Here is a 57,671-nt window from a genome sequence, read left to right as displayed (position 1 = left end):
TTCTTGCCCACCGACCACGCCGGGTGGCCGTACCGGACACTCTCGGTGACCTCGGGAAGCTCGGCGATCACCGCCGTCACGGAATCCATGGTGGTCATGGGCGAACGATACCGGCTCGGCTAGGCTCGTCAATCGTGGTTTCCCCGATGATTGCCCCCTCGATCCTGTCCGCAGACTTCGCGCGTCTGGCTGCCGAAGCCGATGCCGTGTCCGGAGCCGACTGGCTGCACGTCGACGTCATGGACGCGCACTTCGTACCCAACCTCACCCTGGGGCTTCCGGTCGTGGAGAGTCTGCTGAAGGCGACGAACATCCCCCTCGACTGCCACCTGATGATCGAGGACCCGGCCCGCTGGGCCCCGCCGTACGCCGAGGCAGGCGCGTACAACGTCACTTTCCACGCCGAGGCGACCGACGACCCGTCCGCGGTCGCACGCGACATCCGGGCAGCGGGAGCCAAAGCAGGCCTGTCCGTCAAACCGGGAACACCCATCGAGCCGTACCTCGAGATCCTGCGCGACTTCGACACGTTACTGGTGATGAGCGTCGAACCGGGCTTCGGCGGACAGTCGTTCATGCCCGAGGTGCTGTCCAAGGCGAAAGCCGTTCGGGCACTCGTCGATTCCGGTGACCTCAGACTTGTGGTGGAGATCGACGGCGGCATCAACTCCGACACGATCGAGCAGGCCGCAGAGGCCGGAATCGACTGCTTCGTGGCCGGATCGGCCGTCTACAACACCGCCGACCCCGCAGCCGCCGTGCGCGACCTGCGTGACCGAGCTGCCCGCGCTTCACACCACCTGTCGTAATGAACGGCCAGGGCGCAGCAATGTCCATCGCGGACGCCATGGCCCTCGCCGTCGAGGCATCCGAGTCCGCCCGGGGGATCAGCAGTCCCAACCCTGCCGTCGGCGCGGTGATTCTCGACGCCGGTGGCGTCGTCGTCGGCATCGGCTCGACACGTCCGCCCGGCGGTCCGCACGCCGAGATCGTCGCGCTGGCCGAGGCCGGTGACCGAGCTCGCGGCGGCACCGCGGTGGTGACTCTCGAACCCTGCAATCACACGGGCCGCACCGGTCCGTGCTCACAGGCCCTGATCGACGCGGGCATCGTCGCGGTGGTGCATGCCGTCGCCGATCCGAATCCGCTCGCGTCGGGCGGCGGAACGGCCCTACGTGCGGCCGGCGTTCGCGTCGAACGGGGGATGGGCGAGACCGAGGTGCGGCAGGGGCCACTGCGAGCCTGGTTGCACAAGCAACGCACCGGGCGACCGCACGTGACCTGGAAGTACGCCGCCACCCTCGACGGACGTAGCGCCGCCGCGGACGGCACGAGCCAGTGGATCACCGGACCTCAGGCCCGGGCGCACGTCCACGCCGAGCGCACCAAGCTCGACGCCATCGTCGTCGGGACCGGCACCGTACTGGCCGACGACCCACGACTGACCGCACGACGTCCCGACGGGACCCTTGCGCCCCATCAACCCGTGCGCGTCGTCGTCGGATCGAGGCCGATACCGTCGACCGCGGCAATCCGTGGTTCCGACGCACCCACGGTGTTCCTCGACACACACGACCCAGCGGCCGTGATCGACGCCCTGAACGAGCACACCGACATCCAGATCGAAGGCGGTCCGACGCTGGCCGGAGCATTCCTCGCCGCGGGCCTGGTGGACCGCGTCGTGGCGTACGTCGCACCGGCGGTGTTGGGCAGCGGACCCGCAGCGGTGGAGAATGCGGGCATCGGAACAATTGCCGACGCAATTCGGTTCCGCACGGAGACAGTCACCATGATCGGCAACGACATTCTGATCGGCGTCGTGCCCGAAGGAGCGAAGTAGATGTTCACCGGAATTGTCGAAGAGCTCGGCGAGATCGTCGCCAAGGACGAACTGCCCGACGCCGCGCGGTTCACCGTTCGGGGCCCGGTGGTGACCTCGGATGCAGGCCACGGCGACTCCATCGCGGTGAACGGGGTCTGCCTGACCGTCGTCGAGGTGCTGCCCGACGGCGGATTCACCGCCGACGTAATGCAGGAGACGCTGAACCGCTCGAGCCTCGGTGCTCTCGACGTGGGCAGCCGCGTCAACCTCGAGCGTGCAGCCGCGCTCGGCAGCCGTCTCGGCGGGCACCTCGTGCAGGGCCATGTCGACGGCACCGGGAAGATCATCGGCCGGTCCCCGTCCGAGAACTGGACCGTCGTGCGCATCGCACTGCCCACCTCGGTCGCGCGGTACGTCGTCGAGAAGGGCTCGATCACCGTCGACGGCGTCTCGCTCACCGTCTCCGGCCTCGGCGTCGACGACGGAGCGCACTGGTTCGAGATCTCCCTGATCCCCACCACCCTCGACCTGACCACTCTCGGCACGGCCGAGGTCGGATCGCCGGTCAACCTCGAAGTCGACGTCATCGCCAAGTACGTGGAGCGGCTGCAGACGATCGACGCACAGTAAGTACTGTTGACGTGCACGCAGTCGATGGTGCATCGGAGAATTTCCAGGGCGCTGAGCCAGGCCCGAGACGTATGGAGCACAGCGTGGTGACCAGGTTCGACAGTATCGAGCGCGCAGTTGCGGACATCGCTGCGGGCAAAGCAGTGGTGGTCGTCGACGACGAGGACCGCGAGAACGAAGGCGACCTCATCTTCGCCGCCGAGAAGGCCACCCCGGAACTGGTCGCCTTCATGGTCCGCTACACCTCCGGCTACCTCTGCGTTCCGCTCTCCGGTGAGGACTGCGACCGCCTCGGCCTACCGCCGATGTTCGCCACCAATCAGGACAAGCACGGCACCGCCTACACCGTCACCGTCGACGCCCGCGAAGGCATCGGCACCGGAATCTCGGCCTCCGACCGTGCGGCCACGATGCGACTGCTCGCCGACCCCGACACCGGGGCCAACGACTTCACCCGTCCCGGCCACGTCGTACCGCTGCGCGCCAAGGACGGCGGAGTGCTGCGTCGCCCCGGACACACCGAGGCTGCCGTCGACCTCGCGCGCATGGCGGACCTACGGCCTGCGGGCGTAATCTGCGAAATCGTCAGTCAGAAGGACGAGGGCGCGATGGCCCAGACCGACGAGCTGCGCGTCTTCGCCGACGAACACGACCTCGCCCTCATCTCCATCGCCGACCTCATCGCCTGGCGCCGCAAGCACGAGAAGCATGTCGTCCGCGTCGCCGACGCCCGAATCCCCACCAGCCACGGCACTTTCCGAGCCGTCGGCTATCAGAGCATCTACGACGAGGTCGAACACGTCGCGCTCGTTCGCGGCGACATCGCAGGCCCCGACGGAGACGGCAACGACGTGCTCGTTCGAGTGCACTCCGAATGCCTCACCGGCGATGTGTTCGGATCACTGCGCTGCGACTGCGGACCACAGCTCGACGCGGCCCTGGAAATGGTCGCCGCCGAGGAGCGCGGCATCGTGCTGTACATGCGCGGACACGAGGGGCGCGGCATCGGTCTGCTGCACAAACTCCAGGCATACCAACTCCAGGACGCAGGCTCCGACACCGTCGACGCCAACCTGCAGCTCGGACTCCCCGCCGACTCCCGCGACTACGGGATCGGTGCCCAGATCCTCGTCGACCTCGGCGTGTCCTCGATGCGGCTGCTGACCAACAATCCCGCCAAGCGGGTGGGCCTCGACGGCTACGGCCTGCACGTCACCGAGCGGGTGCCGATGCCGCTGCGCGCCAACGCGGAGAACCTCACCTACCTGCGCACCAAACGCGACCGGATGGGCCACGACCTCACCGGGCTCGACGAGTACGAAACCGGTCATTCCGCAGGCTCCACTCCCGCCCAGGAAAATGGGACCACCTCATGAGCGGCGAAGGCGAACCCACCCTGCAGCTGGCAGGCGCGAGTGATCTCAAGCTGGCGATAGTCGCCGGTCAGTGGCACCAGAGGATCTCCCAGGCGCTGCTCGACGGTGCACTCCGCAAGGCAGAGTCGGCGGGGATCGCAGACGTCACGGTCATCCGTGTGGCCGGAGCCATCGAACTGCCCGTCGTGGCGCAGGAACTGGCCCGCAACCACGACGCCGTCGTTGCTCTCGGTGTCGTCATTCGCGGGGGCACACCGCATTTCGAGTACGTGTGCGACGCCGTGACGGCCGGTCTGACGCGAGTCTCGCTCGACGAGGGCACTCCGGTCACCAACGGCGTGCTCACCACCAACGACGAGCAGCAGGCGCTCGATCGCGCCGGACTGCCCGGTTCGTTCGAGGACAAGGGCGCTCAGGCCACGGCGGCCGCGATCGACACAGCTCTCACCCTCAAGCACTTACGCCAGCCATGGACGAATCAGGAGTTCACGTGACCGGCAGCGCACCGTCCGCCGAGTGGGACATGGAAGTGAAGTCGCGCAAATCGGCTCGGTACGCCATCGCGACGGCGGTACTGCTCGTGGTGGCGCACTCCACCGTCGCCGTCCTGCTGCGAGTGTCGCCGACCGGTGTGTACTTCAGAACCGCCGACCAACTGGCGATGGCGGGAATCGGACTTCTTCTGGGAGGCCTGGCGCTCGTGCTGACGCGCCCGCGCATTCGCGTCGGGCCTGCAGGTGTCGCGGTACGGAACCTGTTGTCGGAGCGTCTCATCGAATGGGATCTGGTGCGTGGTCTGTCCTTCCCCGACGGCGCGATGTGGGCCAGGGTCGACATTCCCGACGACGAGTTCATCAACGTGATGGCCATCCAGTCCAACGATCGTGACCATGCGGTGTCTGCGGTACGAAAGTTCCGCACCCTCGAACGCAAATACGCGCCCGCTCAGGTCGATCAGGACTGACGTCGTTCCTCCGCACCGCAGCTGAGCTGCGGATGCGGAGAACGTCGGACCCGACGGCTAACGTGGATGCCGTGTCCGACCCCGCTACCTACCGCCCGGCCACCGGAACCATCCCGGTGGAGCCGGGGGTGTACAAATTTCGAGATCCGCACGGTCGCGTCGTCTACGTGGGAAAGGCCAAAAGCCTCCGCAGTCGGCTCAATTCCTACTTCGCAGACATAGCGTCTCTGCATCCACGTACTCGTCAGATGGTCACCACCGCGGCTTCGGTGGAGTGGACCGTGGTGACCACCGAAGTCGAGGCCCTGCAGCTCGAGTACAACTGGATCAAGGAATTCGATCCACGGTTCAACGTCCGCTACCGCGACGACAAGAGCTACCCGATGCTCGCGGTGACGATGAACGAGGAATACCCGCGGTTGTTCGTCTACCGCGGACCCAGACGCAAGGGCGTGCGCTATTTCGGCCCCTACGCGCACGCGTGGGCCATTCGCGAGACGCTGGATCTCCTGCTGCGAGTATTTCCTGCGCGCACGTGCTCGACCGGAGTGTTCAAGCGCCACAATCAGATCGGCAGGCCATGCCTGCTGGGGTACATCGACAAGTGCTCGGCACCGTGCGTCGGCCGGGTCAGTGCCGACGAGCATCGCCGCACCGTCGAGGACTTCTGCGACTTCCTGGCCGGAAAGACGGACAAGCTGGTTCGTCAGCTCGAGAAGAAGATGCAGGCTGCATCCGAGGACCTGGATTTCGAGACCGCTGCGCGTCTTCGAGACGACGTCGGTGCGCTGCGTCGAGCATTGGAGAAGCAGGCGGTGGTGCTCGGCGACGGCACCGACGCCGATCTCGTCGCCTTCGCCACCGATGCCCTGGAAGCTGCCGTTCAGGTCTTCCATGTCCGAGGCGGCCGTGTACGAGGGCAACGCGGCTGGGTGGTGGAGAAGGCAGGCGAGGTGATCGAACGCCAGGACGAGGCCGATCTCCCCGCTCTGGTCGAACAGTTTCTGACGCAGTTCTACGGCGAGCAGGCTGCCCTGTCCGCACAGGCACCGGGCGGCGACGACGGTGGTTCCAATGCAGTCCCGAGGGAAGTGCTGGTTCCGGTCCTGCCGGACAACGCCGACGAGGTACAGGTCTGGCTCAGTGAACTCCGGGGCTCGAACGTGACCCTGCGTGTTCCCCAACGCGGCGACAAGAAGGCGTTGGCCGAGACCGTCGAACGCAACGCCAAGGAGGCCCTGCAGCAGCACAAACTCAAACGCGCAGGCGACTTCACGTCGAGATCGGCTGCGCTGCAAGGCATCCAGGAGGCGCTCGATCTCGATTCCGCACCGCTGCGCATCGAGTGCATCGACATCTCCCACGTGCAGGGAACCGACGTGGTCGCCTCGCTCGTCGTCTTCGAGGACGGATTGCCCCGCAAGAGCGACTATCGCCACTATGCGATCAAGGAAGCGGCAGGCGACGGGCACTCCGACGACGTGGCGAGTATCGCCGAGGTGACTCGTCGCCGATTCCTGCGGCACTCCGCGGACGGTTCGGCCGAGGGGACCGGGGGCGATCTGGCCCCCGAAGCGGCGCTGGATCCGCAGACCGGACGACCGCGAAAATTCGCGTATCCACCCAACCTGTTCGTCGTCGACGGTGGTGCCCCTCAGGTGGCCGCTGCCGCGGCGGTACTGGACGAGCTCGGCGTGACCGATGTTGCGGTGGTCGGCCTGGCGAAGCGGCTCGAGGAGGTATGGGTTCCGGGGGAGGAGGATCCGGTCATCCTGCCGCGCACGAGCGAGTCGCTCTACCTGCTGCAGCGGGTTCGCGACGAAGCGCACCGGTTCGCGATCACGTTCCATCGCAGCAAGCGATCACGGCGGATGACGGCGTCGGCTCTCGATTCGGTCCGCGGACTCGGCGAGTCACGTCGAACGGCGCTGGTGGCACACTTCGGTTCGGTTGCCAACCTCAAGCGTGCGACGGTCGCGGAGATCGTCGAGGTTCCCGGGATCGGAGAGACCACGGCCAAGTCGGTGCTGGCCGCGCTGGGTTCCGACACGGACGACGCCGATGTAGGCGATGATGGCAGCGCAACTGCAACGACATCGGGCGAGAACACGGCGGAACATGCGATCGCACCGCGTGTGGAATCGGCGGGACAGGCTTCGTAGTGAGCGAACACCAGACACAGAGACATCCACCGTCCGAAGAGCACCTCGAACAGTCCTCCGAGGGGGAGTCGCGGCACGACGAGATCGAGGTGGCGTTGGTCACCGGGGTGTCCGGCGCCGGATTGCGCACTGCGGCCAAAATTCTCGAGGATCTCGGCTGGTACGTCGCCGACAACCTGCCGCCGGAGCTCATCTCCAAGATGGTCGATCTCGGGCTCGAGTCCCAGCCCAGAATCGAGCGCCTGGCACTGGTGATGGACGTTCGAAGCCGCCTGTTCACCGGCGATCTGGGCTGGGTCGTGAAAGAACTCGACTCCAAGGGCGTACGCAACAGAGTGCTCTTCCTCGACGCGTCCGACGCCGTGCTGATCCGTCGATTCGAGTCCAACCGGCGCAGCCATCCTCTGCAGAACGACGGCCAGGACGGAACGTTGACCGAGGGCATCACCGCCGAACGGCTGCGACTCGCCCAGGTCAAGGCAGCTGCGGATCTGACCGTGGACACCACATCACTGTCGGTGCACCAGTTGCGGCGCAAGATCGAGACGGTGTTCGGCGACGCCGACACCACCGGCGTCGGCGTCACCGTCCAGTCGTTCGGATTCAAGTACGGCCTGCCGATGGACGCCGACCTGGTGTGCGACGTGCGCTTTCTGCCCAATCCACACTGGGTCCCCGAGCTGCGCGAACACACCGGCCAGGACGCGGACGTCCGCGATTACGTGCTGGGGCAGGACGGGGCACGCGACTACCTGCAGACATACACGCACCTGCTGAATTTGACGATCGAGGGATACGTGCGGGAAGGCAAGAGATACATGACGGTGGCCGTTGGTTGCACCGGAGGAAAGCACCGAAGTGTCGCGATGACCGAAGCACTGGCCGCAATTCTCGCCGATCAGGGCGATGTGTCGGTGCGCGTGCTGCATCGGGATCTGGGTCGCGAATGAGCGAGTTCGACACCGAAGTACCGGTATCCGGCCCGAAGATCGTCGCGCTCGGAGGCGGCCACGGCCTGTACGCCACGCTGTCGGCGGCCCGGTTGCTCGGTCACGACGTCACCGCCGTCGTCACGGTCGCCGACGACGGGGGATCCTCGGGGCGTCTGCGCGCCGAGCTCGGCGTCATTCCGCCCGGGGACCTGCGTATGGCACTGGCCGCGCTGGCACGCTCGGACGAGAGAACGCAACTCTGGACCGATGTCCTGCAGCACCGCTTCGGTGGCACGGGCGCTCTGGCCGGACATTCTGTGGGCAACCTCATCCTCGCCGGCCTGACCGAGGTACTGGGCGACCCGATCGCCGCACTGGACGAGATGGTGCGGATGCTCGGAATCGAAGGACGAGTGCTTCCGATGTCGCCGATCGCACTCGACATCGAGGCCGACGTCTCCGGTCTCGAGGACGACCCACGCGTGAGCCGTGTCATTCGCGGACAGGTGGCAGTGGCGACGACTCCGGGCAAGGTCCGCCGCGTCCGACTGCTTCCACCCGAACCGCCCGCCTCCGCGGATGCGCTCGCTGCGATCGAGAAGGCCGACCTCGTGGTGCTCGGACCGGGATCGTGGTTCTCCAGCGTCATCCCACACGTGCTGGTGCCGGATCAGCTCGCCGCGCTGGCTCGCACGAGCGCGCCGAAAGTACTGGTGTTGAACCTGGCACCCGAACTGGGCGAGACCACCGGATTCTCCGCCGAGCGCCATGTCCACGTACTCTCCCAACACGCACCGGATTTGGGAATCGACTACGTGTTGGTCGATTCCGCCTCGGTCCCGGAAGGCAGCAACCGCGAGCACGTGGCGCGGGCGGCAGCCCGGCTCGGTGCCGAGGTCGTTTACGTCGACGTTGCCGAAAACGGCACCCACGCACATCATTACGGCAAGCTTGCTGCGGCTCTCGGCTCCATCGTGTCGTCCACCGACGGCACCGTACCGACTGCCGCACGCAGAGAGGGGATCACTTCGTGGCCATGACAGCGGAGGTCAAGGACGAGCTGAGCAGGCTCACCGTCAGTCAGGTCAGTTGCCGCAAGGCCGAGGTGTCCGCACTGCTGCGATTCGCAGGCGGACTGCACATCGTGGCGGGCCGGGTGGTGGTCGAGGCCGAGGTGGACCTCGGGTCCATTGCGAGACGACTGCGTCGGGAGATCTTCGAGCTGTACGGCTACTCCTCCGACGTGCACATGCTCGGAGCAGGCGGGCTCCGCAAGACCTCTCGCTACGTGGTGCGCGTCGCCAAGGACGGCGAGGCGCTGGCGCGGCAGACCGGCCTGTTGGACCTACGCGGCCGCCCGGTTCGCGGCCTGCCCGCGCAGGTCGTCGGCGGCACGGTGGGGGACTCCGAGGCAGCATGGCGTGGGGCATTCCTGGCGCACGGTTCACTCACCGAACCCGGTCGATCGTCGGCCCTGGAGATCAGCTGCCCGGGCCCCGAAGCAGCGCTCGCGCTCGTCGGAGCCGCTCGACGTCTCGGCGTCGCCGCCAAGGCACGCGAGGTCCGCGGCACGGATCGAGTGGTCGTCCGCGACGGCGAGGCGATCGGGGCACTGCTCACGCGGATGGGCGCACAGGACACTCGGTTGATCTGGGAAGAACGACGCATGCGACGCGAGGTCAGGGCCACCGCGAACCGGCTCGCCAACTTCGACGACGCCAACCTGCGCCGCTCGGCCAGGGCCGCCGTGGCCGCCGCAGCGCGTGTCGAGCGGGCCCTGCACATTCTCGGCGACGACGTGCCGGATCATCTGGCCGCGGCGGGCTCGCTCCGAGTCCAGCATCGGCAGGCGTCTCTGGAGGAACTGGGCCAGTTGGCCGACCCACCGATGACCAAGGACGCTGTGGCAGGCCGAATCCGACGTCTGCTGTCGATGGCCGACCGCAAGGCGAAGGAAACCGGAATTCCGGACACCGAGTCGGCGGTCACCGCCGAACTGCTCGACGAGGCGTGATCGGCTCGATCGTGTGATGCGCGCGCTCTGCCTGCGCGCACACTAGGGTGGGAACCGCGTGTGGCACCCCGCACGCAGGAACAATCAGACATCTGTTTTCACAACTTTTAGGAGCGAACAGTGACGATCCGGGTAGGCGTCAACGGCTTCGGCCGCATCGGGCGTAACTTCTTCAGGGCTGTCGATGCGCAGAAGGCGCTCGGTACCACCGACATCGAAATCGTTGCTGTCAACGACCTGACCGACAACGCATCGCTCGCACACCTGCTCAAGTACGACTCGATCCTGGGCCGCTTGCCGCACGACGTCTCGCTCGAGGGCGAGGACACCATCGTCGTCGGTGGCCAGAAGATCAAGGCGCTGTCGCTGCGCGAGGGCCCGTCCGCACTTCCGTGGGGTGACCTGGGCGTCGACGTCGTCGTCGAGTCCACCGGCATCTTCACCGACGCTGCGAAGGCACAGGGCCACATCGACGCCGGTGCCAAGAAGGTCATCATCTCCGCGCCTGCCAAGGGCGAGGACATCACCATCGTGATGGGCGTCAACGACGACAAGTACGACGGCAGCCAGAACATCATCTCCAACGCGTCGTGCACCACCAACTGCCTCGGCCCCATCGCCAAGGTTCTCGACGACGAGTTCGGCATCGTCTCGGGTCTGATGACCACGATTCACGCGTACACGCAGGATCAGAACCTGCAGGACGGCCCGCACAGCGATCTGCGTCGCGCCCGCGCCGCAGCGCTGAACGTCGTGCCGACCGGCACCGGTGCAGCCAAGGCCATCGGCCTGGTTCTCCCGCAGCTGCTCGGCAAGCTCGACGGCTACGCGCTTCGGGTTCCGATCCCCACCGGCTCGGTCACCGACCTGACCGCACTGCTGAAGAAGTCGGCTTCCGCCGAGGACATCAACGCTGCGATGAAGGCCGCTGCCGAGGGCCCGCTGAAGGGCATCCTCAAGTACAACACCGATCCCATCGTGTCCTCGGACATCGTCACCGACCCGCACTCGTCGATCTTCGATGCGCCGCTGACGAAGGTCATCGACGACCAGGTCAAGATCGTCTCCTGGTACGACAACGAGTGGGGCTACTCCAACCGCCTCGCCGACCTCATCGGTCTCGTCGGCAAGTCCCTCTGACACCGATGGCTGTCAAGACACTGCAGGATCTGCTCGATGCCGGTGTCGAAGGCCGTGGCGTCCTCGTGCGATCGGACTTCAATGTCCCGCTCGAGGACGGCACGATCACCGATCCCGGCCGTATCCAGGCGTCGATCCCGACTCTTCGGGCACTGGTCGAGGCGGGTGCCAAGGTCATCGTCACCGCACACCTCGGTCGTCCGGACGGCAAGCCCGACGCGAAGTACAGCCTGGCTCCGGTCGCAGCGAAGCTCGGCGAGCTGCTCGGACGCCACGTTCAGCTCGCGGGCGACGTGGTGGGTCAGGATGCCGAGGCTCGCGCCGAGGGTCTGACCGACGGCGACGTGCTGCTGCTCGAGAACATTCGCTTCGATCCGCGCGAGACCAGCAAGGACGAGTCCGAGCGAGCTGCTCTGGCTCGTGAGCTCGTTGCTCTGGCCGGCGACGACGCAGCATTCGTCTCCGACGGATTCGGCGTCGTGCACCGCAAGCAGGCGTCGGTCTACGACGTGGCGCAGTTGCTGCCGCATTACGCGGGCACCCTCGTCGCGGCCGAGGTCGAGGTGCTGGCCAAGCTCACCGAGGACGCTGCACGTCCGTACGCGGTGGTGCTCGGCGGCTCCAAGGTCTCGGACAAGCTCGGCGTCATCGAGGCGTTGGCCCCCAAGGTCGACACCCTTGTCATCGGCGGCGGCATGGCATTCACTTTCCTTGCTGCACAGGGCTATTCGGTCGGAAACTCGCTGCTGCAGGAGGATCAGATCGGGGTCTGCAAGGACCTGCTCGAGCGTTTCGGCGATGTGATCCACCTGCCCGTCGACATCGTCGTCGGAGACAAGTTCGCGGCGGACGCCGAGGCGAAGACCGTGAAGGCGTCCGAGATTCCGGACGGCTGGATGGGCCTGGACATCGGACCCGACTCGGTCAGTCGTTTCTCCGTCGTCCTGTCGAATGCCAAGACCGTCTTCTGGAACGGACCGGCAGGAGTGTTCGAGTTCGACAAGTTCTCGGCCGGCACCAAGGGCATCGCGGAAGCGATCATCGGCGCCACCGAGAAGGGCGCGTTCAGCGTCGTCGGTGGCGGCGACTCCGCGGCTGCGGTGCGCACCCTCGGACTGCCCGACGACGGCTTCTCGCACATCTCCACCGGCGGCGGTGCTTCCCTCGAGTACCTCGAAGGCAAGCAGCTCCCCGGCCTATCCGTCCTGGAGGCGTAACGCATGGCACGTAAGCCGCTCATCGCGGGCAACTGGAAGATGAACCTCAACCACCTCGAGGCGATCTCGCTGGTGCAGAAGATCGCGTTCTCGTTGCCCGAGAAGTACTTCGACAAGGTCGACGTGACGGTGATTCCGCCGTTCACCGACATCCGCAGCGTGCAGACTCTGGTCGAGGGCGACAAACTCCTGCTCACCTACGGTGCACAGGACGTCTCGTCCGAGGACAAGGGAGCCTTCACCGGCGAGATCAGCGGATCGATGCTGGCCAAGCTGGGGTGCACCTTCGTCGTCGTCGGTCACTCCGAACGACGCACGTTGCACAGCGAGGACGACGCAGTCGTGCTCGCCAAGACGAAGGCGGCCCTGAAGAACGGCCTCACCCCGATCGTGTGCATCGGAGAGGGTCTGAACATCCGCGAGGCCGGCGAGCACGTGGCCTACAACGTCACGCAGCTGCGTGGTTCGCTCAGTGGATTGTCGGCGGAGGACATCTCCAAGATCGTCATCGCCTACGAGCCGGTGTGGGCGATCGGAACGGGCCGTGTCGCGTCGGCGTCGGACGCGCAGGAAGTGTGCGGCGCCATCCGCGAGGAGCTGAAGTCGCTGTCCTCGGACGAGGTCGCCGCAGGCGTCCGCGTGCTGTACGGCGGCTCGGTCAACGCGAAGAACGTCGGCGAGATCGTCGGCCAGCCCGACGTCGACGGCGCATTGGTCGGTGGCGCTTCGCTCAAGGCGGACGAGTTCGCCACACTGTCGGCTATCGCCGCAGGCGGCCCGCTGCCCTGATCGGCCATCGGCAACGCTGTATCGAACGGTTCTCGGACACCTCGCTTCGGCGGGGTGTCCGAAGCCGTTCTCGGGGCCAGGTAGGCTGCTGAAGGCATCGAATCGAGTTTGAGGTGGACATGGATCTGTTTCTGGATATTCTGCTGGTCATCACCAGCCTGGCGCTGATCTTGCTGATCCTGCTGCATCGCGGCAAGGGCGGCGGATTGTCCAGCCTGTTCGGTGGCGGTGTGCAGTCCAGCCTGTCCGGCTCCACCGTTGTCGAAAAGAACCTCGATCGCCTCACGGTCTTCACCGGCATCATCTGGCTCATCGCCATTCTCGGTATCGGTCTGGAGATCAAGTACACCTGATCGAATTCGGCTCCGAGTGCGAGTTGGTGACGGAGCGACGATACTGGGTGGATGAGCGAATCCTCCTACGAGTCAGTCGGTTCCCCAGCCTTCGTCCCACCGACAGCTCAGGGTCGGGAGATGACAGAGCCTCTTCGTGAGGACATCCGCTATCTCGGCGGCATCCTGGGTGAGATCATTCGCGAGCACGAGGGCGACGACGTATTCGAGTTGATCGAAGCGGCGCGAGTCGAATCCTTCGCGGTACGCAGATCCGAGATCGAGCGCGACGACTCGGTCGGGCGCTACACCGATGTCGAAGTGGCACAAGCGGTTCCACTCATTCGAGCATTCAGTCACTTCTCGCTGCTGGCCAATCTTGCCGAGGACCTGCACCGCGAACGTCGTCGCGCGATTCACCTCGACCGCGAGGACCCGCCGCAGGACAGCAGCCTCGACGCCACCTGGCTCAAGATCGATGCCGCGGCCCCGTCGCGCGAGCAGGTGGCCGCGGCGCTGACGGATGCGCTGGTCGCACCGGTGATCACCGCGCACCCCACCGAGACGCGTCGACGCACCGTGTTCGATGTGCAGTCCAAGATCACCGAGCTGATGCGGCGCCGTGATGTCGCCGCCGCGGCGCGTGAGGGCAAGGCCGCCAGCGCGGCGAAGGAACTGGCCGCCATCGACGTGCAGATCCGCAGGCAAGTGCTGACCCTGTGGGAGACGGCTCTGATTCGATTGTCGCGCTTGCGGATTCAGGACGAGATCGAGGTCGGCCTCCGGTACTTCGAGTCCTCCCTGTTCGATGTCATGCCGGCGTTGAACGCGGACGTGCGGGCAGCCCTGCGGGCACGGTGGCCCGAGGACGACCTATTGCCACGGCCCATTCTTCGCCCCGGCTCCTGGATCGGCGGCGATCGGGACGGCAACCCGAACGTGACCGCAGAGGTGGTCCACACCGCGACCCATCAGGCGGGATACGTAGCGTTCGAGCACTACCTGGACGAATTGGTCGCGCTGGAGAAGGAATTGTCGATGTCCGCGCGTCTGGTGGATGTCACCGAGGATCTGAAGGCTCTGGCCGGCGCATCGACCGAGCCGGACGACCGTCGATCGGACGAGCCGTATCGGGTCGCGGTCATCGGTATCCGGGCCCGGCTCACCGCTACCGCCCAGACCGTGCTCGACGCGGTGCCGGTCTCCGGGATCGATCTCGGGGCGCAGAAGTACGACGGTCCGCAGGGCATCCTCGACGACCTCGACATCATCGACCGCGCGCTGCGGGCGGACGGCGATGCCCTGATCGCCGACGATCGACTGCTCCGGCTCCGACAGTCGGTCGAGACGTTCGGCTTCCATCTGCAGGCGTTGGATATGAGGCAGAACTCCGAGACTCACGAAGAGGTGGTCGCCGAGCTGCTGGCCTGGGCCGGTGTACATCCGGACTACATGTCCCTCGGGGAGGACGAACGGGTCTCGGTTCTGTCGCACGAACTTGCGACCAGGCGGCCGCTGGTCGGCCCCAACGCGCAACTCAGCGAGCTCGCCACCAAGGAACTGGGCATCGTCAGGGCCGCCAAGGAGGCCATCGACCACCTGGGCCCCGACACCATCCAGAACTACATCATCAGCATGTGTCAGTCGGTCAGTGACATGCTCGAAGCGGCGTTGCTGCTCAAGGAAGCAGGGATATTCGACCCCGGCACCGACGGTTCGGCGCCCACGTCGACGGTGGGTGTCGTGCCGCTGTTCGAGACCATCGAGGATCTCCAGCAGGGCGCAGCGACGTTGCTCGCCACGCTCGACGTTCCGATCTACCGTGCGCTGGTGGCCGGGCGCGGCATGAATCAGGAAGTCATGCTCGGGTATTCGGATTCGAACAAGGACGGTGGATACCTCGCGGCGAACTGGGCGCTGTACCGCGCGGAGCTCGATCTGCTCGAGGCCTCACGCAAGACGGGTATTCGCCTGCGGCTCTTCCACGGTCGCGGCGGCACGGTCGGCCGCGGCGGCGGTCCCAGTTACGACGCGATCCTGGCGCAGCCGCCCGGAGTGGTGCAGGGATCGCTACGGCTCACCGAGCAAGGCGAGATCATCGCGGCCAAATACGCCGAGCCGTCCATGGCGCGTCGCAACCTCGAGTCTCTGGTTGCCGGAACCCTCGAATCGACTCTGCTGGACGTCGAAGGTCTCGGGGACGGCGCAGAAGCCGCGTACGACATCCTGGACGACCTCGCTGCGAAGGCCCGCGCGGCATACGGTCGGCTGGTGCACGAGGAGCCCGGGTTCGTCGAGTACTTCCGCACGTCGACTCCGGTTGCCGAGGTCGGTGAGCTGAACATCGGCTCCCGTCCGGCATCGAGGAAGCCGACGAACTCGGTGTACGACCTGCGTGCCATTCCATGGGTGATGTCGTGGAGTCAGTGCCGCGTCATGCTGCCCGGGTGGTACGGCACCGGTTCGGCGTTCGAGGAGTGGGTCGGCGACGACGACGCCAAGCTCGAGGTACTGACCGACCTGTATCGGAAGTGGCCGTTCTTCCAGACCGTTATGTCCAACCTTGCGCAGGTCATGGCCAAGTCGGATCTGGGTATCGCGGCGCGGTACGCGGAGTTGGTTCCCGACGCAGACCTGCGTGCGCGGATCTTCGGCATGATCGAAGCCGAACATGCCACGACGGTGCGGATGTACCTGAAGATCACCGGCCACAGTCGCCTGCTCGAAGACAACCCGTCGCTGGAACGCTCCGTGCACAACCGGTTCCCGTACCTCGAGCCGCTCAATCAGATGCAGGTGGAGATGCTCCGGCGTTACCGCAACGGTGACGACGACGAACGGGTCAAGCGAGGAATCCTGCTGACGATGAACGGTCTCGCGACGGCACTGCGCAACAGCGGCTAGCCCCTCTTCGGGGGCGAGGAACCGGTCGGCGGCGGGTCGCGTCCAACGAGGTATGAGGCAGTGCTGCAGAACGACGGACACCTGGAGAGACGGATCCGCCTACCGCGCGAACGGTAGGCGGATCGGTCGCTCGAGGACAGGACGAGCCCGGTGCATCGGCGACTACGACTGCGAGCGGCCGGAATGTGACCCCGACGCTGCCGAACCCGACTAGTCGGGTGAGATCACACGGTGTCCAGCTTGGACGCTGCACCGGCATCGAGGAACCAGACCGTGGATTCGGTGCCCAGCGCGCCGGCCGACGGGACCTCGTCGGAATCGGCCCCGCCCACCGCGGCCGCGACGGCGTCGGCCTTGTTCGCTCCCGAGACGAGCAACCACACGTGCTGTGCGCGGCGAACAGCCGGCAGCGTCAGTGTGATGCGCACCGGCGGGGGCTTGGGGGAGTCCTCGACCGCCACGACGAAGCGGTGCTGTTCGCGCACTGCATCGGTGTGGGGGAAGAGTGAATTGATGTGGCCCTCACCGCCCATTCCGAGGAGATGGACGTCGAATTGGGGCGTCGGGCCACCCTCCGATCCGGAATGCAGGATCTGCGCATACGTTGCCGCGGCCACCTCGGGGTCGCTTCCGTGCGGTCCGTCGGATGCGGCCATCCGGAACACTCGGTCGGGATGGACATCGACGTGATCGAGCAAGGCCTCCGAGGCCTGTACCTCGTTGCGTTCCGGATCGCCCGAGGGCAGGAAGCGCTCGTCGCCGAAGTAGATGTCGACCTTGCCCCAGTCGATCGCGCCGGAGTCCGCGCGCAGCGCCTCCAGCAGCGCGATTCCGGTGCCACCACCGGTCAACACCACCGATGCGAAGCCTCGCTGGGCCTGTGCGGCCGTGACCACGTCGACGAAGCGAGATCGTGCGGCGTCGACCAGGGCCTGTGCGTCCAGGTACTGAAGTACCGTTGTCTTACTCATAGCTCACTTTCGACAGTCCGTGCAGGGCGAGTTCGTAGATCTCGTCCGTGTCGAGTCTGCGCAGTTCCTCGGCGAGGCACTCTCGCGTGTTGCGACGCGCCAGTGCGACTTCGGCGTCGGGTTGACCGGTGCGCCGAAGGGTCGCGGTCTTGCCGGTCTGCGGTCGCGTCAGCGAAATGCTGCTGTTCTCTCTGATCAGCTCCACCTTGAGCTCACCCGCACGGCGGTGGACCGGAACGTCCAGTTTGGCGGCCAACCAACCGGCCAGGATGTCGAGTGCGGGCTCCTCGGCCAGTCCCGACACCGTGGCCGAGACGACAGCCTCGAACGGAGCCTGGTCGAGTGCGGTGGCCAACAGACCGCGCCAGTAGGTGATGCGACTCCAGGAAAGATCGGTGTCGCCCTCGGTGTAGCTGCTGAGCCGACCCTTGATCGTTGCGGTGGTGTCGGGGGAGTTGGTGGCATCGGTGATCCGCCGAATTGCCAAGCGTCCCAGCGGATCCTTCGCCGGAACGGTCGGTGCCTCGTCCGGCCACCACGCCACGATCGGGGTATCGGGCAGCAGGAACGGGATGACCACACTGTGCTCGTGATCGGCGAGTTCGCCGTTCAAGCGCAGCACCACGACCTCCGACGCTCCGGCGTCGCCGCCCACCCGGATCTGTGCGTCGAGGCTCGACTCGGCGGATCGGTCTCCGTGGATGAGCACGATGACGCGGCACGGATGCTCACGGCTCGCTTCGTTGGCTGCGTCGATCGCTCGTTCGGCTTTGGCCGGATCACGGCTGGCGACGATCAGCGTCAGCACCCGACCGATGGTCACCGCACCGCCTGCTTCACGCACCTCCACCAACTTCTTGCCGACCTCGGCCGTCGTCGTGGCGGGGATGTCGACAATCACGGCCTTCTCCATTCGCGTCCGGTGCGGTGCATCATCTCGTCACCCGAGGAAGGCCCCCAGGTACCGGCTTCGTACGGTTCCGCGGTGCCGCCGGAAGCCCAGAATTCCAGAATCGGATCCAGGATCTTCCACGACAGTTCCACTTCGGCATTGACCGGGAACAGCGACGGCTCGCCGAGCAGCACATCGAGGATGAGGCGCTCGTATGCCTCGGGAGAGGACTCGGTGAACGCCTGGCCGTAGCTGAAGTCCATGCTGACGTCGCGCACCTGCATGCTCGATCCCGGCACCTTGGAGCCGAAGCGCATCGTCACGCCCTCGTCGGGCTGGACTCGGATCACCAACGCATTCTGACCGAGTTCTTCGGTCATCGTCGCGTCGAACGGCAGGTGCGGAGCGCGCTTGAACACCATCGCGATCTCGGTGACTCGACGCCCGAGTGCCTTGCCGGTGCGGAGATAGAACGGCACCCCACCCCAGCGCCGCGTATCCACCTCCAGGGTGATGGCGGCGTAGGTCTCGGTGTTCGACTCGGAGTCGAATCCCTCTTCCTCCTTGAGCCCCTTCACTTTCTGACTGCCCTGCCACCCCGCGGAGTACTGACCGCGCGCCGAGGTGCGATCGAGTGGCTCGGCAAGTTTGGTTGCCGAGAGCACCTTGATCTTCTCGGACTGCAACTCCTTGGGGTTGAAGCTGACCGGCTCCTCCATCGCAGTGATGGCGAGAAGCTGCAGAAGGTGGTTCTGGATGACGTCACGGGCGGCACCGATTCCGTCGTAGTACCCGGCGCGACCGCCCAATCCGATGTCCTCGGCCATCGTGATCTGAACGTGGTCGACGTAGTGCGCATTCCAGATCGGATCGAACAGCTGGTTGGCGAAGCGCAGTGCCAGGATGTTCTGCACCGTCTCCTTGCCGAGGTAGTGGTCGATGCGAAACACTGTGTCCTCGGGGAACACTCGGTTCACGACAGCGTTGAGCTCTTTCGCGCTCTGCAGGTCGTGTCCGAACGGCTTCTCGATGACCACGCGTCGCCAATTGCCGTCCTTGCTCTGCGCCAGGCCCGAGCGCGACAACTGCTCGAGGACGACAGGGAAAGCGCTGGGCGGGATGGACAGATAGAAGGCGTGATTACCGCCGGTGCCGCGGGTCTCGTCGAGCTCGGTCAGTGTTCGTGACAGCTCGTCGAACGCCTCGTCGTCGTCGAAGGAGCCCTGGACGAAGCGGAATCCCTCGGCGAGGGTGTTCCACACCTCCTCACTGAACGGTGTTCGCGCGTGATCGCGCACGGAGTCGTGCACGATCTTGGCGAAGTCCTGGTTCTGCCATTCCCGCCGGGCAAATCCGACCAGGGCGAAACCGGGGGGTAGAAGCCCCCGGTTCGCCAGGTCGTACACCGCAGGCATGAGCTTCTTACGCGCGAGATCTCCGGTCACTCCGAAGATGACCATGCTGCACGGGCCCGCGATGCGGGGGAGCCGCTTGTCCCGCGCGTCGCGGAGAGGGTTGAGCCAGTCCGCGGAATGGAGAGGTTCGGTTTCTGCGGTGGGCACAGTCGGTCAGCTCTTCTGACCTGCTTGGCGAAGCTGCTCGCCGGTGGCCTCGAGCAACTCGTTCCAGGCGGCCTCGAACTTCTGGACGCCTTCGTTCTCCAACGTCACGAAGACATCGGTGATGTCGATACCGAGCGCCGAGATGCGGTCGAAGATCTCCTGCGATTCCGGTCCCTTGCCCGAGACGGTGTCGCCGACGATCTCGCCGTGATCGGCAACCGCGTCCATGGTCTTCTCGGGCATCGTGTTCACGGTGTTGGGCGAGACGAGCTCGGTGACGTACATGGTGTCCGGGTAGGCGTCGGACTTGACGCCGGTCGACGCCCACAGCGGCCGCTGAGCGCGCGCGCCACTGCCGACGAGCTCGCGGAACCGAGGAGCGACCTCGAAGATCTGCTGGTACGCCACGTATGCGAGCCGAGCATTGGCCAGAGCGGCCTTGCCCTTGAGCGCCTCGGCGTCGGGGGTGCCGATCGCATCGAGCCGGGAATCGATCTCGCTGTCCACGCGGGAGACGAAGAACGACGCGACCGAGTGGATCTTGTCGAGGTCGTGACCGGCCGCGCGGGCCTTCTCGAGCCCCTCGAGGTACGCGTTCATCACCAGTTCGTAGCGCTCGACGGAGAAGATCAGCGTGACGTTGACGCTGATGCCCTCGCCGATCACCTTGGCGATTGCGGGAATTCCGGCCTCGGTGGCCGGAATCTTGATGAGCAGGTTCGGGCGGTCGACGATCTTCCACAGTTCGACGGCCTGCTCGTAGGTCTTGTCTGCGTCGTGGGCCATGCGGGGATCGACCTCGATCGACACCCGTCCGTCCACGCCTGCACTGGCCTCGTACTGAGGCATCAGGATGTCGCAGGCCTCACGGACGTCGTCCGTGGTGACCGTACGGATCGTGGTCTCGACGTCGGCACCTTCACCGGCGAGCTTGGTCACCTGCTCGGCGTATGCCTCGCCCGAGCTCAGGGCTGCCTGGAAGATCGACGGGTTGGTGGTGACTCCGACGACACTCTTGGTGTCGATCAGGTCCTTCAGGTTGCCCGAGCGGATGCGGTCACGGGACAGGTCGTCCAGCCATACCGAGATTCCGGCGGCGGAGAGCTCTGCGAGATTCTTGTTCTGGGTCATGGATTATCCCTTCACATTGGTGATGGAGCGCTGTGCGGCTGCGGTGACGGCCTCGGCCGTGAAGCCGAACTCGCGGAAAAGTGTTGCAGCATCGGCAGATTCGCCGTAGTGCTCGAGCGAGATGATCTCGCCGAAGCCGCCGACGATCTTCCACCACGGCATAGCGATACCGGCTTCGATCGACACCCGGGCCTTGACGGTGGGCGGGATCACCTGGTCGCGGTAGTTCTGGTCCTGGCTCTCGAACCACTCGACGCACGGCATCGAGACGACGCGGGCGGCGATGCCCTGCGCCTCGAGCTGCTTCTGCGCTTCCACGGCGTACTGCAGCTCCGAACCGGTGCCGATCAGCACGACGTCCGGGGTCGCCTTGGACGACTCGGCGAGGATGTATCCGCCCTTGGAGACGCCCTCGAAGCTGGTGCCCTCGAGAATCGGGATGCCCTGACGCGTCAGCGCGAGGCCGACGGGTCCGCTGCTGCTGGACTTGGCCAGCACTGCCTGCCATGCGAATGCGGTCTCGTTGGCGTCACCGGGGCGTACCACCGAGAGGTTGGGGATGGCCCGCAGCGCGGCGAGGTGCTCGACCGGCTGGTGCGTCGGGCCGTCCTCGCCGAGGCCGATGGAATCGTGTGTCCACACGTAGATGGGGTCGATGTCCATCAACGACGCGAGCCGAACTGCCGGCCGCATGTAGTCGCTGAACTGCATGAACGTTCCGCCGTATGCGCGGGTCGGGCCGTGCATGACGATGCCGGAGAGGATGGCACCCATCGCGTGCTCACGGATGCCGAAGTGCAGCGTGCGGCCGTACGGCTCGGCGTCCCAGTCGTCGGTGGAGATGGACGTGGGGCCGAAGGACTTCGCGCCCTTGATCGTCGTGTTGTTGCTGCCGGCCAGGTCGGCCGAGCCGCCCCACAGCTCCGGGAGGACAGGTCCGACGGCGTTGAGGACCTCGCCCGACGCCGCACGTGTCGCGACGGCCTTGCTGCCGGGCTCCCAGGTGGGCAGAACGTCGGTCCAGTTCTCGGGCAACGTGCCCTGGGTGAGGCGGTCCAGCAGCTTCTTGCGCTCGGGCTCGCGCGCGGCCCAGGCGTCGAATTCGACGCTCCAGTCGGCGTGGGCCTTGCGGCCGCGTTCCTGCAGCTTTCGGGTGTGGCCGATGACCTCGTCGGTGACCTCGAACGTCTTGGCGGGGTCGAAATCGAGTGCCTGCTTGACCTTGGCGATCTCCTCGTCGCCCAGTGCGGCACCGTGGACTGCACCGGTGTTCATCATCGTGGGGGCCGGGAAACCGATGATGGTGCGCAGCACGATGATCGACGGCTTGTCGGTGACGGCCTTGGCAGCCTCGACGGCCTCTTCGATCGCCGTGACGTTCTCGCCGCCCTCGACCACCTGGACGTGCCAGCCGTAGGCCTCGTAGCGCGCGGCCGTGTTCTCGGAGAGGGCGATGTCGGTGGAGTGCTCGATCGAGATCTTGTTGTCGTCGTAGAACAGGATCAGGTTGCCGAGCTGCTGAGTACCGGCCAGCGACGACGCCTCGGACGTGACGCCTTCTTCGATGTCTCCGTCGGAGGCGATCACGTAGATGAAGTGGTCGAACGGACTTTCACCGAGAGCGGGCTCGGGATCGAACAGGCCACGCTCGCGGCGGGCCGCCATGGCCATGCCCACGGCGGACGCGAGTCCCTGGCCGAGCGGTCCGGTGGTGATCTCGACGCCGTCGGTGTGACGGAACTCCGGGTGTCCGGGAGTCTTCGACTTGTAGGTGCGCAGTGCCTCGATGTCGGCGAGCTCGAGTCCGAAGCCGCCCAAGTAGAGCTGCAGGTAGAGGGTCAGGCTCGAGTGCCCGCACGAGAGCACGAACCGGTCGCGGCCGATCCAGTGCGTGTCGGTGGGATCGTGGCGCATGGTGCGCTGAAAGAGGGTGTAGGCGAGGGGAGCCAGGCTCATCGCGGTTCCGGGGTGGCCGTTGCCGACCTTCTGCACTGCGTCCGCTGCCAGAACACGAACGGTGTCGACCGCTCGGGTGTCCAGGTCCGTCCAGTCGCTCGGGTGGTGCGCCGTGGTGAGGACGTCAATATCGTCTGTGATCGACACGAGCAGAAATCTCCTGACATTCGTTCGAGTTGTGGCTCCGAGGAATCGTCGCTCGGCGGCCACTGCGATGCGCCTGGGTGGAGCACGCACGCAGTCGGTGCCGAAGGACGTCCTTCACCAGCCTAGTTCTGTCCGACCCTACTGTCGTGCCTTCCCCCGGGCGATTGCGCACGGGTTACTCGTAGGCGACATATTCCTCACTTTGGGTGCCCTGCGAATTGGAGGTGCAAACCCAGCCGTCTACCATCGGTCGTAGTAGGCGCACGTTCGTCGGCTTCCGCGGTGGTGGATGAGGATGACTTCGTGCGCCCAGGTGCCGAAGTGTCGCCGTGGAGAGTCAACGCGTGCCGGAGGCATGCGAGCAAGTGGCCGAGCGCCAGAGAACGACAGTCGTGCGAGGAGACGCAGTGCGAATTGGGCAGCAGCCGGGCGGACACGGTTTCGCCGGCGGCCCCGGATTCGGAGCAGACGACAAGGGTGAGCCCACGCAGGCCGAGCCGGAGACGTCCGCCCCGCGCAGAGCGCTCGCACTCCTACTTGCGTACGTCGCGCTCACGAAGCCCCGGGTCATCGAACTCCTTCTCGTCACGACCATTCCGGCGATGCTTCTGGCCGACCGAGGAAACGTCGATCCGTGGCTGATCCTCACCACACTCTTCGGTGGAATGCTGGCCGCGGCCAGCGCCAACACGTTGAACATGGTGGTCGACGCAGACATCGACAAGGTGATGAAGCGCACCGAGAAGCGTCCGCTCGCCCGCGGTGCCATGCCCGTCTCGCACGCCCTGATCTTCGGTCTCGTCCTGGGTGTGTTCTCGTTCTTCTGGCTGTGGGCCACCACCAATCTGCTCAGCGGTGTGCTCGCCGTCGTGACGATCTGCTTCTACATCTTCGTCTACACACTCGTGCTCAAGAGGCGCACATCCCAGAACGTGGTGTGGGGTGGCGCGGCCGGATGTATGCCGGTGATGATCGGTTGGTCCGCCGTGACCGGCACGATCGGGTGGCAGGCACTGGTGATGTTCCTGGTGATCTTCCTGTGGACGCCGCCGCACACCTGGGCGCTCATGCTCCGATACAAGGAGGACTACCAGGCGGCCAACGTGCCGATGCTGCCTGCTGTCGCCTCGGAAACGAAGGTCACCAAGCACATCGTGCTCTACGCGTGGGCCACCGTTGCCGCAACGCTCGCCTTGGCGCCGGGCTCGGGCATCATCTACGCAGCCGTCGCCGTGGCCTCGGGAGTGTGGTTCCTCGTGGTGGCCCACCGTCTGTACGCAGGCGTGCGAGCGGGAACACCGGTCAAGCCGCTCAAGTTGTTCATTCTTTCCAACGAATACCTGGCCCTGGTGTTCTGCGGCTTGGCCGTCGACTCCGTTGTCGGCTGGCAGACGCTCGCCCAGCTGCTCTCCTGAACGAGCGTCCACCCGACGTATCGGTCAGGGAACGAGCACGATCGACCCTGTCGTCCTGCGTGACTCCAGATCGGTATGTGCGGTGGCTGCGTCCTCGAGCGCGTATCGCGCGCCGATCTCGACCGTCAGAGCACCACTCGACATCGCATCGAACACGTCTCCGGCGCGCCATTCCAGTTCGGCGCGGTCTCGGATGTGATGGGCGAGCGTGGGTCGGGTCAGGAACAGTGATCCTGCGCCGTTCAGACGCTGCGGATCCATGGGCGGGACCGGACCGCTCGCGGCACCGAACAGAGCCAGAGTCCCTCTGATCCGAAGCGACGCGAGACTTGCCTCGAACGTGTCGGCACCGACGCCGTCGTACACCGCATGCACACCCTCGCCGTCGGTGATCTCACGCACGCGCGCGGCGATGTCTTCCTCGTATCGCACCACGTGGGCTGCACCGACCTGTGTCGACCGCTCGGCCTTGGCATCCGTGGAGACCGTGGTGATCACGTTCACGCCCTTCGCCACCGCCATCTGCGTCAACAACAGTCCGACGCCACCAGCGCCTGCATGTACCAGCACGGTGTCGCCCCGCTGAGCTGGATAGGTGGACTCGATCAGGTAGTGCGCCGTCATGCCTTGGAGCAGCGCCGATGCAGCCTGATCGGCAGGTACGCCGTCGGGAACCGCGATGGCCGAGGAGGCGTCGACCAGGACGTGTTCGGCGTAGCTACCCGGTGCTGCAGCCCAGGCGACGCGATGTCCCGGTGCAAATTCGGTGACGTTCGCTCCGACCTGTTCGATCACCCCTGATCCCTCGTCGCCCGGAACGTACGGCAGCGCGCGCGGATACAGTCCACGCCGAAAGTACGTGTCGATGTAGTTGATGCCGATGGCGTCGATCCGGACGAGGAGTTGCCCGGGTCCTGGAGTCGGTATCGGAATGTCGACGACGTTCATGACCTCGGGTCCGCCGGTGTTGTCTATTCGAATGGCACGCATGAACACCGTTCTACACGGGTGCATCGCACCCGCGTGCTCGGATCGGGTCCGTTCACTCACGCGGCCGAAGTTACCGATCAGTAACGACTCGACGGGTGGATGCGGGCATCGCGATCGACCTCGGTATCGTGTCGGCATGGCTACCGAAATCGACAGTGCGGGCATCGAGAAGAACGAGTCGAACGAGGTTCCCAAGGGAACGCTCGCGGCAGTGAAGAGCTTTCTCGCCGACCACGGCAACTCTGCCAATGTGGTCATTCAGCCGATCGGTCGGGCCGGGACTCGGCTCACCATGGTCGGCGCGGACGGCGTACTGGGGGACCAGGTGGTCGCGACGACCGCCATCGCCCGCGCGATCGTCGACGGTCTGGACCAGTTGACCGAGGCCGAATGGGACCGTGAGCTGGTCAGTTCGGTCAATCCGGCACCCGGACACCACGAGAAGATGGCCGGGTGGGTGGCCAACCAGAAGAAGTTCCCGAAGGCGCGCAACCAGGCGATCGTCTGAGCGGAGAACAGTCGCAAAACTTGTTCGATTCGGCGGGAACCATCTCGGCACCCGGTGCGTCGAAGTCAGTGGAGGGGCAGTCGGCCATCTGAGGGGGAGGTCGGCTGTCCCTCCACCCTGTTCGAAGCCGGGCCGATCGTCACGAGCGAACTGCGACGTCCTCGGTGGTCTCGATCTCCTCGGTTGCGGCCGGGCCGCGGGTTCGGCAGGCCGCCCAGACAGCCGCGGTGGCGGCGGTACATGCGCCCGCACCGGCCACGTGGAAGGCGACGAGTACGGCCGGAACGCCGGTGAAGTACTGAACGAGTCCGATCAGGGACTGTGCGAGTACCAGGGCGATCAGGATGTTGAGTCGAAACGTGACCGCCTTCGGTGCACGCACCGCGTACAGGGCGAATGCCAATCCGACGAGCAGGGCCAGGTAGCCGACCAAGAACTGGGAGTGTGCGTGGACCAGCGTCACGATCTCGATACCGAGGCGCGGCACCGGTTCTTCGATGCTCTTGTCGCCTGCATGCGGGCCGGCCCCGGTCACCATGGTGCCCGCGATCAGCACGCCCGTCAGTGCGATCCCGGACAATCCCGTCAGCGCGCGCAGTGCGCCGGGCACCGTGGGCGTCGACCCCGACGGCGCATCGCTCTCGCCCACCTTGGCGTACAGCAGTGTGGCCAGCCAGACCATCGCCATCGACACGACGAGGTGAACGGCGACCGTCCACCACAGCAGTCCGGTCAGCACCGTGAATCCGCCGATGACGGCCTGCACGACGGTACCGAGTGGCATCAGCCAGGCGAAGAACAGCACTTCGCGACGTCGCCGCGCCCTGGTGACGGCGATGACGACGGCGGCGGCAGCGAGGACGACCACGAACGTGAGCAGGCGATTGCCGAACTCGACAGCCTGATGCAGTATCGGTACCTCGGACACGCCGACGGGAGTGAAGCTACCGGGGAAGCATTGCGGCCACGTGGGGCAACCGAGACCCGACCCGGTGACGCGAACGACGGCACCGGTGACCGCGATGCCACCCTGCGTCAGGATCGCGATGAATGCCAGTACCCGCTGCACTCGAAGCGAGGGCAAGGGCAAGAGGTCGACGACGCGCAAGAACGCTCTGTACAGCACCCCACGATGGTAAACGCCGATCAACTACACAGCGTCGTTGGGTAGCGAGCGTTGCTCAGGTGAACTTGAACGTGCGGACGGCGAGAGTGCTGCACACCGCTGCCCACGCCAGCAGTACGACCACGCCGAAGATGTCGAAGGACGAGGACACACCTCTGCTCAGTGCCTCGCCCAGCGCGCCGGACGGAACGATGCGTGCGACGTTCTGCAGTCCCTGGGGGATCTGGTCGTCCACGAACACCGCGCTGCCGATGCCCAGCATCACGAACCAGGCGATGTTCGCCAGCGCCAGCACGATCTCGGCGCGCAGGGTGCCGCCGAGCAGCAGTCCCATCGAGGCGAAGGTGACGGTTCCCAGAGCGATGATGACGGCACCGAGCAACAGACCCGTCGCGCTCGGGCGCCATCCCAGAACGACGCCGATCGAGCCGAGCAGCACCGACTGCAGAATCACCACGATCACCACGGCGGCGGATTTGCCGCCGATGATGCCCCACCGTGGAAGTGGTGTCGCCCCGAGCCTCTTGAGAGCGCCGTAGCGGCGATCGAAGCCGACGGCGATCGCCTGGCCGGTGAACGCCGTCGACATGATGGCCACCATCATCACGGCCGGGACCACTCGGGCAACTCGATCGGTACCGAGTTCGCCGAAGGGCAGCAGGGTCAATCCGACCAGCAATGTGATCGGGATGAACATCGTCAGCAGCAACTGTTCACCGTTGCGCAGCAACAACTTCAGTTCGAGGCGGGTCTGCGCGAGCAGCATGCGCGCAGCCGACGCGGGCTGTGGGCGAGGCGCGAACAGACCTGTCTCGAATCGGTTGTCGGCGAGCCGGGCTTCTCTGCGCACGGTCACTTCCTCAACTCTCTGCCGGTCAGCTCGAGGAACACGTCCTCGAGGCGGCGCTGGTCGACCTGCAACTCGGTGGCCAACACGTCCTGCTGTGCACACCAGGACGTGACGATCACCAGAATCTGCGGCTCGATCACGCCGGAGACCACATACGAACCGGGCGTCGGTTCCGACGGTACGTAACCCGGTGGAAGAGCCGCGTCGAGCATGGACAATTCGAGTCCGGGGGGTGCGGTGAAGCGAAGCTGGCCCTCGGCACCCTGCTTGGTCAGTTCCGACGGTGTACCCGAGGCGACGACGCGGCCGTTGTCGATGATCGTCAGCCGGTCGGCGAGCTGCTCGGCCTCGTCCATGAGATGCGTCGTGAGCAGTACTCCGACACCGTCACGGCGCAGGGCGTCGATCAACTCCCACACCAGCAACCGAGCCTGGGCGTCGAGCCCGGCCGTCGGTTCGTCGAGGAACACCAGTTCGGGCCGTCCGACGATGGCGCAGGCCAGAGCCAGCCGCTGCTGCTGCCCGCCGGAGAGCCGCCGGTACGGGGTGCGAACGGCCGAGGTCAGGCCGAGGCAGTCGAGCAACCATGCGGGATCGAGTGGGTCGGCCGAGTACGAGGCGACGAGTTGGAGCATCTCCCCGGCTTTGGAACCGGGGTACGCGCCTCCGCCCTGGAGCATGACGCCGATGCGTGGCCGCAGCTGCGCCGATTGTGCGACGGGGTCCAAGCCGAGGACCCGGACCGAGCCGCTGTCGGGTACGACGAATCCCTCGCACATCTCGACAGTGGTGGTTTTTCCGGCACCGTTGGGGCCCAGCAGCGCGAGAACCTCGCCGGGGCCGATGTTCAGGCTCAACCCGTCGACGGCACTGACACCGTCGTACGACTTGCGTACGTCGGTCAGCTGTACGACAGGTTGCGCCGCGTCGGACGTCCCGGAGATCACGAGGACTCAGCGTATTCGTCGGTGTTGCGGTCGCGTGCCGGTGGTCCGGTGCGGGTGGGCCACGGCATCCGGTTTCGCGTGAACAGGTAGAGCAACGCGATCGTCAGGATGGTCATGACTGCGGCCTGCACGATCTGGAACGGCTGGTATTCACTGCCGTTCGGCATGAGGATCACGCTCACCAACGACGAGAAGGCAATGGCAGGACGCCGGAACGAGGGAGTCGTGGCCCACGCGGCCAGCGGAATCACCGCCCACAGCAGGTACCAGGGCTGCACCACAGGGAACAACAGGACGACGGCACCGAGCGCGACGCCGAGTGCGCCGACCGGATGCAGGCGGCCGCGCAGAACGGCGATCAGCATGCGGACGACGATGATTCCCGCGACGACGGCAGCGATCGGGCGAGTGAGACCCAACACAGCGGTGGTGTGGTCGCCGAGACCCAGCAGCACACCGACGAATCCGGTACCGAGACCGAGGATCGTGGGAATCGACATCCAGCTGCGCACCACTCCCGCGGTCCCCAGAGTGTTGATCCAGCCGAAGCCCAGCCCGCTACCCAAGCTCACGGCGACCTGGACCACGACGGCGATCGAGCCGAGCAACAGTGCCGCGTACATCACGGATCTGAGGGTCCCGCCCCACCGCCTCGACAGTGCCATCCCCACGAAGCCGAGCGCGATGAGCGAGGGAATCTTGATCGCAGACGACAGCGCGATCAGGCCGGCACCGCCGACGAGGAATGCAATATCGGTGCTGCGCAGGGGACCCGCGCGCTCGATCGCGCGAAGGGCCAGTTCGGTACCGGCCAGCATGAGCCCGATCATCAGGGCCTCGTTGTGGATACCGGCGACCAGGTGGAACAGCAGCAGCGGGTTGGCGGCACCGAGCCACAGTGCCGTGACCGACGCGACCCCACAGCGTCGGGCGAGACGTGGCAGCGACCAGACGATCAGCGCTACGCCCACCAGCGCGAGCAGGCGATGGAGGAAGATGCCTGCGACGATGTTCTCACCGGTCAAGTACGTGATTCCACGCCCCATCCACAGGAACAGCGGACCGTAGGGTGCCGGGGTCTCCCGCCAGATGTTGGGAACCGTTCGGGTCAGCACGTTGTCGGCCCCGAGTGCATCGACCGGACCGACCTCGTACGGGTCGAGTCCGCGAGCGGTGATCTCGCTCTGGGCGAGGTACGAGTAGACATCGCGCGAGAACATCGGCGGTGCCACACTCAACGGCAGGATCCACAGCAGCAGTGTGCGGTCCATCTGCGAACGAGTGAGCCGGCGTGGGGTGGTTCCCGATCGTGTGCGTCCCAACGCAAATCTTCCCAACAGCAACCACGCGAGCACCACGATGACGGTTCCGGTCATCGTGACTGTCAGTGCGGTCGTTGCCATCCGGGACGGCAGGCTCAGGAGTCGGACGCCTGCGATCGGGTTCTGCAGTACCGGCTGCGCGCCTGCGCCGAGCGCTCCGATCGCCATCAGTAGTGCGCCCGCGGCACCGAAACGTCGGATGTTCCTGAGCTGGTTCGTCTCCGTGGGATTGAGACCCGGCGCCTCCTGCTCGTCTCCGTGCAAGGTGGCGACTGCTCCGCCCGGGGGCGTCGGCTCGAGGCCGATGACTCGGCGTGCGGGGGTCAGGACGAACCTGTGGACGAGCGCAGCCGATCCGGACTTCGGGGTGCCGGGCGCCGGGAGAGACTCGGAACCCCTCGCGGAAGGTGAGCTCTCGGAACTGGGCTCACTGTCGGTCGATGGCACAGTGGGAGCGTAGCGGGGCACTCGCACGCGGCCTGCACCGTGCTCCACCGGACCACCTGGGCATCGGCCACCGTGCTGGGTGAGCGACCTGCAAAGGGCACCCTTGCTGGACCGGGTACTGCAATTCCGTCACACTGGTGTTGTGAAAACAACCGAGAGCTCGCTCGTGCGTCCGGGAAGTGTCGAGTCGTCGGCCACCGGCGCAGGCGTTTCGTCGGTGCGACCCACGTCGGCCCCCGAGGGGCAGACGCGGAGCGCTGTGGTCACTCTGCTCCTCGAAGAGGGCCCCATCACCGCCTCCGACATCGGTACTCGACTGGGATTGAGCGCGGCAGGTGTTCGACGTCACCTCGACGCACTCATCGACGCGGGCGAGGCCCGCATCACCACTCCCGCGGGTGCTCGGCAACGGGGCCGGGGTCGACCGGCGAAGCATTTCCAGCTGACTGCAGCCGGACGCAATCGTCTCGGCCACACCTACGACGATCTCGCCGGTGCCGCCATGCGGCAGCTGCGCAAGATCGGTGGAGACGCGGCCATCGAGACGTTCGCGCGGCAACGGGTCAACACCATCGTGGCCGACGTGGAGCCGGCGACGGGATCCGATGCGCATGCCGTGGAGGACGCCGCCGACCGAATCGCCGACGCGTTCAGCGCGGCCGGTTTCTCCGCCACCACCCGTCAGGTGGGCAACGGTGTGCAGATCTGCCAGCACCACTGCCCGGTGTCGCACGTCGCCTCCGAGTTTCCGGAGCTGTGCGAGGCCGAGCAGACCGCGTTCGCCGAGATCCTCGGCACGCACGTGCAGCGTTTGGCGACCATCGCCAACGGCAATTGCGCATGCACGACGCACGTACCGCTGTCACCGACGCGGTACTCGAACACCGATAGTTCCGACAAGAAGACTCCCGACGCGCAGCCCCGCGTCGGAGAACGCCCACGCCTCCGGAAGGAGCCCGCATGACCGTCACACCAGACCAGGTGACACCCACCGCGCCGCTGACCCAGGACGAGACCATCGCCTCGCTCGGCACCTACGGATACGGCTGGGCCGACTCGGACGTAGCCGGTGAAAGTGCCAAGCGCGGTCTTTCCGAGGCCGTCGTCCGGGACATCTCGCAGAAGAAGAGCGAGCCCGAGTGGATGCTCGAGGCGCGCCTCAAGGCTCTCAAGACCTTCGAGCGCAAGCCGATGCCGAACTGGGGTTCCAACCTCGACGGCATCGACTTCGACAACATCAAGTACTTCGTGCGGTCCAGCGAGAAGCAGGCTGCCACGTGGGAAGACCTGCCGGAAGACATCAAGAACACGTACGACAAGCTCGGCATCCCCGAGGCGGAGAAGCAGCGCCTCGTCTCCGGTGTCGCTGCCCAGTACGAGTCCGAGGTGGTCTACCACTCGATCCGTGAGGACCTCGAGGCTCAGGGAGTGTTGTTCCTCGACACCGACACCGCCCTCAAGGAGCAGCCGGAGCTGTTCCGCGAGTACTTCGGCACCGTCATCCCCGCGGGCGACAACAAGTTCTCCGCACTGAACACCGCGGTGTGGTCCGGTGGATCCTTCATCTACATCCCGCCGGGCGTCCATGTGGACATCCCGCTGCAGGCCTACTTCCGGATCAACACCGAGAACATGGGCCAGTTCGAGCGCACGCTGATCATCGTCGACGAGGGTGCATACGTGCACTACGTCGAGGGTTGCACCGCGCCGATCTACAAGTCGGATTCGCTGCACTCCGCCGTGGTCGAGATCATCGTCAAGAAGGGTGGTCGTTGCCGCTACACGACCATCCAGAACTGGTCGAACAACGTCTACAACCTCGTCACCAAGCGTGCCAAGGCCGAGGCAGGCGCAACGATGGAGTGGGTCGACGGCAACATCGGCTCCAAGGTCACCATGAAGTACCCCGCTGTCTGGATGACCGGTGAGTACGCCAAGGGTGAGGTTCTGTCGGTCGCGTTCGCAGGCCCGGACCAGCACCAGGACACCGGCTCGAAGATGTTGCACCTGGCACCGCACACGTCCTCGAACATCGTCAGCAAGTCCGTCGCTCGCGGCGGTGGCCGGACGTCGTACCGCGGTCTGATCCAGATCAACAAGGGTGCGCACGGCTCGCGTTCGACGGTCAAGTGCGACGCGTTGCTCGTCGACACGATCAGTCGTTCCGACACGTACCCGTACGTCGACATCCGCGAGGACGACGTGTCGATGGGCCACGAGGCCACCGTCTCGAAGGTCAGCGACGATCAGTTGTTCTACCTGATGAGCCGTGGCATGACCGAGGACGAGGCCATGGCAATGGTCGTCCGTGGCTTCGTCGAGCCGATCGCTCGCGAACTGCCGATGGAATACGCGCTCGAGCTCAACCGGCTCATCGAGCTGCAGATGGAAGGGTCGGTCGGATAAGTGAACAACCCCCTCACCGGAGTCATGGGTGCCGTGGCATCCGAGAATCCAGAGTCGGCCAAGGAAGACAAGTCGAAGCTCGTCGAGAACAAGGGCGCTCAGTTCACGTCCTACGACGTGAATGCGTTCGAGATCCCGTCCGGCCGTGACGAGCTGTGGCGTTTCACGCCGCTGCGTCGGCTGCGCGGCCTGCACGACGGTTCCGCTGTCGCCGACGGGGCCGCTCAGGTCACCGTCGGTGCACCGGAATCGGTGGTCGTGGAGACCGTGGGCCGTGACGACGACCGACTGGGCAAGGCCGGTGTTCCTGCCGATCGTATTGCCGCTCAGGCATTCTCGGCGTTCACCGAGGCCACGGTCGTCTCCGTGCCGAACGAGGTCGAGGTGGCCGATCCGATCGAGATCACTGTCGACGGTCCCGGTGTCGACCACGTCGCCTACGGCCATGTGCAGATCAGACTCGGCACGTTCGCTCGCGCCACCGTCGTGATCGATCAGCGGGGCAGCGGCACGTACGCCGAGAACCTCGAGTTCGTTCTCGGTGACAGCTCGCAACTGCACGTCGTACTGATCCAGGACTGGCAGTCCGACGCCGTGCACGTCGCAGCGCACCACGCGATGCTCGGGCGCGACGCCGTGCTGCGGCACTACAACGTCAGCCTCGGCGGCGATCTGGTCCGCATCAGCCCGACCGTGCGCTACAGCGCGCCCGGCGGCGACGCGAACCTGCTCGGTGTGTACTTCGCCGACGCCGGCCAGCACCTAGAGCAGCGACTGCTCGTGGACCACTCGGCACCGCACTGCAAGTCCAATGTGATGTACAAGGGCGCGCTGCAGGGCGAAACCGGACCCGGAACCGTCGACGCGCACACCGTGTGGATCGGAGATGTTCTGATCCGAGCCGAGGCCGAGGGAACCGAGACCTACGAGCTCAACCGCAACCTGGTGCTCACCGATGGTGCGCGGGCCGATTCGGTACCGAACCTCGAGATCGAGACGGGCGAGATCGTCGGAGCGGGCCACGCCAGCGCCACCGGCCGTTTCGACGACGAGCAGCTGTTCTACCTGCGCGCTCGTGGCATCTCGGAGGAGGTTGCTCGTCGACTCGTCGTCCGAGGCTTCTTCCACGAGATCATCGACAAGATTCCGGTCCCCGCCGTACGCGAGCGTCTCGACGCCGCCATCGAGACCGAACTCGCCGTCGCCGGCGCGTAGGTCCACCCGAACCTTTCTCGACTGCACAAAGGAACTGTGATGTCCACACTCGAAATCCGCGATCTGCACGTCAGCGTCGCCAACACCGATTCGTCCGCCGAGCCGATCAACATCCTCAAGGGTGTCGATCTGACCGTGAAGTCCGGCGAGACGCACGCGATCATGGGGCCCAACGGTTCCGGCAAGTCCACCTTGTCGTACGCCATTGCAGGCCATCCGAAGTACACCGTCACCTCCGGCACCATCACCCTCGACGGTGAAGACGTGCTCGAGATGAGCGTCGACGAGCGCGCCCGCGCCGGCCTCTTCCTGGCGATGCAGTACCCGGTGGAGGTGCCCGGCGTCTCGATGTCGAACTTCCTGCGCACCGCCGCCACCGCTGTGCGCGGCGAGGCCCCCAAGCTGCGGCACTGGGTCAAGGAAGCCAAGACCGCCATGAGCGAACTCGAGATCGAGGCCAACTTCCTCGAGCGCAACGTCAACGAAGGCTTCTCCGGCGGCGAGAAGAAGCGTCACGAGATTCTTCAGCTGGGATTGCTCAAGCCCAAGATCGCCATCCTCGACGAGACCGACTCCGGGCTCGACGTCGACGCTCTGCGAGTGGTGTCCGAGGGTGTCAACAAGTACAAGGAGCGCGAAGACGGTGGAGTGCTGCTGATCACGCACTACACCCGCATCCTGCGCTACATCAAGCCCGACTTCGTCCACGTCTTCGTCAACGGCGAAATCGTGAAGTCCGGCGGTGCAGAGCTGGCCGACGAGCTCGAGGCCAACGGATACGCCGGCTACACGCAGGCCGCGACCACCGGAGCATGAGTATGGCTGCACCCGCAGCTGCGGCGGTGGCGGCATCGTTCGATGTCGCCACGGTTCGCCGCGATTTCCCCATCCTCTCGCGCACCGTGCGAGACGGTAAGCCGTTGGTGTACCTGGACTCCGGTGCCACCTCGCAGCGGCCCGTGCAGGTACTCGACGCCGAGCGCGAGTTTCTGACCACGTGCAACGCGGCCGTACACCGCGGGGCGCATCAGTTGGCCGAAGAGGCCACCGATGCCTACGAGAGTGCCCGCGCCGCCATCGCGTCGTTCGTCGGGGCGGACGTCGACGAGATCGTGTTCACCAAGAACGCGACCGAGTCGCTCAACCTCGTGACGTACGTGCTTGCCGATCAGCGATTCGATCGCCATCTCGGTCCCGGCGACGAGATCGTCGTCACCGAACTCGAGCATCACGCCAATCTCGTTCCGTGGCAGGAGCTTGCCGCTCGAACCGGTGCCACCCTGCGCTGGTACGGCGTGACCGACGACGGACGCATCGATCTCGATTCACTCGAATTGTCTTCTGCCGTCAAGGTTCTCGCGTTCACGCATCAGTCCAACGTGACCGGTGCTGTGGCTCCGGTCGAGGAATTGGTGCGTCGGGCCAGGGCGGTCGGTGCGCTCGTCGTCCTCGACGCATGCCAGTCGGTGCCGCACATGAAGGTCGATTTCCGCGCGCTCGATGTCGACTACGCCGCGTTCTCCGGTCACAAGATGCTCGGTCCCTCGGGAGTGGGCGTGCTGTACGGCAAGGCCGCACTCCTCGCGGCGATGCCTCCGTTCATCACCGGCGGTTCGATGATCGAGACCGTCACCATGGAGAAGACGACGTTCGCCGCGCCTCCGCAACGATTCGAGGCCGGGGTTCCGATGACCTCGCAGGTCGTCGGACTCGGTGCCGCTGTGCGGTACCTGGAGAACATCGGCATCGATGTCATCGCCGCGCACGAAAAGGCCTTGGTCGCAGCAACTCTCGCCGAGTTCGCGAAGATCGACGGTGTTCGCGTGATCGGCCCGACGGAGAACGTCGACCGCGGTTCGGCAGTGTCGTTCGTGGTCGACGGCATTCATGCCCACGACCTCGGACAGATCCTGGACGACGAGGGCGTCGCCATTCGCGTCGGGCATCACTGCGCGTGGCCGCTGCATCGACGCTTCGGTGTGGCTGCGACAGCGCGTGCCTCGTTCGCGTTGTACAACACGGTCGAGGAAGTACAGGTTCTCGCACAGGCGATTCGCCGCGCGCAATCGTTCTTCGGAACCACCGACCACGGCGGGGGAGGGCAGCTGTAGATGCGGATGGAACAGATGTACCAGGAAGTGATCCTCGATCACTACAAGCACCCGCACGGCCGCGGACTGCGCGAGCCCTTCGGCGCGGAGGTGCACCACGTCAACCCCACCTGCGGCGACGAGGTCACCCTGCGCGTGCAGATCGAGGACGGTGCCGTCGCAGACGTGTCGTACGACGGCCAGGGCTGCTCGATCAGTCAGGCAGCGACGTCCGTACTCACCGATCAGGTCGTCGGCCTGAGCGTGGCCGACGCGCTGAAGACGGTCGACGCGTTCAGCGACATGGTCGGCAGCAGAGGTACCGTCGAGGGTGACGAGGACGTCATCGGCGACGGCATTGCGTTCGCCGGTGTGGCCAAGTATCCGGCTCGCGTGAAGTGCGCATTGCTGGGTTGGATGGCTTTCAAGGACGCGGTTGTTCAAGTAGTGGACGCAGATTCGACAGCTACGACGGGCGGGACCGCCCAGTCGGCACTTTCCGGAGGACAGCAATCATGACCGAAGCAACAGAGACGACTCCAGCCGTGACCACTCCGGTGGAACTGACCGCCGACGAGATCAAGGTGCTCGAGGACCTCGAAGAAGCGATGCGCGACGTCGTCGACCCCGAGCTCGGAATCAATGTCGTCGACCTCGGGCTGGTGTACGACATCAAGATCGACGCCGACGACATCGTCACGGTCGACATGACGCTCACCTCGGCGGCATGCCCGTTGACCGACGTCATCGAGGATCAGGCCCGCGGTGCGCTCGTACGCAGCGGATTGGCCGCCGACCTGAAGATCAACTGGGTGTGGATGCCGCCGTGGGGCCCGGACAAGATCACCGACGACGGTCGCGAGCAGCTCAGGGCCCTCGGCTTCACCGTCTGACCCACTGACGAGTCGGCCCCCTCACGCACCCTTCGCTTCGTCGGTTTTGGAGTCGGTGGTCTTGGCGGGGGTCGACTTCTTCGCAGCAGCCTTCTTGGCCGGGGCCTTCTTCGCAGCAGCTTTCTTGGCGGGAGCCTTCTTCGCCGGAGCAGACGAGCCGGACCCGGACTTCGCGTTCTTGCCTGCCGCCTCCACGCTCCGCTGCAACGCCGCCACGAGATCGACCACCTCGGCGTCCTCGCCGTCGTCGTCTTTCTCCGTCTCGGTGTGGATGACCTTCTCACCGCCGTTGGCGAGCGTCTCGTCGATCAGCTTGCGCAGTTCGATCTGATAATCGTCCGTGTACTCGGTCGGATCGAATTCCGAGGACATGCTTTCCACGAGGGACGTCGCCATCTTCACTTCCTGTGGACGCGCGGACGGCGCGTCCACGAGCGAAGGAAATTCCGCGGCCCTGACTTCGTCCGGCCACAGCAACGTCTGGATCACCAGCACGTCGTCGCGCACGCGCAGAGCGGCCAGACGGGTCTTCTGACGCAGAGTGAAATGCACCAGCGCGGTGCGCTCGGTTTCTTCGAGAGTCTCGCGCAGCAGGACATACGCCTTCGGTGACGCGGAGTCCGGTTCGAGGAAGTAGCTCTTGTCGTAGAGGATCGGATCGATCTGCTCGGTGGGTACGAATTCGAGAACCGGAATTTCGTGCTTCTCCGCCGCAGGCAGCTTGTCGAAGTCGTCGTCGGTGAGGATGACGCGTTCGCCGTCGGGGGAGTCGTACGCCTTGTCGATGTCGGCGAACTGCACCGACTTGCCGCACTCCTGACAGATCCGGTCGTACTTGATACGACCACCATCTTTCGCGTGCACCTGATGGAACCGAATGTCGTGCTGCTCGGTGGCCGAGTAGACCTTCACCGGAACATTGACCAGTCCGAAGGCGATCGAGCCCTTCCAAATGCTGCGCATCTGTACATGATCGCCGACCGGGCGCCCGCGTGTCGACCGTTGGCGAGAAACTCAGCCGCGGCCCGGAGTGCGCACTATCGTGCGCGCGATCGCGAGCCTGGCCGACGCCGGGAGCGTCGGAAACATCTTCAGCATCGCGGTCATCGTCCCCAGGGCGTCGTCGTGGCCGGACAGGTACGAGCGCTGAAGTTCGACCGGGAGCGAGAAGAAGCTGGAGAAGAACTGGGGGACCATCTCGGGTTCGAGTGCCAGTGCCGTGCGCAGGCCGAGGTTGCGAAGCTTCTGGACCGTCCACACGTGCACCGAGCGGACCGGGCGCGATCGACCGCCGCCTCGGAACCGCTCGACAAGGTGATCCGCCGATGCCAGCGAGGCCGCGACGCTGTACCCGGTGGCGGGATGCATCAGATTCGAGCGAGAGCCGAACAACACCGGACCGTCTCGGCCGGTGTGCAGTCGCGACCGAGGCGGTGGTTCGACCGAGAAGCGGACACGCTCGACATCCTCGTGGCCGGTCGGTTCCAGGTTGCGGTGGGTGAGGCGGTGGTGCAACCGTGTTCGAAGCACCGAGAGCTCGAGTGCCGGTCGGCCCACCAGACAGGTCTCCTCGAGCAGGATTCGATCGTCGTCGAGCGCCACGGCGTACAGAAAACTCGGCACCTCACCGGGCCGGGCACCGTTGTCGGTGCGCCAATCCATGAACCAGGCGTCGGATCCTTCGAGGATCGGTTCGGCGCGCTCCCGTTCGACGACGATGCCGTATGCGGTCTGCTGTGCCAGGTCGTGTGAATCGAGCGTTCCGCGAGCATCGACGACGTGCCGAGCGTCGACGATGGTGCCGTCGGACGTCGTCACGCGAGAACCGGTGACATCGACGGCCGTTCCGGCGAGCACTCGCACGCGGTCGAGAGACAAGGTCGCTTGCAGTGCAGGTGTGTCCAGCACGCAGTACGTTCGGTCGATGATCCGATGGTGATCGGTCCATACCGCCGGCTTCTGCGCAGTCGAGGCGACGGCGGTCTCGGGCAACCACGGTGGCAACTCGTCGGCCCAGGCAGAATACGTCGGTGTCCAGGTACGCGACGGATGCGGATCGACGACGAGCACGTCGAGTCCTGCCTCGGCGCATCGGTGGGCCACCGACCGTCCCGCCGGGCCGAGTCCGATCACCGCGACGTCGGCCGAGAAATCTTTCACATTCCGCCGGTGGCGAGCAAACCACCGTCCACGCGCACGGTCTCGCCGGTGATCCAGGAAGAGGCGTCCGACACCAGGAAGGCCACCAGGGCCGCGACGTCCTCCGGGTTTCCGAGACGCTTCATCGGATAGCCGGCCGCTGCCGCGTCTTCTCCGTTGGCGACGAGCGCCTCGGCGAATTTGGTCTTCACCACCCCCGGTGCCACGGCATTGACGCGAATCCTCGGACCGAGCTGCCAGGCGAGCTCTTCGGTGAGGCGGATCAGGGCGGCCTTGGATGCGCCGTACGCGGCGATCACGCCGGTCGAGCGGATGCCTGCCACGCTCGCGATGTTGACGACCGCGCCGCCGTGCTCGCCCATCCAGGCATGGAACGCCTGCTGGACGAAGCCGAGGGTACCCACCACGTTCGTGTCGAAGATCTTGCTCACGCCCGCCAGGTCCGCATCCATCAGCGAGCCGTAGACGGGATTGATGCCGGTGTTGTTGACCAGGATGTCCAGCGAACCGAAGGTCTCCACCGTGCTCGCCACCGCGTTGCGCCGGTGCTCCGGATCGCCCGCGTTACCGTCGATCGCGAGCACGGAATCGCCGAGCTCTGCGGCCGCGGCAACGAGAGGTTCGCGCTTGCGGGCGGTGATGGCGACATTCGCGCCGCGAGCGAGCAGTTCGGCGGCGATGGCCTTGCCGATGCCTCGGCTACCGCCGGTGACGAGAGCGGTGCGCCCAGTGAGGTCGGGGATCGGCGCGCTGGAGGGGCTGACGGTTTCGGGGGCGTCGGTCATCGATCAGACGTTACCGGTGTCACCGTCGTTCCTGGGTGAGGGCACGTGAATGCTGAGCTAAAATGGGGGTTTGCTGTGCCGCTCGACGGCATGGTTCGCCCGTCGGTCGACGGGCAACGATCTTGTTCGGCAATCGCTAGGAGTTCACGCGTGATCACCGCCACCGACTTGGAAGTTCGTGCCGGTGTGCGGACCCTTCTGTCCATCGAGGGGCCCGCGCTCCGCGTGCAGGCAGGCGACCGCATCGGGCTGGTGGGTCGAAACGGTGCAGGCAAGACCACCACTCTGCGCATCCTGGCAGGCGAGGGAGAGCCGTACGCGGGCGAGGTCGTGCGTACCGGAGAACTCGGCTACCTACCGCAGGATCCCAAAGAAGGCGACCTCGACGTGCTGGCCAAGGACCGAGTGCTCTCGGCTCGGGGCCTGGACACGCTCCTGCACAGCATGGAGAAGCAGCAGGCATTGATGGCCGAGGTGGCAGACGAGGCGCTGCTCGACAAGGCCGTCCGCAAGTACGGCGAACTCGAAGAGCGTTTCGCGTCCCTCGGCGGCTACGAAGCCGAGAGCGAAGCGGCTCGCATCTGCAACAGCCTCGGCTTGGCCGACCGCATCCTCGGCCAACCGCTGCGCACCCTGTCCGGTGGTCAGCGCCGACGCGTCGAACTGGCTCGCATTCTGTTCGCCGCGTCCGACGGCAGTGGCGGCCGCTCGAACACCACGTTGCTGCTCGACGAGCCCACCAACCACCTCGATGCCGATTCCATCACCTGGTTGCGCGGATTCCTGCAGAGCCACGAGGGCGGACTCATCGTGATCAGTCACGATGTCGAACTGCTCGGAGACGTGGTGAACAGGGTGTGGTTCCTCGACGCAGTGCGCGGCGAAGCCGACATCTACAACATGAACTGGAAGAAGTACCTCGACGCCCGCGCCACCGACGAGCAGCGTCGCCGCCGTGAGCGCGCCAACGCGGAGAAGAAGGCCGGGGCACTGCGGGTGCAGGCCGCCAAGATGGGGGCCAAGGCAACGAAAGCCGTTGCGGCACAGAACATGGCGAAGCGCGCGGACAAGCTGCTCGCCAACCTCGACGCCGAACGTGTGTCGGACAAGGTGGCGCACATCCGGTTCCCCGAGCCCGCACCGTGCGGCAAGACGCCGCTGATGGCGAAGAACCTGACCAAGATGTACGGATCGCTGGAAATCTTCGCAGGCGTCGACCTCGCCATCGACCGGGGCAGCCGTGTCGTGGTGCTCGGGCTCAACGGTGCGGGCAAGACGACGCTGCTGCGGATCCTCGCCGGAACCGAGAAGGCGGACACCGGCGAGATCGAACCCGGCCACGGCATGCGCGTCGGATACTTCGCACAGGAACACGACACTCTCGACGATCACGCGTCGGTCTGGGAGAACATCCGGCACGCGGCACCCGACACCGGCGAGCAGGAACTGCGGTCTCTGCTCGGAGCCTTCATGTTCACCGGCCCCCAGCTCGACCAGCCTGCAGGGACATTGTCCGGCGGTGAGAAGACCCGTCTGGCACTCGCCGGGTTGGTGTCCTCCGCGGCGAACGTGCTGCTGCTCGACGAACCGACCAACAACCTCGACCCGATCTCCCGTGAACAGGTCCTCGACGCGCTCCGCAGCTACAAGGGTGCCGTCGTTCTGGTGACCCACGACCCCGGTGCCGCCGAAGCGCTGTCACCCGAACGAGTGATTCTGCTCCCCGACGGTACCGAGGACCACTGGTCCCAGGAATACCTGGAACTGATCCAGCTGGCCTGACCCGCAGGCCGGCTCGCCCGGGACGTCCCGCTCAGTCCTGCCTGCGGACCGATTCCTCGACCAGATCCAGGATCGCCGCGAGGTTGGACCTCCCGTGGCCCGACGCGATGCGCGCCACCAGGCCGTCCAACACGAGATCCAGGTAGTCGGCGAGGACGTCGTTGGGGACGTCGTCGCGCAATCTTCCTGCGGTCTTCTGGCGCTCGAGTCGCCCGAGTGTCGCGTCGGTCAGCTCTGCGGACCGTTCGGCCCAGCTGGACCGGAAGTCCGCGTCCGTGCGCAGTCGTCGGGTGATCTCGAGCCGCGTTCCGAGCCACTCGAATTGTTCGGGTTGCGCCAGCATGTCTCGCATCACCTGCACCAGACCCTGGGTGGCCGCGACCTCGGCCATGCGTCGAGCATCCTCCTGCGCCAGGGCGAGGAAGAGACCGTCCTTGTCCTTGAAGTGGTGGAATATGGCTCCGCGCGACAGGCCGGTGGCCTCTTCGAGACGCCGTACCGTCGCGCCCTCGTAGCCGAACTCGCCGAAGCACTTACGCGCGCCGTCGAGAATTTCGCTTCGACGGGCGGCCAGGTGGTCTTCGCTGACCTTGGGCACGTGTGGGTTTCCTACTTTCGATGAGGGCCTCGACCGATACGGCGATGGGCCCGGAAACACGTTGTCGGTTCCGGGCCCATCGCCGTTCGAGGCATACGTCAGACGACGCGCACTCAGCCTCTGATCATGTTGCGCAGCACGTACTGCAGGATGCCGCCGTTGCGGTAGTAGTCCGCTTCACCCGGGGTGTCGATGCGAACCACGGCCTCGAATTCGACCTTGGTGCCGTCTTCCTTGGTGGCGATGACGGTCATCGTCTTCGGGGTGGTGCCCTCGTTCAGCTTCGCGACGCCGACGATGTCGAAGGTCTCGGTGCCGTCGAGCTTGAGCGACGATGCGCTCTCACCGGCCGGGAACTGCAGGGGAACGACACCCATGCCGATGAGGTTGGAGCGGTGGATGCGCTCGAACGACTCGGTGATGACGGCCTTGACGCCCAGGAGCGAGGTGCCCTTGGCCGCCCAGTCGCGCGAGGAGCCACTGCCGTACTCCTTGCCACCCAGCACGACCAGCGGTATGCCGGCCTTCTGGTAGTTCTGCGACGCGTCGTAGATGAAGGACTGAGGTCCGCCGTCCTGCGTGAAGTCACGGGTGTAGCCGCCCGAGACGTCGTCGAGGAGCTGGTTCTTGAGGCGAATGTTCGCGAACGTTCCGCGAATCATGACCTCGTGGTTTCCACGACGCGAACCGAGCGAGTTGTAGTCCTTGCGCTCGACACCGTGCGAGTCCAGGTACTGCGCAGCAGGCGTACCTGCCTTGATGGGTCCTGCCGGGCTGATGTGGTCGGTGGTGACCGAGTCGCCGAGCAGAGCCAACACGCGTGCACCGGTGATGTCCTCGACGGGAGCCGGGTCCATCGTCATGCCGTCGAAGTACGGAGGCTTGCGCACGTAGGTGGACTTGGGATCCCACTCGAACGTGTCGCCCTCGGGGGTCGACAGGTTCTGCCAGCGGCTGTCGCCTGCGAAGATGGTCTCGTAGGACTTGCTGAACATGTCCCGGCTGATCGACGACTTGATGGTGTCTTCGATCTCCTGCGAGGACGGCCAGATGTCCTTGAGGAACACGGGGTTGCCCTCGTGGTCCTCGCCGAGGGGGTCGGTCTCGAAGTCGAAGTCCATCGTGCCCGCGAGGCCGTAGGCGATGACCAGCGGCGGTGAGGCCAGGTAGTTCATCTTGACGTCGGGGGAGATGCGACCCTCGAAGTTGCGGTTGCCCGACAGCACTGCGGTGACCGAGAGGTCGTTGTCGTTGATCGCCTTCGAGATCGGCTCGAGCAACGGGCCGGTGTTACCGATGCACGTGGTGCAGCCGTAACCACCGAGGTAGTAGCCGAGCTTCTCGAGGTACGGCCACAGGCCCGCCTTCTCGTAGTAGTCGGTGACGACCTGCGAGCCGGGTGCCATGTTGGTCTTGACCCAGGGCTTGGTGGACAGGCCCTTCTCCACGGCGTTGCGGGCGAGCAGTGCTGCGCCGAGCATGACCGACGGGTTCGAGGTGTTGGTGCAGGAGGTGATGCCCGCAACCACGACGGCACCGTGATCGAGGACGAACTCGCCTGCCTCGTCGGTGGTGACCCGGACCGGCTTGCTCGGACGACCCTCGGAACCGTATGCGGCAGAACGAACGTCGACGGAATCCTCTTCGGCGAAGCTCAGCGAAGCGGAATCGCTTGCCGGGAACGATTCGTCGAGTGCCTCGTCGAGCTTGCTGTCACCCTCGTGCTTCGGGTGGTTCTCCTCGACGTAGTTGTGGATGTCCTTGCGGAACGCAACCTTGGACTCGGACAACAGGATTCGGTCCTGCGGACGCTTCGGTCCGGCAATGGACGGAACGACCGTGTTGAGATCGAGCTCGATGTACTCGGAGTACACGGCCTCGTTCTTCGGGTCGTGCCACATGCCCTGTTCCTTGGCGTACGCCTCGACGAGCGCGAGCTGCTCGTCGCTGCGGCCGGTGAGGCGCAGGTAGTTGATGGTTTCCTCGTCGATCGGGAAGATCGCTGCGGTGGAACCGAACTCGGGGCTCATGTTGCCCAGGGTGGCGCGGTTCGCGAGCGGAACCTCGGCCACACCCTCGCCGTAGAACTCGACGAACTTGCCGACGACGCCGTGCTTGCGCAGCATCTCGGTTGCGGTCAGCACCACGTCGGTCGCGGTGACGCCGGGCTGGATCTCACCGGAGAGCTTGAAGCCGACGACGCGGGGGATGAGCATCGAGACGGGCTGGCCGAGCATGGCCGCCTCGGCCTCGATGCCGCCGACGCCCCAGCCGAGCACGCCCAGGCCGTTGACCATCGTGGTGTGCGAGTCGGTGCCGACGCAGGTGTCGGGGTAGGCCTGTCCCTTGCGGGTCATGATCGTCGGTGCCAGGTATTCGATGTTGACCTGGTGCACGATGCCCATGCCCGGGGGGACGACCTTGAAGTCGTCGAACGCGCCCTGTCCCCAACGCAGGAACTGGTAGCGCTCACCGTTGCGCTCGTACTCGAGGTCGACGTTGCGCTCGAGAGCGTCGGCGCGGCCGAAGACGTCGAGGATGACCGAGTGGTCGATGACCATGTCGGCGGGGGAGAGGGGGTTGACCTTGTTGGGGTCGCCGCCCAGGGTGGTGACGGCTTCACGCATCGTGGCGAGGTCGACGATGCACGGAACGCCGGTGAAGTCCTGCATGATGACGCGCGCAGGCGTGAACTGGATTTCGAAGCTCGGCTCCGCGGACGGATCCCACGAGGCAATCGAACGAATGTGGTCGGCGGTGATGTTGGCACCGTCCTCGGTGCGAAGGAGGTTCTCCGCGAGGACCTTCAGTGCATAAGGCAATTTCTCGGCACCGGGCAAAGCCGACAGTCGGAAGATCTCGTACGAGTTCTCGCCGACTTCGAGGGTGCCCTTTGCACCGAATGAATCATTACTTGCGGTCACTTCAGCTCCACTCGTCTATGAGGCACACCGCCGACGGGGCTGTGTCGACGGTTGAAGCGAGGCGCTGGCCGTGGGCCTCGGCCTCGAATCTCGGGGCTGAGAGTTCGAGGCGGACGCTCGGTCAGTGTCTCGATGAAAGTCTAACAGTACGCTTGTCCTGTGAAAACCTGCGGTCGGGTTCTCGGTGGGTGTCGAGAGACCTATCCACACGACGATCCTCACGTAGTGCTCCCGGCTGCGCAATGAAGGGCGACCTCAGTAGTTGCGCCGGACCTGCGGGCCTACCAGGTGTGGGTACGTCGGTGACGTAGGGTTCGACCCGACTGGTTCCTACCGACTGGACGAGAGATGCCTGAGCCGATTCACGCCGTTTCCCCGCTTGCCACCGACATACCGGCAGGTCTGGATGTCGACAGCATCGTCGCCACGGTCCGCGAGTCCGGCGTCAGCGCACCCGCCGACGAGGAAGCCGGGCTGTCCTCGGCCGTCGCGCGCGCCGAGGACCACGGCATCGATCTGAGTATCGTGATCGTCCCGAACGAACCTCGCCACGACTCGCAACTGCGGGATCTCGCCACCGCTGTCGGAGCACGCGAGGGTGGCACGGTTCTCGTGCTCAGCCCCCGCCAGGTCGGCTCGTTCAGCGACTCGATCAGTCGGGTGACCCTCGAGGCAGGCCAGGACCGTACCTACACCGGCAACCACGTCGTCGCCGCCGACAATTTCGTCGACACCCTGGTCGAGGATCAGACACCGTGGGGTCTGCTCACGGGCGGCCTGGTGATCGTGGTCGCCGCGGTTGCGACCCTGACTGCTGCCGTCAAGGTCCGCAGATATCGCTCTCGTTCGGAGACGAACGATCATGCGCGCAGCGAGTCCGTCGTCGACTGAGCATGCTCGGCACGAGTGTCGTTCGAGTGACCGACGCTCACACCGTTCGACCCGGTCGCGATCGTGACCGTGAGGTCGTCCGAAAAAGTCGGAAAAATTGTTTCCGGTAAACACCGAGTTCACGGCGTTGTGCCTGGTGGAATTACCAATGTGTCATTTGTGACTGGAGTTTCTTTAGGGTGCGAAGTGTCGTACGGTGCCATTGGCACTGCTGGGGAAGGAGTGTCGCAGAAGGCGGTTGTCATCCGTGGGGAACTCGGGAGGCCACTGCTTCGGGTGTGACTGACGTGGTTCGCACCTGTCGTATCGCTGCGTGTTTCTTTCCCGCCCGGCGAGAACGCTCACCGTCACCTGCGATCGGGGTGGAGGACGGAGGGCGCCTCGACGGCACGACGGTTCTGTGCGAACCCGAGTGAATGCCGGACCCGAGGGAGACATTTGTGAGCCGACGTCAAGTCCGCGGAACTCACCGCCGTGCACTCGTCCGTACCCGATTCGTGCTGGTTGGCGCAGGACTCGTTCTCGCGTTGACGGCGACCCTTCCCGGGGTTGCCGCCGCGGTACCACCGCCACCGCCCAACCCGTCGGACACCGATCTCGCCGCTGCGGGTAGCGCCGTCGATTCGAGTCTGGGCCAGGTCGGCCTGCTGATCGACGCGATCGCGTCGGCCAACCAGCAGCTCGCCCAACTCGACGACGAGGTCGCATCGAAGCGAGAAGGCGTCAACAAGGCCTTGGTCGATCTGCAGAATGCACGTGACGCGGCCGATGTCGCTGCCGCCGTCGTCGGTGCTGCGCAGCAGGCACTTGCCGATGCAGGCACCCAGATCCAGGCAGCCCAGGCCAAGTTCGACGCGTTCGCCAAATCCAGCTACACCCAGGGCTCCGGCGTCGCCTCGATGGCATCGTTCCTCGGATCCAGCGGACCGGACGACGTCCTGGACCGCGCCCAGGTCCTCAAGGTGCTCTCCAACAGCCAGAACGCGGTACTCGACGGCTTGCAGCGGGCCCGAACCGAGCAGGCGAACCGCGATTCGGCGGCGCGAGAATCCAAGCAGCAGGCCGACGCGGCCGCCTCGGAAGCCGAGGCCAAGAAGGCAGAGGCCGAGCAGGCCATCGCGGAGGCGCAGGCAGCGCTGCAGGCCGAGGCCGACCGGAAGGCCACGATCGAATCACAGCGTGACTCGGCGCAGACCGAACTCGACGCCGCCCGCAGCAACGTCGCCGGTCTGCAGGACCAGCGTGCGGCGTACGGCACCTGGGAAGCGCAGAAGGCGGCCGAGGACGCGGCCATCGCCGCCGCCACGGCCGCGGCGAAGGAAGCTGCTGTACAGGCAGCTGCGCGAGTATCGGCGAACCTGGCGGCGCAGCAACGCGCGGCGGCCATTGCCGAAGGCCAGCGTTCACACGTGGACGTCGACGAGGATGCGAGCGCGTCGACCGATACCGACAGCTCCACCGCGACCACTCCCACCAAACCGAAGACGCCGACCAAACCGAAGACGTCCACGACCCCGTCGGTCACCGGAAGCGCAGCCGTCGAGTTGGCGATCGACCGCGGAATGAGCCAGCTCGGCGTGCCGTACTCGTGGGGTGGCGGCGACGAGAACGGGCCGACCAAGGGCATCAGGGACGGCGGAGTCGCGGACAGCTACGGCGACTACAACAAGGTCGGCTTCGACTGCTCGGGCTTGATGATCTATGCCTTCGCAGGCCTGGGAATCTCGCTGCCGCACTACACCGGCTACCAGTACACAGCGGGTAAGCAGGTGCCGTCCTCGGACATGAAGCGTGGCGACATGATCTTCTACGGACCCAACGCCAGCCAACACGTCGCGCTCTACCTCGGCGACGGCAAGATGCTCGAAGCTCCCCAGTCCGGTTCGGTGGTCAAGGTGTCCGACGTGCGATACAGCGGAATGACGCCGTACGCCGTGCGCATGGTGTCCTGAGTGCGATCGGGCGCCTCTCCGGACTCCAGAGTCGTTCCCGCAGGCTCCACTCCGGCCGTGGGTCGGGGGCGCCTTTCGGCGCGCATACCGATCACCTGGAATAGTTGGTTGCGGCGGTACGAAACGAGCCCGACGACGATCGACTGAAAGCGGTGAATTCTTGGTGACATCACGTGACGGCCGGATTTCGAACGACGAGGGGTCGACGCGAGTCGAGTCTCCGACTCCGAATCCACCGGGTGTGGAGCCGACGCGAGTGGACAGTCCGTCCCTGGCCGAGGACGTCCAGCTTCTCGAGAAGGCCGTGTACGAGGTCAAGCGTGTGATCGTCGGTCAGGATCGCCTCGTCGAGCGCATTCTGGTGGGGTTGCTTGCCCGCGGACATGTGTTGCTCGAGGGCGTACCCGGCGTCGCCAAGACCCTTGCCGTCGAGACTTTCGCACGTGTGGTGGGCGGCTCGTTCTCGCGTGTTCAGTTCACCCCCGACCTGGTTCCCACCGACCTCGTCGGCACCCGCATCTACCGTCAGGGCCGTGAGGAGTTCGACACCGAACTCGGACCCGTCGTGGCCAACTTCGTGTTGGCCGACGAGATCAACCGAGCGCCGGCCAAGGTGCAGTCGGCACTGCTGGAGGTCATGGCGGAACGACACGTGACCATCGGTGGCAAGACGTTCCCGATGCCCGATCCGTTCCTGGTGATGGCAACGCAGAACCCCATCGAGAACGAAGGCGTGTACCCCCTTCCCGAAGCTCAGCGAGACAGATTTCTGTTCAAGATCGTCGTCGACTACCCGACGGTCGAGGAAGAACGCGAGATCGTCTACCGCATGGGCATCAAGGCTCCCGAGCCCAAGCAGATCCTGGACCCGGTCGAGTTGGTTCGCCTGCAGAATCTGGCCAGCTCGGTGTTCGTGCACCACGCGCTCGTCGACTACGTGGTGCGGGTCATCGCGGCTACCCGAACCCCCGAGCAGTTCGGTATGGACGATGTGGGCAGCTGGATCGCCTACGGTGCATCGCCGCGTGCGACGCTCGGCATCATCGCGGCCTCGCGCGCACTGGCTCTGCTCCGCGGTCGCGACTACGTCGTTCCCCAGGACGTACTCGAGGTCATTCCCGACGTGCTCCGGCACCGTCTCGTGCTGTCCTACGACGCTCTGGCCGACGAGGTGACCCCCGAGACGGTCATCTCTCGGGTACTGCAGACCGTCGGGTTGCCGCAGGTGTCGCCGCAGGCGGTACCTGTTCCGCAGAGCAACGGAGCCGGTCCGGACGGCCCGCACTTCGACGGACGTCAGCCGCAGGGTCCCTACCCGGCACAGGGGCAGTTCCCGGCCCCCGGCCAGTTCCCCGCTCCGGGCCAGTTTCCCGGACAGGGACAGCCGCCGCAGTCGCAGCAGCCAGGATCTCAGCAGCCTCCGCAGGGCGGTCAGTACGGCCAGCAGGCGCCGTCGTTGCAGAAGCCGTCGGGTGACGGATCGTCGATCGGTACGCCGGGGCAGTGAGCGGATCCGACACCGCGCCCGCGACCGCAGGCAGAGCCGTCGTAGCCCGGCCACCGTCGTTCCGCTCGGGTGAGCTGCGCGATCCGAAGTTGGCCGCAGCACTGCGGACTCTGGAGCTGACGGTGCGTCGACGGCTGGACGGGGTTCTGCACGGCGACCATCTCGGGTTGATTCCCGGACCGGGATCCGAGCCGGGTGACGCCAGGGAGTACCAGCCGGGCGACGATGTCCGTCAGATGGATTGGTCGGTCACCGCGCGTACGACGCATCCGCACGTGCGGCAATCCGTGGCCGACCGCGAGCTGGAGACCTGGCTCGTGGTCGACTTGTCGGCCAGCCTCGACTTCGGCACCACCGGGTGCGAGAAGCGGGATCTTGCGGTCGCGGCCTCGGCTGCCATCACTCATCTGTCCGGCGGTGGCGGCAATCGGATCGGCGCGGTGGTTGCCACCGGTGCCGACACCAACCGCATTCCGGCACGGGGCGGCCGCGTGCACACTCAATCGATGCTCCGGGCGATAGCCACGACGCCGTCCGCGGCCGACGGTGTGCGCGGTGACCTGCGTGCTGCCATCGAAGCGCTACGACGGCCCGAACGCCGCCGCGGGATGGCTGTGGTGATCAGCGACTTTCTCGGGCCGATCGATTGGGAGCGCTCCCTTCGTGCCATCTCCGCTCGGCACGACGTGCTGGCCGTCGAGGTACTCGACCCACGTGATCTGGAACTGCCCGACGTCGGTGACGTCGTTCTCCACGACCCGGAATCCGGCCGCACTCGCGAATTCAGTACGACGCCGCGGTTGCGTGCAGATTTCGCGCGCGCAGCAGCTGCGCACCGCGACGATGTGGAGAAGGCGCTGCGGCGGTGCGGTGCACCTCGATTGACGCTCCGCACCGACGGTGACTGGATCGCCGACGTCGTACGGTTCGTGACCGCACGCAGGCACACCATCGGGTCAGGCTTCACCAACACCGCTCGGGCGGGTTCGCGATGAGCCTGACCGATTTCGCGTCGCCGTGGTGGCTCGGATTCCTCGTCGTCGTCATCGCGCTGACGGTCGGCTACGTCTGGATTCAGCGGCGCAAGCAGAAGCACGTACTGCGGTTCTCCAACATGGAACTGCTCGAGTCCGTCGCGCCCGATCGGCCGAACCGGTTACGTCATCTGCCCACCGCACTGGTGCTGGTCGGTTTGCTGTTCCTCACAGTCGCACTGGCAGGCCCGACGGCGGACGAGCGCGTGCCGCGGAACCGGGCGACCGTCATGCTCGTGATCGACGTGTCGCTGTCCATGGAGGCCACCGACGTCGAGCCGACTCGGTTGGCAGCCGCGCAGGAAGCAGCAAAATCCTTCGCAGACGGTCTGACGCCCGGTATCAATCTCGGATTGGTCGCGTTCGCCGGTACGGCGTCGGTTCTGGTCTCGCCCACGGCCAACCGTGAAGCCACCAAGTCCGCCATCGACAAGTTGCAGCTCAGCGAGCGAACGGCCACCGGCGAGGCGATCTTCACCTCGCTCCAGTCGATCGACACTCTCGGAGCGATACTCGGCGGCGGCGACGCGGCACCTCCGGCGCGCATCGTGCTGCTCTCGGACGGTAAGCAGACCGTTCCGCAGAACCTCGACGACCCACGCGGCGGGTACACCGCAGCGCGGGCAGCCAAGGACAAAGGCGTGCCGATTTCCACGATCTCGTTCGGTACCAGCTACGGCTCGGTCGAAATCGAGGACGAGGCCGGGGTCGAACGGGTGCCGGTACCCGTCGACGATCCGTCCCTGCGTGAGATCGCGGCTCTTTCCGGTGGCAGCTTCTTCACCGCGTCGTCGCTCGAGGATCTCCGAGACGTGTACGACACCCTGGAGGAGCAGATCGGTTTCGAGATCACTCGCGGAGACGCGTCGCGTCCCTGGTTGATTCTCGGGGTCCTGTTCATCTCGTCGGGCTTGGGTTCGGCATTGGTGATGCGGCAACGATTGCCGTGATCGCTGTTATTACTCACCAGTAAGTTTCGCTTTGTCATTCCAGGACGAACAGATAGGTTGCTAGGCATGTCCACACCTGACTTCATCGCGCGATCGGTACTCGTCACCGGAGGTAACCGGGGAATCGGTCTTGCCATTGCCCAGCGGCTCCACGCCGACGGACACAAGGTGGCCGTCACCCACCGCGGATCGGGAGCGCCCGACGGTCTGTTCGGAGTCGTCTGCGACGTCACCGACTCCGCCTCGGTCGACGCGGCCTTCAAGGAGGTCGAGGAGAAGCAGGGACCGGTCGAGGTGCTCGTGGCCAACGCCGGTATCACCGACGACACGCTTCTGATGCGCATGACCGAGGACCAGTTCCAGCGTGTCATCGACGCGAACCTCACCGGAGCCTTCCGCGTCGCCAAGCGCGCCAACCGCGCCATGCTGCGCGCGCGCTGGGGCCGGATGATCTTCCTGAGTTCGGTCGTGGCCATGGCCGGCGGACCGGGGCAGATCAACTACGCGGCGTCCAAGGCGGGAGTCATCGGCATGGCTCGGTCGATCACGAGGGAACTGGGTTCGCGGTCCATCACGGCGAACGTCGTGTCCCCGGGGTTCATCGAAACCGACATGACCGCAGAACTCTCGGACGACTTGCGCGGCAAGGCCAAGGAATTCATTCCGCTTCAGCGTCTGGGTCAGCCCGAGGACGTCGCGGCAGTGGTGAGCTTCCTGGCGGGCCCCGACTCCTCCTACGTGTCCGGTGCCGTGATCCCCGTCGACGGCGGCATGGGCATGGGCCACTGAGAGTCGCTCTCGCACAATACTTTTCAAGTTGGATGTCACCGATTTCATCTCCGAAAGCAAGGAATACAGCACTATGGGCGGATTGCTCGAAGGCAAGACCATTCTCATCACCGGCATCATCACCGACGCCTCGATCGCGTTCCACGCCGCAGCGATGGCGCAGGAGCAGGGCGCCAAGGTGATCATCACCGGCTTCGATCGGCTCCGGCTCATCGACCGCATCGCGCAGCGTCTGCCCAAGGAGGTGCCCCCGGCGATCGAGCTCGACGCCACCAACGAGGAGCACCTCGCCGCCCTGGCGGACCGAGTGCGAGAAGTGGCCCCCGAGGGCATCGACGGAGTTCTGCACTCCATCGCGTTCGCACCCCGCACCCTGATGGGACCGGACGCCAAGCCGTTCCTCGACGGCCCCGGCCCCGATGCCGCGAGAGCATTCGAGATCTCCGCGTGGAGCTACGCATCGCTCGCGCGCGCCGTGCTCCCGGTCATGAACGAGGGCGGCTCCATCGTCGGAATGGACTTCGACCCCCGCACCTCGATGCCGTACTACAACTGGATGGGTGTGGCCAAGGCTGCACTCGAATCGGTCAACCGCTACGTCGCCAGGGAAGTGGGCGCCGCCAAGCGCATCCGCTCCAATCTTGTTGCAGCAGGGCCGATCAGAACTCTTGCCGCCAAGGCGATTGCGGGTACCGCGACCGGTGATGCCGCCAAGATGGACCAGCTGAACGTGTACTGGGACGGTGCCGCTCCCATCGGTTGGGACGTCAACGACCCGACCGTCGTCGCGAAGTCCATCGTTGCGTTGCTCTCGGATTGGCTGCCCGGCACCACCGGATCCATCGTGTACGTCGACGGCGGAGCCAGCCACAACACGTACCTGCCCGAGAACATGTGATGCCGCGGTGGGCGGAACCGCACGTGGTTTCGCTCACCGAGAGGTTTCGTTCGCCGATCGGACCCCCGCCGGGGCCGGTCTGCGACGGGGGCACAATGGAAACATGACCACCCCTGGAGACTTCGACGCATTGTTGGTGCTCTCGTTCGGCGGGCCGGAACAGCCCGCCGACGTACGCCCGTTCCTGGAGAACGTCACTCGCGGACGCGGGGTGCCTCCCGAGCGGCTCGATGCCGTCGTCGAGCACTACATGCATTTCGGGGGAGTCTCTCCCATCAACCGGCTCAACCGAGACATCATCGACGCACTCCGCGTCGAATTCGATTCCGCCGGAGTGGATCTGCCGATCTATTTCGGAAACCGCAACTGGCACCCGATGATCGAGGACACCGTCGCGACCATGAAGTCCGACGGAATCACGAACGCCCTCGTGTTTCCCACCTCCGCGTGGGGCGGATACTCCGGATGCAGGCAGTACCACGAGGACATCGCTCGGGCCCGCGCCGCCGTCGGCGACGATGCGCCCCATCTGCTCAAGATTCGGCAGTACTACGACCACCCGCTGATGGTCGACGCGTTCAGCGACGCCGTGGCAACGGCGCGAGCCTCGCTACCCGAGCAGCACCGCGCCGGTGCGCGTCTGGTGTTCACTGCGCACTCCATTCCCTCGGCCGCCGACGCCAACGCCGGCCCGCCCGAGGACGGCGGTCATCTCTACAGCCGTCAGGTGGCCGAGGCCTCGAGGCTCGTCGCGGCCGCGTCGGGCGTCGACGACTACGACCTGGTGTGGCAGTCCCGCTCCGGACCCCCGCAGGTGCCGTGGCTCGACCCCGACATCTGCGATCACCTCGAAGCGCTGTCGGAGAAGTCCGTCGACGCCGTGATCGTGTGTCCGATCGGATTCGTGTCCGACCACCTCGAGGTCGTGTGGGATCTCGACACCGAGGCGGAGGAGAAGGCCGGCGAACTCGGTATGGCCTTCGCTCGCGCGGGCACGCCCGGATCCGACGCGCGTTTCCCGCGAATGATTCGCGAGCTCGTGGACGAATACCGAGTCGGTGGTCGATGCCGCGGCCTCGGCAGTGTGCCCGGCTACGGTTCGACGCTGGACGGCAGTCGCTGCGCTGTCGGGTGCTGTGAGCAGCCCACCCGGCCGTCCAGGCCCGCCGCTGCCACGTCGTGAACGTATCCGCCTGACACCCCGCTGCCGAGGGGTGTCAGGCGGAATGCATCGCCGCTTCGATGCTCGTCGCGACCGCGATGGTGCGCGCGGTACGCACCGCAGCCCACAGCGGTCGAACGAGCTCTTCACGTGCTGCGGCTGCCGACGCGGTCGGTGCCTCCGACGGAGCCGATCCCGCTGCGACCGTCAGAATCGCGGCGACCCGATCAGCCGATTCGAGGACGCGGAACGCTCTGTCGGACATGTCGGCCGGGTAGCGATGCCGTGCCGCGTCGGCGATCAGTGCGGCGATACGGGTGCGCGGATCGGTGTCGAGGGTTCGGGTGGGTAGCGACTGCATCTGCGCGAGCGCGTCCGCCGCGCCGCGCACGGCTTCACGCATCTCGTACTCGGCCTCACCCAGGCCCTGATCCCGACGACCGTGCTCGGGGACGACGATCGAATACACGGTCCAACGCAACACATCCGGTCCCTCCACGACGGGCACCACACCGATGCCGGCGTTACCCGAGGTCCCGATCACCACCGCCTGACCGGTGCCGAGAGCAGCTCGTGAGAAGTCCGTGTTCGCAGGGAGGCCGCTCACCGCGCCGGGAGCGGGCAGAACGAGCTTGACCCGATCGTCCCCGGCCGCGGGCGTCGACGCAGTGGCAGCCGCTCGGATCGCGTGCAGCAAGCCTGCGATCCCATCGGCGTAGCCGGGGTACTGCAGCCCGAAATCGGTGGCCGCGTCCGCATCGCCCGCACCCACGAGATGCATCGGTGCCCACTCGGACATGGCGTCGATGACATCGTCGGGCGAGCTGGCACCGGCCAGCCAGGAACCGGCCCACAGGGCGAGACTCGTACTGGAGGAACACACGACTCACGAGCATAGGTCGGCGTGGCGAACCGTGCTCGGGACGCCGGTGTCGCTAGCGTTGGTCGCCGTGAACGACATGTACGGCGGAGACATTCTCAAAGGGCACAGTCGCATGCGGAAGGTTCCGGCACCGGAGGTGTCGGCCGAGCGGGGACTGGTGGTCGAAGACGCCGGTACCGGGTACTGCGGTGCGGTGGTCGGCTTCGAGCGCACCTACGACGGAGATTTCGTCCGGCTCGAGGACGGTGCCCGCACGACGCGGCTGTTCGCCCTGCGCGAGGCAGCGTTCCTGATCGACGGACGTCGGGTCACCCTGGTTCGGCCCAAGCCTGCGGCGGCAGCGGCGGCACCGACGCGTTCTGCGTCCGGCTCGACCAAAGTCGAGGGACTGCGCGCGCGCACCGCCCGTGCCAGCCGCATCTGGGTCGAGGGCGTGCACGACGCGGCCCTGGTGGAAAGTGTGTGGGGACACGATCTTCGGGTGGAGGGCGTGGTCGTCGAGCATCTCGAGGGTCTGGACAATCTGGGGGAACGGTTGGCGGATTTCGGTCCTGGCCCCGGCCGTCGCGTCGGAGTGCTGGTGGACCATTTGGTGTCCGGGTCCAAGGAGTCGAAGTTGACGAGGTCGCTGGGCGAGCACGTTCTGGTCACCGGTCATCCGTTCATCGACGTCTGGGAGGCGGTCAAGCCCGCTGCTGTCGGTATCGATGCCTGGCCGAAGATTCCGCGGGGCGAGGATTGGAAGACCGGGATCTGCCGAGAGCTGGGGTGGGGGAGTCCGCGAGAGGGATGGCGTCGGGTGTATTCGTCGGTGTCGAGCTTCCGGGATCTCGAGGCACCGTTGATCGGCGCTGTCGAACAATTGGTCGACTTCGTGACCGAGCAGCCATCCTGAGCAGCTGATCCACCGCCGGATGTCCGATTCGTGATTGGATGGAGGCTGTGGCAGCGATCATTTGGCTCATAGCGGCAGTGGTTCTCGCCGGTGCCGAGGCACTGACGGGCGACTTCTTTCTTCTGATGATCGCCGGCGGCGCGCTCGGCACTGCTGGGGTCTCTGCTCTGACAGATTTTCCGGTGTGGGCCGATGCGATCGTCTTCGGTGTTCTGTCGTTGGCACTGGTTCTCGGGTTGCGCCCGATTCTGTTGCGACGCTTCGCGACTCCGCCCGATACTCCGATGGGTATGGCCGCACTCACCGGCAAGAGTGCGGTCGTTCTCGAACAGGTCACTGCCCACGAAGGCCAGATCAAGCTCGGTGGTGAGGTGTGGACCGCTCGTCCACTCGACGAGACCGAAGTCTATGCCCCTGGCACCACCGTGACCGTGATGGAAATAGACGGCGCAACCGCCGTCGTATGGAAGGGACCGTAGCCAGTGGAAGCACTCATCGCACTGGCTGTCATCGTCGCGTTCGTCGCGGTGTTGATGGCCAAGTCCATCTCGATCGTCCCGCAAGCCGAGGCCGCCGTGATCGAACGGCTGGGCCGTTACACCCGTACCGTGTCCGGGCAGCTCACGTTTCTCGTTCCGTTCGTCGATCGCATCCGTGCGAAGGTCGACCTGCGTGAGCGGGTCGTGTCGTTCCCCCCTCAGCCGGTGATCACCAAGGACAACCTGACCGTGTCGATCGACACCGTCGTGTACTTCCAGGTGACGAACCCGCAGTCGGCCGTGTACGAGATCAACAACTACATCGTCGGCGTCGAGCAGTTGACCACCACCACGCTGCGTAACGTCGTCGGCGGAATGACGCTGGAAGAGACTCTGACGTCGCGTGATTCGATCAACGGTCAACTTCGCGTCGTGCTGGACGAGGCAACCGGCCGCTGGGGCCTGCGAGTGGCCCGAGTGGAGCTCAAGAGCATCGATCCGCCGCCCTCGATCCAGGAATCGATGGAGAAGCAGATGAAGGCCGATCGCGAGAAGCGAGCGACCATCCTCACCGCCGAAGGTCATCGTGAATCGGCGATCAAGACGGCCGAGGGCGACAAGCAGAGTCGAATTCTTGCAGCCGAGGGTGGCAAGCAGGCATCCATTCTCACCGCCGAGGGTGAGCGGCAGTCGCGCATCCTGCGGGCACAGGGTGATCGAGCTGCGAAGTATCTCGAAGCTCAGGGCCAGGCCAAGGCCATCGAGAAGGTGTTCGGTGCCATCAAGGCCGGCAAGCCGACGCCCGAGTTGCTGGCGTACCAGTACATGCAGA

General features: G+C 65.6%; 53 protein-coding genes (2 of these 53 cut by a window edge). 36 read left to right on the top strand and 17 right to left on the bottom strand.

Annotation, left to right across the window (positions count from 1 at the left end; genetic code table 11):
- Positions 1 to 98, bottom strand: the start of a protein-coding gene (locus CH295_RS22590) for an MmcQ/YjbR family DNA-binding protein (protein ID WP_141217070.1). Its footprint begins 292 nt before the window's first position; the window shows 98 of its 390 coding nt (coding positions 1-98); the start codon lies at positions 96 to 98; its stop codon lies off the left edge, out of view.
- Between the two features lie 36 nt (positions 99 to 134).
- On the opposite strand from CH295_RS22590, the gene rpe reads away from it, so the two are divergent.
- From rpe to ppc, 15 genes are all read left to right on the top strand, one after another.
- Entirely contained in the window at positions 135 to 809 is a 675-nt protein-coding gene (gene rpe, locus CH295_RS22585) for a ribulose-phosphate 3-epimerase (protein ID WP_094634368.1), read from the top strand.
- The gene (ribD, locus tag CH295_RS22580; protein ID WP_502694526.1) at positions 809 to 1,840 is read left to right on the top strand and encodes a bifunctional diaminohydroxyphosphoribosylaminopyrimidine deaminase/5-amino-6-(5-phosphoribosylamino)uracil reductase RibD; all 1,032 of its coding nucleotides are present in this window, start codon (positions 809 to 811) and stop codon (positions 1,838 to 1,840) included. Before rpe ends, ribD begins: the two co-directional genes overlap by 1 nt.
- Positions 1,841 to 2,452, top strand: a complete 612-nt coding sequence (locus CH295_RS22575) for a riboflavin synthase (protein WP_037189383.1) — start codon at positions 1,841 to 1,843, stop codon at positions 2,450 to 2,452.
- A gap of 86 nt (positions 2,453 to 2,538) precedes the next feature.
- Positions 2,539 to 3,828, top strand: a complete 1,290-nt coding sequence (locus CH295_RS22570) for a bifunctional 3,4-dihydroxy-2-butanone-4-phosphate synthase/GTP cyclohydrolase II (protein ID WP_094634587.1) — start codon at positions 2,539 to 2,541, stop codon at positions 3,826 to 3,828.
- Positions 3,825 to 4,322, top strand: coding sequence for a 6,7-dimethyl-8-ribityllumazine synthase (gene ribH / locus CH295_RS22565; protein ID WP_094741970.1), 498 nt, complete (start codon positions 3,825 to 3,827; stop codon positions 4,320 to 4,322). Before CH295_RS22570 ends, ribH begins: the two co-directional genes overlap by 4 nt.
- A 29-nt stretch (positions 4,323 to 4,351) precedes the next feature.
- Positions 4,352 to 4,792, top strand: a complete 441-nt coding sequence (locus tag CH295_RS22560) for a PH domain-containing protein (RefSeq protein ID WP_037190047.1) — start codon at positions 4,352 to 4,354, stop codon at positions 4,790 to 4,792.
- A gap of 71 nt (positions 4,793 to 4,863) precedes the next feature.
- Positions 4,864 to 6,954 (top strand): excinuclease ABC subunit UvrC, encoded by a 2,091-nt coding sequence (gene uvrC / locus CH295_RS22555; protein WP_037190046.1) that lies wholly within the window; start codon positions 4,864 to 4,866, stop codon positions 6,952 to 6,954.
- Positions 6,955 to 7,037: 83 nt separating this feature from the next.
- The gene (rapZ, locus tag CH295_RS22550; RefSeq protein ID WP_037190045.1) at positions 7,038 to 7,904 is read left to right on the top strand and encodes an RNase adapter RapZ; all 867 of its coding nucleotides are present in this window, start codon (positions 7,038 to 7,040) and stop codon (positions 7,902 to 7,904) included.
- Positions 7,901 to 8,926 carry a gluconeogenesis factor YvcK family protein gene (locus CH295_RS22545; protein WP_094741969.1) on the top strand — a complete coding sequence of 342 codons (1,026 nt, stop codon included), beginning with the start codon at positions 7,901 to 7,903 and terminating at the stop codon, positions 8,924 to 8,926. Before rapZ ends, CH295_RS22545 begins: the two co-directional genes overlap by 4 nt.
- Positions 8,917 to 9,900: a DNA-binding protein WhiA gene (gene whiA / locus CH295_RS22540; protein ID WP_032398005.1), complete on the top strand. Its 984-nt coding sequence runs from the start codon at positions 8,917 to 8,919 to the stop codon at positions 9,898 to 9,900. Before CH295_RS22545 ends, whiA begins: the two co-directional genes overlap by 10 nt.
- 120 nt (positions 9,901 to 10,020) lie before the next feature.
- Positions 10,021 to 11,040, top strand: coding sequence for a type I glyceraldehyde-3-phosphate dehydrogenase (gene gap, locus CH295_RS22535; protein ID WP_037189380.1), 1,020 nt, complete (start codon positions 10,021 to 10,023; stop codon positions 11,038 to 11,040).
- A 5-nt stretch (positions 11,041 to 11,045) separates the two neighbouring features.
- Complete coding sequence (locus tag CH295_RS22530; protein ID WP_037189379.1) at positions 11,046 to 12,257, top strand: phosphoglycerate kinase; 1,212 nt, start codon at positions 11,046 to 11,048, stop codon at positions 12,255 to 12,257.
- 3 nt (positions 12,258 to 12,260) lie between these two features.
- On the top strand, positions 12,261 to 13,046 hold the full coding sequence (tpiA, locus tag CH295_RS22525; RefSeq protein WP_094634370.1) for a triose-phosphate isomerase: 786 nt from the start codon (positions 12,261 to 12,263) through the stop codon (positions 13,044 to 13,046).
- A gap of 119 nt (positions 13,047 to 13,165) precedes the next feature.
- Entirely contained in the window at positions 13,166 to 13,399 is a 234-nt protein-coding gene (gene secG / locus CH295_RS22520) for a preprotein translocase subunit SecG (RefSeq protein ID WP_032398009.1), read from the top strand.
- A gap of 51 nt (positions 13,400 to 13,450) precedes the next feature.
- Positions 13,451 to 16,282: a phosphoenolpyruvate carboxylase gene (ppc, locus tag CH295_RS22515; protein ID WP_094741968.1), complete on the top strand. Its 2,832-nt coding sequence runs from the start codon at positions 13,451 to 13,453 to the stop codon at positions 16,280 to 16,282.
- 224 nt (positions 16,283 to 16,506) lie between these two features.
- On the opposite strand, the gene pgl is transcribed toward ppc, so the two are convergent.
- Genes pgl through tkt form a run of 5 tightly spaced genes read right to left on the bottom strand, consistent with a single transcriptional unit; the run spans position 16,507 to position 22,941 of the window.
- Positions 16,507 to 17,253: a 6-phosphogluconolactonase gene (pgl, locus tag CH295_RS22510; protein ID WP_037189376.1), complete on the bottom strand. Its 747-nt coding sequence runs from the start codon at positions 17,251 to 17,253 to the stop codon at positions 16,507 to 16,509.
- Complete coding sequence (opcA, locus tag CH295_RS22505; protein WP_170946023.1) at positions 17,246 to 18,154, bottom strand: glucose-6-phosphate dehydrogenase assembly protein OpcA; 909 nt, start codon at positions 18,152 to 18,154, stop codon at positions 17,246 to 17,248. Before opcA ends, pgl begins: the two co-directional genes overlap by 8 nt.
- Entirely contained in the window at positions 18,151 to 19,707 is a 1,557-nt protein-coding gene (zwf, locus tag CH295_RS22500) for a glucose-6-phosphate dehydrogenase (protein ID WP_037189374.1), read from the bottom strand. The genes opcA and zwf overlap by 4 nt, the downstream gene beginning before the upstream one ends.
- A 6-nt stretch (positions 19,708 to 19,713) precedes the next feature.
- On the bottom strand, positions 19,714 to 20,838 hold the full coding sequence (gene tal / locus CH295_RS22495) for a transaldolase (protein ID WP_094741967.1): 1,125 nt from the start codon (positions 20,836 to 20,838) through the stop codon (positions 19,714 to 19,716).
- Positions 20,839 to 20,841: 3 nt separating this feature from the next.
- Positions 20,842 to 22,941: a transketolase gene (gene tkt, locus CH295_RS22490; RefSeq protein WP_037190044.1), complete on the bottom strand. Its 2,100-nt coding sequence runs from the start codon at positions 22,939 to 22,941 to the stop codon at positions 20,842 to 20,844.
- A 407-nt stretch (positions 22,942 to 23,348) separates the two neighbouring features.
- Between tkt and CH295_RS22485 the strand changes: the two genes are divergently transcribed.
- On the top strand, positions 23,349 to 24,356 hold the full coding sequence (locus CH295_RS22485; protein ID WP_037189372.1) for a heme o synthase: 1,008 nt from the start codon (positions 23,349 to 23,351) through the stop codon (positions 24,354 to 24,356).
- Between the two features lie 24 nt (positions 24,357 to 24,380).
- Here CH295_RS22485 and CH295_RS22480 read toward each other — a convergent pair whose 3' ends face one another.
- Positions 24,381 to 25,346 carry a quinone oxidoreductase family protein gene (locus CH295_RS22480; protein ID WP_094742186.1) on the bottom strand — a complete coding sequence of 322 codons (966 nt, stop codon included), beginning with the start codon at positions 25,344 to 25,346 and terminating at the stop codon, positions 24,381 to 24,383.
- A 136-nt stretch (positions 25,347 to 25,482) separates the two neighbouring features.
- On the opposite strand from CH295_RS22480, the gene CH295_RS22475 reads away from it, so the two are divergent.
- Positions 25,483 to 25,854, top strand: a complete 372-nt coding sequence (locus CH295_RS22475) for a hypothetical protein (RefSeq protein ID WP_037189371.1) — start codon at positions 25,483 to 25,485, stop codon at positions 25,852 to 25,854.
- 139 nt (positions 25,855 to 25,993) lie between these two features.
- On the opposite strand, the gene CH295_RS22470 is transcribed toward CH295_RS22475, so the two are convergent.
- Genes CH295_RS22470 through mptB form a run of 4 tightly spaced genes read right to left on the bottom strand, consistent with a single transcriptional unit; the run spans position 25,994 to position 30,426 of the window.
- Positions 25,994 to 26,980, bottom strand: coding sequence for a COX15/CtaA family protein (locus tag CH295_RS22470; RefSeq protein WP_094634375.1), 987 nt, complete (start codon positions 26,978 to 26,980; stop codon positions 25,994 to 25,996).
- Between the two features lie 55 nt (positions 26,981 to 27,035).
- Positions 27,036 to 27,836 carry an ABC transporter permease gene (locus CH295_RS22465; RefSeq protein WP_094741966.1) on the bottom strand — a complete coding sequence of 267 codons (801 nt, stop codon included), beginning with the start codon at positions 27,834 to 27,836 and terminating at the stop codon, positions 27,036 to 27,038.
- Positions 27,833 to 28,777, bottom strand: coding sequence for an ABC transporter ATP-binding protein (locus tag CH295_RS22460; RefSeq protein ID WP_032398020.1), 945 nt, complete (start codon positions 28,775 to 28,777; stop codon positions 27,833 to 27,835). The genes CH295_RS22465 and CH295_RS22460 overlap by 4 nt, the downstream gene beginning before the upstream one ends.
- The gene (mptB, locus tag CH295_RS22455; RefSeq protein ID WP_094634589.1) at positions 28,774 to 30,426 is read right to left on the bottom strand and encodes a polyprenol phosphomannose-dependent alpha 1,6 mannosyltransferase MptB; all 1,653 of its coding nucleotides are present in this window, start codon (positions 30,424 to 30,426) and stop codon (positions 28,774 to 28,776) included. Before mptB ends, CH295_RS22460 begins: the two co-directional genes overlap by 4 nt.
- A 337-nt stretch (positions 30,427 to 30,763) precedes the next feature.
- On the opposite strand from mptB, the gene CH295_RS22450 reads away from it, so the two are divergent.
- The 7 genes from CH295_RS22450 to CH295_RS22420 are packed head-to-tail and all read left to right on the top strand — an operon-like array spanning position 30,764 to position 37,150.
- Positions 30,764 to 31,510, top strand: coding sequence for a helix-turn-helix transcriptional regulator (locus CH295_RS22450; RefSeq protein ID WP_317810418.1), 747 nt, complete (start codon positions 30,764 to 30,766; stop codon positions 31,508 to 31,510).
- A complete protein-coding gene (gene sufB, locus CH295_RS22445) occupies positions 31,507 to 32,952 on the top strand; it encodes a Fe-S cluster assembly protein SufB (RefSeq protein ID WP_032377835.1) in 1,446 nt (481 codons plus the stop codon). The genes CH295_RS22450 and sufB overlap by 4 nt, the downstream gene beginning before the upstream one ends.
- A 24-nt stretch (positions 32,953 to 32,976) precedes the next feature.
- Entirely contained in the window at positions 32,977 to 34,167 is a 1,191-nt protein-coding gene (gene sufD / locus CH295_RS22440) for a Fe-S cluster assembly protein SufD (protein WP_094742185.1), read from the top strand.
- A gap of 39 nt (positions 34,168 to 34,206) precedes the next feature.
- The gene (gene sufC / locus CH295_RS22435; RefSeq protein ID WP_032403380.1) at positions 34,207 to 34,983 is read left to right on the top strand and encodes a Fe-S cluster assembly ATPase SufC; all 777 of its coding nucleotides are present in this window, start codon (positions 34,207 to 34,209) and stop codon (positions 34,981 to 34,983) included.
- 2 nt (positions 34,984 to 34,985) lie between these two features.
- On the top strand, positions 34,986 to 36,278 hold the full coding sequence (locus CH295_RS22430; protein WP_094634376.1) for a cysteine desulfurase: 1,293 nt from the start codon (positions 34,986 to 34,988) through the stop codon (positions 36,276 to 36,278).
- Positions 36,279 to 36,776 (top strand): Fe-S cluster assembly sulfur transfer protein SufU, encoded by a 498-nt coding sequence (sufU, locus tag CH295_RS22425; RefSeq protein ID WP_037189362.1) that lies wholly within the window; start codon positions 36,279 to 36,281, stop codon positions 36,774 to 36,776.
- Positions 36,773 to 37,150, top strand: coding sequence for a metal-sulfur cluster assembly factor (locus CH295_RS22420; protein ID WP_094634377.1), 378 nt, complete (start codon positions 36,773 to 36,775; stop codon positions 37,148 to 37,150). Before sufU ends, CH295_RS22420 begins: the two co-directional genes overlap by 4 nt.
- Before the next feature lie 21 nt (positions 37,151 to 37,171).
- Here the strand turns inward: CH295_RS22420 and ku are convergent, their stop codons facing one another.
- From ku to CH295_RS22405, 3 genes are read right to left on the bottom strand one after another with little or no spacing between them, the layout of a single operon-like run.
- Positions 37,172 to 38,113, bottom strand: a complete 942-nt coding sequence (ku, locus tag CH295_RS22415; RefSeq protein ID WP_094634378.1) for a non-homologous end joining protein Ku — start codon at positions 38,111 to 38,113, stop codon at positions 37,172 to 37,174.
- A 51-nt stretch (positions 38,114 to 38,164) separates the two neighbouring features.
- On the bottom strand, positions 38,165 to 39,310 hold the full coding sequence (locus tag CH295_RS22410) for a lycopene cyclase family protein (RefSeq protein WP_094634379.1): 1,146 nt from the start codon (positions 39,308 to 39,310) through the stop codon (positions 38,165 to 38,167).
- Positions 39,307 to 40,095, bottom strand: a complete 789-nt coding sequence (locus CH295_RS22405; RefSeq protein ID WP_037189357.1) for an SDR family oxidoreductase — start codon at positions 40,093 to 40,095, stop codon at positions 39,307 to 39,309. The genes CH295_RS22410 and CH295_RS22405 overlap by 4 nt, the downstream gene beginning before the upstream one ends.
- A gap of 150 nt (positions 40,096 to 40,245) precedes the next feature.
- On the opposite strand from CH295_RS22405, the gene CH295_RS22400 reads away from it, so the two are divergent.
- Positions 40,246 to 41,877: an ABC-F family ATP-binding cassette domain-containing protein gene (locus CH295_RS22400; RefSeq protein WP_094741965.1), complete on the top strand. Its 1,632-nt coding sequence runs from the start codon at positions 40,246 to 40,248 to the stop codon at positions 41,875 to 41,877.
- Positions 41,878 to 41,908: 31 nt separating this feature from the next.
- Here CH295_RS22400 and CH295_RS22395 read toward each other — a convergent pair whose 3' ends face one another.
- Together CH295_RS22395 and CH295_RS22390 are read right to left on the bottom strand one after the other, a co-directional pair.
- Complete coding sequence (locus CH295_RS22395; RefSeq protein ID WP_037189354.1) at positions 41,909 to 42,475, bottom strand: TetR/AcrR family transcriptional regulator; 567 nt, start codon at positions 42,473 to 42,475, stop codon at positions 41,909 to 41,911.
- A gap of 113 nt (positions 42,476 to 42,588) precedes the next feature.
- Complete coding sequence (locus CH295_RS22390) at positions 42,589 to 45,399, bottom strand: aconitate hydratase (RefSeq protein WP_037189352.1); 2,811 nt, start codon at positions 45,397 to 45,399, stop codon at positions 42,589 to 42,591.
- A gap of 348 nt (positions 45,400 to 45,747) precedes the next feature.
- Here CH295_RS22390 and CH295_RS22385 point away from each other — a divergent pair, with 348 nt between their 5' ends.
- From CH295_RS22385 to CH295_RS22350, 8 genes are all read left to right on the top strand, one after another.
- Positions 45,748 to 46,290: an Rv1476 family membrane protein gene (locus tag CH295_RS22385; protein ID WP_094741964.1), complete on the top strand. Its 543-nt coding sequence runs from the start codon at positions 45,748 to 45,750 to the stop codon at positions 46,288 to 46,290.
- A 440-nt stretch (positions 46,291 to 46,730) separates the two neighbouring features.
- Positions 46,731 to 48,242, top strand: a complete 1,512-nt coding sequence (locus CH295_RS22380) for an NlpC/P60 family protein (protein WP_094742184.1) — start codon at positions 46,731 to 46,733, stop codon at positions 48,240 to 48,242.
- Positions 48,243 to 48,483: 241 nt separating this feature from the next.
- On the top strand, positions 48,484 to 49,749 hold the full coding sequence (locus tag CH295_RS22375) for an AAA family ATPase (RefSeq protein WP_371828434.1): 1,266 nt from the start codon (positions 48,484 to 48,486) through the stop codon (positions 49,747 to 49,749).
- Positions 49,746 to 50,744, top strand: coding sequence for a DUF58 domain-containing protein (locus CH295_RS22370; protein WP_037189349.1), 999 nt, complete (start codon positions 49,746 to 49,748; stop codon positions 50,742 to 50,744). The genes CH295_RS22375 and CH295_RS22370 overlap by 4 nt, the downstream gene beginning before the upstream one ends.
- Entirely contained in the window at positions 50,741 to 51,733 is a 993-nt protein-coding gene (locus CH295_RS22365) for a VWA domain-containing protein (protein WP_037189348.1), read from the top strand. Before CH295_RS22370 ends, CH295_RS22365 begins: the two co-directional genes overlap by 4 nt.
- A gap of 66 nt (positions 51,734 to 51,799) precedes the next feature.
- Positions 51,800 to 52,522, top strand: a complete 723-nt coding sequence (gene fabG1 / locus CH295_RS22360; protein WP_037189347.1) for a 3-oxoacyl-ACP reductase FabG1 — start codon at positions 51,800 to 51,802, stop codon at positions 52,520 to 52,522.
- Between the two features lie 73 nt (positions 52,523 to 52,595).
- Positions 52,596 to 53,420 carry an NADH-dependent enoyl-ACP reductase InhA gene (gene inhA, locus CH295_RS22355; RefSeq protein WP_032377850.1) on the top strand — a complete coding sequence of 275 codons (825 nt, stop codon included), beginning with the start codon at positions 52,596 to 52,598 and terminating at the stop codon, positions 53,418 to 53,420.
- Positions 53,421 to 53,523: 103 nt separating this feature from the next.
- Entirely contained in the window at positions 53,524 to 54,603 is a 1,080-nt protein-coding gene (locus CH295_RS22350) for a ferrochelatase (protein WP_037190037.1), read from the top strand.
- 34 nt (positions 54,604 to 54,637) lie between these two features.
- On the opposite strand, the gene CH295_RS22345 is transcribed toward CH295_RS22350, so the two are convergent.
- Positions 54,638 to 55,465 carry an Rv1486c family protein gene (locus CH295_RS22345; protein ID WP_170946022.1) on the bottom strand — a complete coding sequence of 276 codons (828 nt, stop codon included), beginning with the start codon at positions 55,463 to 55,465 and terminating at the stop codon, positions 54,638 to 54,640.
- Positions 55,466 to 55,541: 76 nt separating this feature from the next.
- Here CH295_RS22345 and CH295_RS22340 point away from each other — a divergent pair, with 76 nt between their 5' ends.
- The 3 genes in view from CH295_RS22340 to CH295_RS22330 are tightly spaced (at most 47 nt apart) and all read left to right on the top strand, a layout consistent with a single transcriptional unit that may run on beyond the window.
- Complete coding sequence (locus CH295_RS22340; protein WP_094634593.1) at positions 55,542 to 56,360, top strand: DUF3097 domain-containing protein; 819 nt, start codon at positions 55,542 to 55,544, stop codon at positions 56,358 to 56,360.
- 47 nt (positions 56,361 to 56,407) lie between these two features.
- Complete coding sequence (locus CH295_RS22335) at positions 56,408 to 56,839, top strand: NfeD family protein (protein WP_037190035.1); 432 nt, start codon at positions 56,408 to 56,410, stop codon at positions 56,837 to 56,839.
- Positions 56,840 to 56,842: 3 nt separating this feature from the next.
- On the top strand, positions 56,843 to 57,671 hold the 5' portion of the coding sequence (locus tag CH295_RS22330) for an SPFH domain-containing protein (RefSeq protein WP_094634383.1). It continues 356 nt past the right edge of the window; 829 of the gene's 1,185 nt are visible here — the first part of the coding sequence; it begins with the start codon at positions 56,843 to 56,845; the stop codon falls past the right edge of the window.

Source organism: Rhodococcus sp. 14-2483-1-2, from assembly GCF_002259405.1.
Classification (GTDB): domain Bacteria; phylum Actinomycetota; class Actinomycetes; order Mycobacteriales; family Mycobacteriaceae; genus Rhodococcoides.
Note: the sequence above shows the minus strand (reverse complement) of the source record. Positions and strands in the feature narration are given on the sequence as shown.

Coding starts and splice junctions, on each gene's coding strand:
- ribD (WP_502694526.1), top strand. CDS start 809: ATGAACGGCCAGGGCGCAGCAATGTCCATCGCGGACGCCATGGCCCTC.
- CH295_RS22575 (WP_037189383.1), top strand. CDS start 1,841: ATGTTCACCGGAATTGTCGAAGAGCTCGGCGAGATCGTCGCCAAGGAC.
- ribH (WP_094741970.1), top strand. CDS start 3,825: ATGAGCGGCGAAGGCGAACCCACCCTGCAGCTGGCAGGCGCGAGTGAT.
- CH295_RS22560 (WP_037190047.1), top strand. CDS start 4,352: ATGGAAGTGAAGTCGCGCAAATCGGCTCGGTACGCCATCGCGACGGCG.
- CH295_RS22545 (WP_094741969.1), top strand. CDS start 7,901: ATGAGCGAGTTCGACACCGAAGTACCGGTATCCGGCCCGAAGATCGTC.
- CH295_RS22530 (WP_037189379.1), top strand. CDS start 11,046: ATGGCTGTCAAGACACTGCAGGATCTGCTCGATGCCGGTGTCGAAGGC.
- tpiA (WP_094634370.1), top strand. CDS start 12,261: ATGGCACGTAAGCCGCTCATCGCGGGCAACTGGAAGATGAACCTCAAC.
- secG (WP_032398009.1), top strand. CDS start 13,166: ATGGATCTGTTTCTGGATATTCTGCTGGTCATCACCAGCCTGGCGCTG.
- ppc (WP_094741968.1), top strand. CDS start 13,451: ATGAGCGAATCCTCCTACGAGTCAGTCGGTTCCCCAGCCTTCGTCCCA.
- pgl (WP_037189376.1), bottom strand. CDS start 17,253: ATGAGTAAGACAACGGTACTTCAGTACCTGGACGCACAGGCCCTGGTC.
- tal (WP_094741967.1), bottom strand. CDS start 20,838: ATGACCCAGAACAAGAATCTCGCAGAGCTCTCCGCCGCCGGAATCTCG.
- CH295_RS22480 (WP_094742186.1), bottom strand. CDS start 25,346: ATGCGTGCCATTCGAATAGACAACACCGGCGGACCCGAGGTCATGAAC.
- CH295_RS22475 (WP_037189371.1), top strand. CDS start 25,483: ATGGCTACCGAAATCGACAGTGCGGGCATCGAGAAGAACGAGTCGAAC.
- sufB (WP_032377835.1), top strand. CDS start 31,507: ATGACCGTCACACCAGACCAGGTGACACCCACCGCGCCGCTGACCCAG.
- sufD (WP_094742185.1), top strand. CDS start 32,977: ATGGGTGCCGTGGCATCCGAGAATCCAGAGTCGGCCAAGGAAGACAAG.
- sufC (WP_032403380.1), top strand. CDS start 34,207: ATGTCCACACTCGAAATCCGCGATCTGCACGTCAGCGTCGCCAACACC.
- CH295_RS22430 (WP_094634376.1), top strand. CDS start 34,986: ATGGCTGCACCCGCAGCTGCGGCGGTGGCGGCATCGTTCGATGTCGCC.
- sufU (WP_037189362.1), top strand. CDS start 36,279: ATGCGGATGGAACAGATGTACCAGGAAGTGATCCTCGATCACTACAAG.
- CH295_RS22420 (WP_094634377.1), top strand. CDS start 36,773: ATGACCGAAGCAACAGAGACGACTCCAGCCGTGACCACTCCGGTGGAA.
- ku (WP_094634378.1), bottom strand. CDS start 38,113: ATGCGCAGCATTTGGAAGGGCTCGATCGCCTTCGGACTGGTCAATGTT.
- CH295_RS22405 (WP_037189357.1), bottom strand. CDS start 40,095: ATGACCGACGCCCCCGAAACCGTCAGCCCCTCCAGCGCGCCGATCCCC.
- CH295_RS22385 (WP_094741964.1), top strand. CDS start 45,748: ATGCCTGAGCCGATTCACGCCGTTTCCCCGCTTGCCACCGACATACCG.
- CH295_RS22365 (WP_037189348.1), top strand. CDS start 50,741: ATGAGCCTGACCGATTTCGCGTCGCCGTGGTGGCTCGGATTCCTCGTC.
- fabG1 (WP_037189347.1), top strand. CDS start 51,800: ATGTCCACACCTGACTTCATCGCGCGATCGGTACTCGTCACCGGAGGT.
- inhA (WP_032377850.1), top strand. CDS start 52,596: ATGGGCGGATTGCTCGAAGGCAAGACCATTCTCATCACCGGCATCATC.
- CH295_RS22350 (WP_037190037.1), top strand. CDS start 53,524: ATGACCACCCCTGGAGACTTCGACGCATTGTTGGTGCTCTCGTTCGGC.
- CH295_RS22340 (WP_094634593.1), top strand. CDS start 55,542: ATGTACGGCGGAGACATTCTCAAAGGGCACAGTCGCATGCGGAAGGTT.